This window comes from Vallitalea sediminicola (assembly GCF_054408565.1).
On the sequence record NZ_BTPT01000037.1, the window covers coordinates 115,344 to 173,014 of the forward strand.

A 57,671-nucleotide genomic window follows, 5' to 3' on the forward strand; every position below is an offset into this window, starting at 1 on the left:
TATATTTATAGGAGTAATAGAATTACCAAGAATGATATGGATAATTATTGGAAAAATGTTAATTATGTATCAAGTGATAAAATTTGTCCTAAACTGGTTGTAGATTATTTTGAAAGCAATGCAAATAATCTTTCTGAATTTCTTAATGACGAAGTAAATCCAACTTTTCTATTATTTCCTCAAGGTCGCATGGATTATGCTAATGCATTATATAGTGAAACAATAATCGCTAAATATCTAAATGGGGAAATAGCAAAAAAAGTAACAGAAATTATGGATGAGAAGAAAGATACTAACAATATTTTGGAGGTTGGGGCAGGAACAGGAGCAACTTCAAGAGTAGTGTTAGAGGAAATCAGTAAAAGGAATAATAATAATTTTTGTTATCAATACACAGATATATCTAATTATTTTATTTCTAATGCAAAAAAATACTTTAGTGACTATTGTAATATAGATTATCAAGTTATTGATATTGACATGGATCTAGAAGAACAGGGAATCAATATTGAAAGCAAAGATATTATAATAGCTAATGGTGTTCTCAACAATGTTCGTAATATGAATTATACCCTTAATAACTTCTATAAAACATTAATAAAAGGCGGTTTCTTATTGATAATAGAACCAACCAAAGAATTTGTTGAAATGCTCATATCACAAGTATTCATGATGGAATCACCAAATGATGATAGAAATAATACTAAAACAACATTCTTAACGGTTAAGCAGTGGGAAAATATCCTAGAGGAAAATAGGTTTCTTATTCAAGATGTTTTGCCAGAAGTTGATAATATTCTAAAACATTTTGGGCAAAATCTATTTATTGTTAAAAAGGAGATAATGGACCTGTTATAGAACTTTTTTCAATGCCTAATATAGCATATTATGTTGCATCAGTATTTGGGCTTTTCTATGGAAGTGGTACAAAAATAGTTTCGTTAGATTAACAGGAGGAATATATATGGAAATAAGTATAGAAAAGTTTTTAGAAGATTTATATGTAAAAGGTATTTCTCTTTGGATGGAAGATGATAAATTACACTTCAAAGCTCCAAAGGGCAGTATCAGCAAAGATGAATTAAATATGTTAAAAGATAATAAGATAAAAATAATAGATATACTAACAGAAAATGAGACCATAAAAATAGTTCCCAATGTAAAGTCAAGGTATGAACCCTTTCCTTGTACAGATATACAATCTGCATATTTATTAGGACGTAGTGACACTTTTGAATATGGTGGAGTGGCATGCCATATATATCTAGAATTGGAATATGATCAATTAGAACCGAAAAAGACAGAAGAAATATGGAATAGATTAATTAATCGGCATGATATGTTACGTGTGAAATTTGACAAAAGTGGTAATCAATACATTCAGAAAGAAGCAGATTATTTTAAAATAATCTATAACGATTATAGTGGACAAGGTGAAAGTGTGCTAACAGAAAAAATGAATGAAATACGACAAAGTATGGGTAATAGGGTTTACGATATTGAGAAATGGCCATTATTTGATATACAACTTACTAAGACTAACAATAACTACATAATGCATTTCTCTATCGAGTTCATAATAGCAGATTGGACAAGCATTAGATTGTTGTTAAATGAATTTGATATCTTGAATAGGAATATAGATAAAGAACTTCCAGAGTTAGAGCTAACATTTAGAGATTATATATTAGCTTCCGATAAGCTAAAAAAATCAAAACAATATATTGAAGATAAAAACTATTGGATGCAAAGAGTAGATACTCTACCTCCAGCACCCAAATTACCAATAGTAGTTAATGAAAAAATAGGAAAAGTAAAATTCAAAAGACATACTTTACATATAAAACAAGATAAGTGGAATATATTAAAAGATTTTGCAAAGAAAAATGGATTGACGCCTACGGCAACTGTTTTAACCGCTTTTTCACTTATAATAGAAAGATGGAGTACAGAAAGTAGATTTTGCCTTAATCTTACATTGTTGAATAGAATGCCTATACACCCACAAGTTAATGATATTGTTGGCGATTTTACAACTATCAACTTATTGGAAGTCAATTTTAAGGACATCAAAACATTCATAGAATATGCAAAAGACATTCAAAAAAGTTTATTCGATGACTTAGACCACAAATTATTTTCAGGAGTAGAAGTAATTAGAGAATTAGCAAGAAGACATAGTAATAAAGAGCTTATGCCTATCATTTTTACTAGTGCCATAGGAAGTGAATCCACTAATGTAGCTTCATCCAAAATAGAGGTTAATGAAAATGGTATTTCACAAACGCCACAAGTATTTATTGATTGTCAAGCTATGGATGATGAGAATGGACTTATGATAAATTGGGATGTGAGAGATAAGATATTCCCGCAAAACATTATTAAGGATATGTTTAATTCTTTTGAAGAATTATTGAATAGATTAATAGAAATGAAAGAAACTTGGAATGAAAAAGATATTGTGAAACTTCCATTATGGCAGCGAAACGAAAGAAAAATTGTTAATGATACATCAAAGATACTACCAGATAAATTATTACACCAGCAAATATTTGAACAAGCAGAATTAACACCAGATAAAATAGCTGTCATAGATGGAAATAATTCAATAACCTATAGAGAGTTAGTAAGATTAAGTGATACTATATCAGTTTATCTGTTAGATGCAGGTTGTAAACCTCAGAACAAAATAGCTATAGCGATGGAAAAATCCATTTATCAAGTAGCAAGTGTCTTAGGGATATTAAAAATTGGAGGTATCTATGTACCAATATCCAATAAACAGCCTGTATCAAGGATTGAATCAATAATAGAACAATCATCTTCTAACATTGTACTTATGACATCATCGTTAAATATAAAAATGGATGATGCCTATAAAGTTATTGAAGTTGATAAATTAGTACCGAGGAATGAAGAAATTGAAAGATATGCAGGTAATTCAGATAACACAGCATATATAATATTTACTTCTGGCTCCACAGGTGTACCAAAAGGGGTTACTATCAGTCATAGAGCTGCCCTGAATACTATAAATGATATTAATGATAGATTTAAGGTTACTTGTGATGATTCTATTCTAGGAATATCAAAACTTAGCTTTGATTTATCTGTTTATGATATTTTCGGGTTATTATGTGTGGGAGGAAAGATAATATATCCTAGCGATAGTAAATTAAATGACCCTTCTTATTGGCAGTCATTAATATCAGAAAACAATATAACTATGTGGAATACTGTTCCTGCGATTATGGAGATGCTGGTTAATTACTTGGAAGTATCTAATAATAGTATCAACTCTTTGGAAAAAATATTTCTATCTGGGGATTGGATTGGAGTAAATTTACCAGATAGAATTAAAAATAAAATGCCTAATGCAGATATCATATGTATGGGTGGTGCTACAGAAGCTTCCATATGGTCAAATTATCACATATATGATGATAGTGATAAATTTTGCAAAAGTATACCATATGGCAGACCACTAGCTAACCAGAAATTTAAAGTTTTTGACTCTAAGCTAAGGGATTGTCCAGTATTAGTTGAAGGAGAACTAGGAATCATGGGAAAAGGTTTATCAAAAGGATACCTAGGGCAGAAAGAGGTAACAGCCCAAAGTTTCATAACCCATGAGGAAGATAAAATATATCGTACAGGCGATTATGGAAGATACCTTCCTGGCGGAGAAATTGAATTCTTAGGACGAAAAGATGCTCAAGTCAAGATTAGAGGACATAGAATTGAATTAGGAGAAATTGAATCGGCTTTAAATAGAGATGAGAAGGTTAAATCAGCGGTTGTAATAGTTGGTACAGAGAACAAAAACCAACTATATGGATTTGTTATGTTAGACGATAATCAAAAATCGCCTAAAGTTACAGAAGATGAATTAAAAGAGTACTTAGCTTTATATATACCAGAGTATATGATACCAACTTCTATTTCAATATTATCTATTTTTCCTTTAACACAAAATGGAAAAGTTGACCGTAAGAAATTACTTAGTATCAAAAAACATAATGAAAGTAATGGTAATAATGAAAACAATAATGAAGTATTTGACGAATTAGAATTAAAACTAAAAGCAATTATGGAAAATGCCTTAGAAGTAATAGAAATAGGTAAGGAAGATGATTTTTATGATTATGGAGCAGATTCTCTCATAATGGCACAAGCTGCTGGTATTCTACACGAAGAACTATTAGTCATTAAGAAAGATATACCTTATGATGCTATACTGCGTCAATTATTGAATTATCCAACTATTGATTCACTTGCAAAATATATTAGGCAACAGGGAAATGTAGAAGAGCAAATAGCCCATTCATCCTATGATTCTAGTAATGCTTCAATCATTAATTACAGCAAAGAAGCAAAAGGACCTCTTAGAATTATTTTACACGGAGGATTAGGAACTATGAATAGTTTCCATTATCTTACAAAGCATCTTGTAAAACAAGGTATAGGTACAGTTATAGGAATAGCAGTTAAAGATGCAGATAAATATTCTTCCATAGAACCAGAGGAATTGATAGAGCATATTGCCGATGATTACGTAGAAAGAATTATGGAATACAATAATAATGATGTTCAGATTATTGGATATAGTCTAGGTGGTTTAATAGCAGTAGAAGTGGCAAAACGCTTAATAGAAAACAATGTAAATATACTTGATTTGGTTTTGATTGAAAGCTATTCAGTAAACGTTGCAATACAAGATGAGCTGCTTTTAGAATCACTTTTCATAACTAATTTTAATGTTAGTTTATCACAAGTCTATAATGAAATTACTATGAATGAATTAGAATATGCATTTAAAAAAATATTTAAAAAGTATAGAGATAAAATTCCTGAAAATGCTTTATGTAATTTGAATGATGATGAGATAAGTATGAAAGTCAGTAATTTATATAAAAGACTAAGCACATTGACAAGAGAAGAAAGGTTTAGTGATTATGTAGATACAATGTATAAGTTAAGAGGAGAGAATACACCTGTCAATATGGTAATGGGTATATTCAACATTTTTTCTCATAGCTTCAAAGCAGCACAATTTGAACCTTCAATCTATATGGGAGATGTAAGATTCTTATTAGCACGTGAAGAATTTAAGTATCAAGTTGATTCTAGTGAGAGGTCAATAAATTTTTGGAAACAATTCTGTTTAGGGGAATTTGAGGTAACTGAAATAAATGGAAATCATATTACTTGTATAGAAGATGAGAAAAACGCATCTCAATTAGCTGAATTACTTACAAAACCTTTAACAACAAGATAAATGAATTAACTTAATTTAAATACATTTTAAAATTACAGAAAGATTGGAAGGGGTATTATGATGAATTTTAATAATATTTATGATACATATGAAAAAAAAGGGTATTATGAACCTTTTACAATGGGAGAACATCTTGAAAATTGGGCAGAAAAATATGGTGATAAGATAGCATTGGTTGAAGAAGAGAAAAGAATAACTTATAAGGAACTGAATCTAAAAGTCTATGAATTAGCAGCAGGATTTCATGAAATTGGAATAGAAAAAAGGGATAATGTTGTAGTCCAACTACCTAATTCAGTTGCTTTTGTTATTACATGCTTTGCACTATTTCGTATAGGGGCAAGACCAATTTTTTCATTACCAGCCCATAGGGAAGCTGAATTGGATGGAGTTTTTAATATTGCAGAACCAGTAGCTTATATTATACCTACTAATTTTTTAGGATTTGATTATACAAATATGGCAGAGAAAATGAAAAAAAAATATCCTTGTGTAAAATTAATGATAATTGATGGACAAGCAGGAGATTACATTAATCTTAATGATTTGTTCATAGAATCTTTTGATATTGAAGATAAACCTTCTTATAAAGAAACTGCACTATTCTTATTATCAGGAGGAACAACAACTGGAAAGCCTAAATTAATACCTAAGATACATTCGGCATATATGTGTAATGCTAAAGCTAGTGCTGTTAGATGTGGATTAGATGAGACAAGTGTTTATCTTGCTTTTTTACCAATAGCACATGATTTTCCATTTTGCAGTCCAGGGGTCTTAGGTACTCTATTATCAGGAGGAAAAGTAGTACTTTGTAAAACATCAAGCCCAGATGAAGTATTTCCTATGATAGAAAGGGAGCAGGTAACAGTAATGGCATTAGTACCAGCCATAGGAGAAGTATGGCTTGATGCTGTTAATTGGGGAGAAAACGCTGATTTTTCAAGTATAAAATTGGTAATAGTTGGTGCAACCAAAATAGAATATGATACCGCAGAAAGATTATCAGAAACAATGGGATGCAAGATTCAGCAGGGATATGGATTAGGTGAAGGTTTAACATGCTTCACTTCTCTTGATGATCCTGTAGAGATTGCATTTACTTGTCAAGGAAGCCCTATTTCAGAGGGTGATGAGGTCAAGATAGTTGATGAAAATGGAGTAGAAGTAAAAGATGGTGAATATGGAGAATTACTAGAAAAAGGACCATATACATTTACTGGATACTATAATTCTCCAGAATTAAATGAAAAAGCATTTACAGATGATGGTTTTTTCCATACAGGTGATAGAGCAAGAATGACTAAAGAAGGCAACATACAGCTAGGAGGACGTATCATAGAAATTATCAATAGAGCAGGAGAAAAAATAGTTCCTGCTGAACTAGAGGATTATCTAAGAAAATACAAATACATAAAAGATGCGGCAGTAGTTCCTATGCCCGATAAAAACCTTGGACAAGCTATTTGTGCTTATATCATAACTGATGATTATGATATAAACTTTGCAGAGATAAATGAATTTTTAAGAAATGAAGGAATAGCTGCATATAGAATGCCAGATAAGATTGAAGTAATTGATTTTTTACCTCGAACTAATGTTGGTAAAGTGGATAAAGTGACACTAAAGAAGATGCTGGAGTAATATTAAGGAGGTATGCTATGAATGATATTATATATAGTTATGAAAATATAAAAGAAGATATTAATAAGATGTTAGGTGAACCAATAGATTTTTCGGCTTCACAAAATTTACTGGAACTTGGACTAAGTTCACTGCAAATAATGAGATTGGCTAATATATGGCGTAGAAAAGGTGTAAGAATAACATTTGTAGATCTTATATCAAAACCATACCCAGAAAAATGGTATGAATTAATTAATAAAAATAAAATTAATATAGATAATAAGAATAAAGTAAATGAAAAGGAAGAAACCAATAAAAATATAGTTTATATAGATGACGAAGAAGAGTTTTCTCTTACAGATGTACAATATGCTTATTGGATAGGAAGGGAAAAACATCAGATATTAGGCGGAGTAGGTTGTCATGGATATCTTGAAATTGATGGGAAAAATGTAATACCAGAGAAATTGGAAGAGGCATGGAATACTTTGATATCTCATCATCCTATGCTTAGAGTCAAATATACTAGTACGGGTAAACAAAAAATAATTAAAAATCCTGATAAAAGAATAATAGTGATACATGATCTAAAAGATATGACAAAAGATATTATATCTCTTGAACTTGAAAAGATACGAAAAAGAATGGCACACAGACTTTTGGATATTGAAAATGGTAAAGTGACTGGTATGGAAATTAGTATATTGCCTTATAATAACACAAGAATTCATTTTGATATTGATTTACTAGTTGCAGATGTTCAGAGCTTCCAGATAATATTAAGAGATCTAGTAGCCATCTACAATAGAAATCAAATGCCAAAAGCTCCAAAAAACTGGAGTTTTGGTAGATATCTCAAAAAGCTTGAGCAAGATGAATTAGTCAAGAAAAATGAAGCAAAAAAATATTGGGATAGTATATTAGATACATTACAAGGACCACCTTCTTTACCTTTAGCGAAAAAGCCAGAGGAAATTAAAGATGTCAAATTCAAAAGACATGAATATTTTCTTAACAAATCTAGTTGGGAAGGTATAAAACAAAAGGCAGCAGGATATGGATTAACTCCTGCAATGATATTTTTGACAACTTACGCAAAAATAATTGAAAGATGGAGTAGTAATAATAAGTTTTTGATGAACATTCCTCTTTTTAATAGAGATTGTTTAGATAAAGAACTAGAGAATGTAGTAGCAGACTTCACTAATCTACTACTCATGCAGATGGATTTTACTAATGAAGAATCTTTTGTTTCATCAGCTAAGAAGATACAAGAACAATTCCATAATAACATGAAATATTCTGCTTACTCAGGAGTTGAAATTCAACGTGATTTAGCAAAATTACATAAAGAGCAGAAAAATTTCGCCCCAGTAGTATTTTCCTGTAATTTAGGTGAGTCACTTATAAATAGTGAGTTTAAAGAAGTTTTTGGCGATATAAAATATATGATTTCCCAAACTCCCCAAGTGTGGATTGATTTACAAATTTTTAATTATGAAGATGGAGTTTTACTTATATGGGATTCTGTAGAAGAGTTATTTCCTAAGGATATGCTGGATGATATGTTTAACAGGTTTACCTTACTACTAGAACAATTAGGAACTGATGATGATATATGGAATGGCACACCCCACTTAATTCCACAAAAACAGATTAAGATAAGAGATGAAATAAATAAAAAAAATGCTTTACAATTAGAAAGTAATCTACATACTTCATTTTTCAAATATGCTTCAATGAGCCCAGATAGAATAGGAGTAATAGATACAAATACAGGCAAACAGTATTCATATGGAGAATTAGTTGATGATACTCTAAAAGTTGCTAACTATCTTAGAAAGCAAGGCGTTAAAGAAAAGATGGCAGTAGGAATGACTATGGAGCGAGGAGTAGACCAGATTATTGCTATAATGGCAATTGTATCGATTGGCGGACATTATGTTCCAGTTGCTGCCGATCAACCTATAGTTAGACAAAATATAATGTATAAAAAAGCAAATGTAAAATATCTACTGATTAATAATAAATTAGAAGAAAACTTATATCTAGACTCCTCTATCAAGATATTAAATATAGAAGAAGGTAAAAAAGAAGATAGACTATCACTATCACAGATTAATGAAATAGGTAGTGATAATCTAGCCTATATAATATTTACTTCTGGTTCAACTGGTGAACCAAAAGGTATTGAGATAACTCATTTCAATGCTTTAAATACTATAACAGATATTATTAATAGGTATGATATAGAAGAAAATGATAAAATATTAAGTGTTTCTTCAGCGGCATTTGATTTATCTGTATTTGATATATTCGGCTTACTAAGTGTTGGTGGAATTGTAGTATTAATTAAAGAAGAATCCTACAGAGATGCTGAGGAATGGGTTAACTTAATAAACAAGTATAATATAACCCTTTGGAATTCTGTTCCAGCACTGTTGGATATGTTACTAGTGATGGCAGAGAGTAAACACATCAATATGCCTACACTTAGACTAGCTTTACTTTCAGGAGATTGGATTGGTCTTCATTTACCCAAGAAGTTGAAAGAGATTGCTGCTAATTCATCAATGGTTGGTCTAGGTGGTGCAACAGAAGCTTCCATATGGTCTAATCATTACGAGTTAACATTACCGATACTTGATGAGTGGAAGTCTATACCTTATGGTAAGCCGTTAACCAATCAGAAATTCAGAGTAGTCGACAAACAAGGAAGAGATTGTCCAGACTATGTACCGGGAGAATTGTGGATAGGTGGAGATGGAGTAGCAAGAGGATATGTTAATGAAGAACAATTAACAAAGAGCAGCTTTGTCATGTATGATGATGAACGTTGGTATAAGACCGGCGACTTAGGACGTTATCTATCAGATGGTAATATAGAATTCCTTGGAAGAGAAGATTTTCAAGTAAAAATAAGAGGCCATCGTATTGAATTAACAGAGATTGAAATAGCAATAAATAAATTTCATAATATAAAAGATAGTGTTGTAATACCTATAAATAACTTGAAAGGTAAATATCTAGTATCTTTCTTAGTATTAGAAAATGGGGATTTAACATTAGATACTAATAAACTGTTGGATTACTTGGAAAATAAATTACCACATTATATGATACCTACTTCATTTAACATAATCGAACAAATGCCTATAACATCTAATGGAAAAGTTGATATTAAGAGTTTGACTAAGATGAATATAGAAGAAGATAATGTTAAGAAGTGTATATTACCCAAAACACCATTAGAAATTTCGTTAGCCAAGATATGGAGTGAAATACTACAAGTAGATAGGATAAGTACTAAGGATAACTATTTTGCTTTAGGGGGAGATTCACTTCTCGCAACTAGATTAAGTGTATTGGTTTCTGAAAAATTAAATGTAAGATTGTCCCTAGAAGAAATATTTACAAGGCCAATTTTTGAAAAACAGATACTCTATATACAGAAAACTTTAGAAAAAAATGATGAAGAAGAATCTTACCAAGAAAACAAAGAACTAGCAAAATATATTGAAGTAAATGATGAGATGAAATATGAACCATTCCCATTAACAGAAATACAACAGGCTTATCTAATAGGACGCAGCGGTTTGTACTCTCTAGGAAATGTATCTACTCATTATTATTATGAATTAGAAGGAAGTACAATTGATATACATAAGTTAGAAAATGTCTTGAATATATTAATTGGGCATCATGATATGCTAAGGGCTGTTATTCTACCTGAAGAACATAGACAGATGATATTAGAAAAAGTACAAGAATATCATATTAAAACTACAGATTTAAGAGGTGCTCCAAATATTGATGTTGAAAAAAAACTTGATGAAATAAGAGAAGAAATTTCACATACAACTTTATCAATAGATAAATGGCCTTTGTTTGATATTAAGGCAACTTATTACGATGATAAGATAAGACTACATATGAACTTTGACAATATTATATTTGATGGATGGAGTATTTCATTATTCATGGAACAATTGAAGAATTTATATGGAGATATAGATTATAGACTTCCAGAAATACAGCTTTCCTTTAGAGATTATGTATTGGCTTTACAGAAGATAAAAGAAACCTCACTATATGAAAATGATAAAAAGTATTGGTTGAATGAAATTAAGAGTATGCCTCCTGCACCAGAATTACCCATTAAAAACAATCCTGATTCTCTTGAATCAGAGAGATTCAGTCATTATGAATCTGTACTTGGTAGTGATATGTGGAATAAACTAAAATCAATAGGGAAAAAAGAAAATATTACACCTTCAGCTATTTTATTAACAGCATTTTCAGAAGTGATAGGAAAGTTCAGTAAGAGTCAAAGTTTCACCATTAACTTAACTAGGTTTAATAGATTACCTGTTCATAATAGGATAAATGATATTATTGGGGATTTTACTTCTCTTGTTATGTTGTCAGTAGATAGAGCAGCTGGTACAACATTCTTACAAAGATGTAAAAATGTACAAAAGAAATTATGGCAAAATCTTGACCATCCATATTTTTGTGGTGTTGAAGTACAAAGAGAATACAGTAGACTCAGTTTAAAAGATAATTCATCACCTATTATGCCAATAGTATTTACAAGTGGTCTAGGAATAGGCTTAGAAGGAGATAGGGGAAATGGCGATTTTCCCAAAATCAAGTACAATATGTCAGAAACACCACAAGTATGGCTGGATCATCAAGTAGCAGAAAAGGAAGGTAATCTATATCTATTTTGGGATGTAATTGATAGGATTTTTCCTAATGGAATGGTTAATGAAATGATGTCAGCCTATGAAAAATTGTTAGCCGATTTGGCGGTTGATAAGGATACTTGGACAGATAGTACATGCAATCTAATTAATATTTTAGACCAGTCAAGAATAGAAGCAAATAATACAAAAGCTCCTATGGTTTCTGAAACATTAATAAGCTTATTTTTAAAACAAGTCAAGGAAAATCCTGATTATATAGCTGTCATCAATGATGATAGAACACTAACATATAAAGAAGTATTTTTGTATGCATATGAAATAAAAAAATATATCGAAGAAAATAACATTGATGATAAGAGCCTGATTGCTGTAGTCATGAACAAGGGTTGGGAACAGATTCCAGCGGTTCTAGGTGTGATGATGGCAAAAGCTGCTTATTTACCTATTGATTCCAGTAATTCAGTAGACAGAATGAGAGTAATATTAAAAGAAGCTGATACAAATATAATTTTGACCCAATCTATTCTATATAATGAGATTGATATAGAAGGAGCAATAAAGCTATCTGTTGACGAAGTTTTGATATCTAATAAAACCATAGATGATTATATAGACGAGACAAAACCTGATGATTTAGCCTATGTAATATATACATCTGGTTCAACAGGAGTACCAAAGGGAGTTGTCATAGATCATATAAGTGCGGTTAACACTATATTAGATATAAATAAGCGTTTTAATATAGATCATAATGATAGGATAATAGCATTATCAAACCTTAATTTTGATTTATCTGTTTATGATATATTTGGAATGTTATCCTGTGGAGGAGCCATTGTTATACCTGAAAGTACAAAAGCAAAAGAACCTGATTATTGGATTGACCTATTAGATCAAAAGAATATAACTGTATGGAATACTGTTCCTGCATTCATGCAGATGCTTATGGAATATGACAATAGTAATAAGATGATTAATAATTCTTCACTTAGATTAGTATTGTTAAGTGGAGACTGGATACCTCTTAATCTGCCTGATAAAATAAAAGCTGGATTTGAAAATGCTGTTGTAGCAGGTCTAGGAGGAGCAACAGAAGCCTCTATTTGGTCAAATATATTTATAGTGGAAGATATTAATGATAAATGGAAAAGCATACCTTATGGAAAGCCCATTACTAATCAGAGATACCATATCTTGAATGAACTCATGGAAGATTGTCCTAACTGGGTAGAAGGTAGATTATATATAGCTGGAGAAGGTCTTGCAAGAGGATATTGGAAAGATGAAGGAAAAACAAGAGAAAGGTTCATATATCATTCAGAAAAAGGTGAACGATTATATTATACAGGTGATATGGCAAGATACTTCCCTGATGGAAATATTGAGTTTCTTGGAAGAGAAGACCAGCAAGTCAAGATAAATGGTTATCGTGTTGAATTAGGAGAGGTTGAATCAGCAATTAGTGGTATAGATGGTATCGGAGATAGCGTAGTGACTCTTATGGATGGTAAAGACTTAGGTGTAGGGTATCTAGTAGCTAATCTAATTATAGAAGATGAAAAGCAGATATATGATGAAGTGAAAGTAGAATCTGTAGATACTCTATATCATTGGAATGAATTAAGTAAGTATATAACTAGTATAGATAGTAACATTAAGACACCTGATTATTATAGAATTTTAGATGAATTTCGTAGGTTCACTGATTATGCCAGCATTTATGGTATATGCAGAGCTTTTTTTGAGGTAGGAATATTTGATGAGGCATTCAAGGAATATACAATTAATGAAATAATGGAAAGAGCAGGTTATATAGCTAGATACAGAACACTTATTAACAGTTGGTTGGGCATGTTAATAGATGAAAACATTATCAATATAAAAAATAATAGATATTATTGCGATAGTTTAATATTAGTAAAAATTCCTATTAAGCCTAATGCTGAATATATAAAATCACACGAGGATGTATATGCAAAAGCATTGGACATAATCAATAAAACTAGACGTGATATTAAGACTTATAATTTGATATTAAGAGGTGAGATAGAACCTTTAGAGCTATTGTTAGAGGAAAAAGAGGTATTTCTAACACCAGAATATCTTAATAAATATAATCTGACCACAGATTATAATAAAAAGATGATGTTACAAGTATTTGATAAATTATTACAAATACATTCGGATGACAAGAAAGTAAAGGTGTTAGAAATAGGGAGCAGAGCTTCTAATATCACAAAAGATTTGCTAGAAGGTTTAGGAACCAATGTAGAATATACTTATTCAGATGAATCCAATTTTTTCTTGAATAAGAAAAAAGAAAGTCTAGAAGATACAATAGAATACAGATTATTTGATATGAATAAATCAGCCATGGAGCAAGGTTATGAAGACGAAAGATACCATATCATAATTGCAGACAATTGCCTTCATAGAGCAGATAATATAGTGAAAACAGTAAAATATCTTAATGATATGATAGAACCGGGAGGATATCTATTATTTGTTGAACCAACAGAAAATAATAAATTGATTCTTAATACAACGGCTTTCTTTGAAGATGGATATGAAGGCCTTATGGATGAGCGTAAAGAGGATAAACTACCATTTTTATCAGCTAACAGATGGATAGAATTACTAAAAGATAGTAGTTATAAGAGAGTTTACAATATGGATAATTTCTTCATAGCAGAAGCCAAAGACACTTATTATTCTTTTAACCAAGAAAGGATAAAAGAATTATTAAGTCATAAGCTCGCAGATTATATGATGCCTAAGAAGTTTATTGTACTAGATAGATTCCCCTTATCTAATAATGGGAAAATAGATAGAGCAAAGATTAAAGAGATGAACGAAAAATCTAATATGTCTTTTATGGGTGATAAGAGATATCCTACTAATGATACAGAAAAAGAAATCGCTCTTATATGGTGTAATATTTTAAAATATGAAGAGTTAGGTATAGATGATAATTTCTTCGAACTAGGTGGAGATTCATTATTAGCTATTCAAGTAATAAATGTTTTTAAAGAGAAAAATATCAATATAGCTTTAAAAGATATTTTTGATAATCCTACAATAAAATCATTAGCAAGTTTTATTGATGAGGAATTAAACAAGGATGATGAAGAGTATGAAGAAGGAGAAATATAACAAGAGTAGTTTGAATATGAGAAGAAATACTATAGGTATTTTAGGTGCAACAGGCAGTGTTGGAAAAAAAGCTGTTAAGACTCTTATGGAATATACAGATTATAAATTACTTCTAGGGTCTAGAGACAAGGACAAATTAGAAAAGCTGTTTGACGTTTCTGATTCCATAAAAGAATATGTACAAGTTGATATTAATAATAAGGTACAGCTTGAAGGATTTTGCAGTAGATGTAATATAGTTTTGAATTGTTCAGGTCCTAGTGAAATTATATTAGATAAAGTTGCATTGGCATGTATTGAACAAGGCGTACATTATGTAGATGTTTCAGGTGGAGAGAAACTCTATGAGTTATTAAAAAGTAAAGATAACATAATAAAATCCAAAAAGTTATTATTTATTATAGCTTGTGGAGTTTACCCAGGATTAACAGAGATATACCCTATGTATATCATCAAAAAATATTTTGACCTTGTAAATAGCCTAAAATTCTATTTTACTACTCAAGGGAAATTATCTTTCAGTTCCGCATATGATTACATATGCGGAATCCTGAATAATGTTGGTAAGGGGATGAAATATATAAATAGGGGAAGCATTACTAATATATATAACAATAAAATACATAAGTGCAATCTCCCCGAACCAGCCAAGAACAGATATTGTTACCCTATAGTTAATGTAGAATTTGAAAAGATGTGTCAGATCAATAATATAGATGAAGCATATTTCTATAATACTTTCTTTAATAAAGAAGATATTGAAAATGCTATGTTAATTAAGAGAGACAGCAAAAGGTTAGGTAAAGAAGAACTAGCAAAAAAAATGACTGGGAAGTTTATAGGAGATATTAATAATAATGATTTTACTATGATTCATATAACCTGTGAAGGTATAAAAGATAATAATGAAATAGAAATAGTAGGGAACCTCCTATATGAAGGAGCAGGAAATGATATATCAGGCATTGTAGGTGCTAATGTCATAGAACTAATGATGGATACTATGCCAAATGATTATGGTACATACTATGTGACAGATATTATCTCTGTAGATAGTTTCGTAGAAAAAATGAATAACAAAGGGATTGTGTCCTCTGAAACAATTAATGAATTTGAAAAAGGTGAAATTATATAATATTTTTTTTGATTAGTAAAAGATATTGACAATCATTATCAATTATACTAGAATTAGATTGAAAATAAAAATAATACAGCATTATTTAGTGCAATGAAATATTTTAAACCAATATTAACTAAAAATACAATCAATAAATGAATGGTCACAATAATATAGAAGAGTTAAATGATAGGAGGAATTACAATACTAGTACTAAGATCTCAATCACAAGATAAGGATATTAATAAATTATTAGAAATACTGGACCATAAGAATGTACAAGCACATGAAGTTAATGGTCTGGATTCTAAGGTTCTCATATTAAGTGGTGATACTCATAAAATTGACCCATATAGTATTGAATCTATAGATATAGTCAAGAAATACATAGAGATCAAAGATCCATATAAAAAGGCAAATAGATTATTTCATTCAGAGGATTCTGTCTATAATATCAAAGGAAAAACTATAGGAGGAAAAAACATAGCATTAATTGCAGGACCTTGTTCTGTAGAGAGTCAACAGCAGATAGATGATATAGCAAGGAAAGTTAAAAGGGATGGAGCTTCATTTTTACGTGGAGGAGCTTTTAAGCCTAGAACATCACCATATACTTTTCAAGGATTAGGAACTGCTGGATTAGAGTATCTAAAAGACGCTGGCAAGAAAACGGGATTACCCATAGTTACAGAAATAATGTCAGCAGATTATATGGAGCAGTTTGTTGAATGTGCAGATATCATACAGGTAGGTGCAAGAAATATGCAGAACTATGCCCTTCTGAAAGAATTAGGTAAAATCGATAAACCAATTTTGCTTAAGAGAGGTTTGTCTGCTACAATAGAAGAATTTTTATTATCTGCTGAATACATAATGGCAAATGGTAATGATAAAGTAATCCTATGCGAAAGAGGAATAAGAACATTTGAAACTTACACTAGAAATACATTGGATCTAAGCGCTGTGGTGGCTATTAAAAGATTAAGTCACCTGCCTATAATTGTTGATCCAAGTCATGCATGTGGAAGAGACTGGATGGTATCATCTCTTTCAAAAGCAGCCATAGCGGTAGGAGCAGATGGACTAATAATAGAGGTTTGCGAAGATCCAGAGAATGCAGTATCAGATGGACAGCAGACATTGACACCATTTTGTTATAAAAAACTAGTTAAGGAATTAAGAGTATTAGCAAAAGCTGTAGGAAGAGATATTGCTTAATTATAGTATAAGAGAGGTTATTATATGTATAAAGAGAAATCATTGAATCTTAATAATATATTCTCTTTTTGGAATGATTTCCAAGATGAAGAAAAATTTTTATTTTATAATCCAAACAAAAAAGAAATAATAATGGGTGCTAAGAGGTTGAAGACTTTCAAACGTAACGAAAGTTTTAAAGGATACAAATATATTTTTTCTACAAAAACATTTTTTAATAGCATAAAGAATAGTATATGGAATGATTTCAAGTCGGAAAATATTGCGTTTTCATACTATTTAAAGGTCAAAGATAACAAACAGACACTATATTATCAAGGGATAGATAAGAAGTTCCAAGATAATATAATGGACGAAGAGTATTATAATTATACTCTTGCTGATACAGATTATAGTGATTGGGAAGAATTATTTAATATAAGTTACGATAAAATACTAGGTAATGAAATCAATAAAGTTGTTATATCAAGAGAGGTTATCGTTGATTTATCTAAGAAACCAAGAGAAGAATTTATAATAAAAAGGTTGATTGAAAATAATTCAGGGAATTTTATCTTTGCTTATTCCAAGGGAAGTAAGTGCTTTTTAGGAGCTACACCAGAAGTATTATTAGAAAAAAGGAAAAATAAAATAATTAGTCATGCTGTAGCAGGAACTCTTCTCAAGGATAAGAAAGATGATTCTACGAACAGAGAAGAATTTTTAAAAGACGAGAAGAATTCCCATGAACATGATTTGGTAGTATCAACAATCAAAAAGACCTTAGAGAAATATGGTAATAATACATATGTTTCCAAAAGAAAACTTTTGGAAGCAAAAAATCTTTATCATCTACATACTGAACTTTTGACAGATAGTACTGATGATATTATCACTTGGAGGGATAGACTACATCCAACTCCTGCATTAGGAGGTACTCCAAGAGATATTGCACTAGAAATAATAAGAAAATACGAACCTCACGAAAGAGGTATGTATGCTTCGCCTATAGGTTTGATAGATGAATCAGGTAATGGTGTGTTTGTAGTTGGAATAAGATCAGGAATGATTGAAGAGCACAGGCTGTATGGATATGCAGGTTGTGGTATAGTCAAGAATTCAGATTGTAAAAAAGAATATATAGAAACGGAAGGAAAACTTAAAACTATTTTAGAGTGTTTATAAGGAGATAATTTATGACTAACTATATAGGGGCATTAATTGATGAATTATATTTATTAGGAATAAAACATGTAGTAATTAGTCCAGGGTCTAGGTCAACACCCTTATCCATGATTTTTATGGAAGGGGATTTTAAGACATATATCAATATTGATGAACGTTCGGCTGGATTTTTCGCTCTAGGAATAGCAAAAGAATTAGGTGAACCTGTGATATTAGTGTGTACTTCTGGTACTGCAGCTTGTAACTATTTGCCAGCTGTTACGGAAGCAGCGGCTTCTAAGATACCACTTATAGTACTTACATCAGATAGACCCCATGAACTAAGAAATGTTGGTGCACCTCAATCCATAAATCAAAACAATATATATAATAATTTTGTTAAACATTATGAAGAATTAGCATTACCAAAAGATGATGAACTATATTATAGATATGTGAGGACAGTGATAGATAGAAGTTACAGTATGGCTATGGCTTTACCTAAGGGAGTAGTACATATCAATGTACCATTGCGAGATCCTTTAGTTCCAGAATTTGATAAACTGAATTTTACTCTAGGTAGAAGAAAACATACTTATAATTTTTATGAATCATATAATGGTAATGATTATAACTTGGACGTAGATTTTTCTAAGTACCAATCAGGTATCATCATATGTGGTGTTGATACCAATCAAAATTATTTTGATGAAGTAATAGCATTATCAGAAAAATTGAAAATTCCAATATTAGCTGATCCTATTTCTAATTTTAGAAGTAAGGAAAGTAAAAATATAATATATACATATGATTCAATATTAAAGAATGAAGAGATATATTCAGAACTAAAAGCAGATTATATAATTCATTTTGGAGACATTTTTGTATCAAAACCTTTAAATAAATTCATTAAATATAATGAGGATGTTAGATATATTAAGGTTGCACCAGAGTTTAGCTATGTTAGTTCAACTCTTTCTATTACAGATTATATTGTGGCTGGTGCACAAAGTTTTTGTAATCTGATTAATTATAATCTAAGTGATTGTAGTTATCTTGAAAAATGGATTAATCTTCAATCAAGATACACCAAAAACATAGATGATGTGGTAAAAGAAGAAATTATAGTTGAAGGTAATATAATAAAGATGATGGAAAAATCCATGAAGGAAGATACTAGATTCTTTGTTGCTAATAGTATGTCAATCCGCAATGTAGATAGCTATTTTAGAGATAAGTATAAGAAAAATATCAAGATACTTTGTAATAGAGGAGCTAATGGAATTGATGGGATTGTTTCATCGGCATTAGGCGTTGCACAGGTTGCTGATAATACAGTTTTACTTATAGGTGATTTGTCCTTCTATCATGATTTGAATGGTTTGTTAGTCTCTCAGATGGAAGGTGCTGATATTGTTATTGTATTAATCAATAACGGGGGCGGTGGAATATTTAGATATTTGCCACAGAGTCAAGAAAGGAATTTTGAATACTTGTTTTTAACTAAACATGGTATTGATTTCAGTGGACTTGCTACCTTATATAATATCAACTACAGATTGATTAATGATTATGAAGATTTTGAGAGAAGCTTTGAGAAAGCTATTGAATCAAAAGGTGTCAACTTATTAGAAGTCATGATAGATTCACAAGAGAGTAAAAGAATACATAAAATGATTACGGAAAAATATTAAGTAGGGTTATGAAGATAAAATATGAAAATATCATTTGCAATGTAGAAGCTGAAGGGAATGGAATACCTATAGTGTTTTTACATGGTTTCTCAGAGAACATGAGTACTTTTAGGTGTTTAGATTGTACAGGTTATAAGAAGATTTTTATAGACCTCATAGGACATGGAAAAACCCAATCACCAAAAGACATGAAATACTATGACGTGAAATATTTAATGAAAGCTATTAATCATATAGTTAAATCTATAACCGATACAAAGTATATTTTATATGGTTATTCAATGGGAGGAAGAATAGCTTTAGCATATGCTCTAGAATATCAAGATGAGTTAAGTCATCTAGTCTTAGAATCTTCTTCTTATGGTATAGAAGATGAATCAATGCGTAAGAAACGTTTTGATAATGATTCCAGATTAGCTGAAGATATAAGACATAATGGAATAGAGTGGTTTGAATCCTATTGGAGTAATATATCAATATTTGAAACTCAAAAAATGTTAGATGAAGATGCAAGAAATGCTATAAAGAAAATTAGACTCAGTAATAATATTAGGGGATTATCCAACTCACTTATAGGCTTTAGTCAAGGTAGAGTTAATTGCCTTAGAAGTGAATTATATAAACTTAATATAGGTGTCACATATGTAAGTGGTGAATTAGATGAGAAATATACATCTATAGGTGAGGAATTTACTAAGATTATAAAAAATATAAACCATGTTAGAGTTGAATCCAGCGGACATAATGTTCATATGGAAAAGACTCAGTCAATCAACAAATTGTTAAATGAGATTAGACTATTAAATATAGAAAAATATTAATAAAATGGAGGTATTACATGAATAAGATTAATTGGATTAAAGGAACTAGAAACTATGAAGATGTTATATACGAAACACATAAGGGGATTGCCAAGATTACAATAAATAGACCACAAGTGAGAAATGCGTTCAGACCAAAAACTGTAATGGAATTAATAGATGCATTTACAATAGCAAGAGAAGATAGCAGTATTGGAGTTATTGTCCTAACTGGAGCTAATCATGGTGAAGGTGAAGATAAAGAAGCATTTTGTTCAGGTGGTGACCAGAAGGTTAGAGGTAACGGAGGTTATGTGGGAGATGACCAAATTCCAAGATTGAATGTTCTAGACTTGCAACATCTAATAAGGATTATACCAAAGCCAGTAATTGCAATGGTAAATGGTTTTGCTATTGGAGGAGGACATGTTCTACATATAGTTTGTGATTTGACTATTGCTTCAGAAAATGCCAAGTTTGGACAAACAGGACCAAAAGTCGGTTCATTTGATGGTGGATATGGTGCAGGTTATCTTGCAAGAATAGTTGGACATAAAAAAGCAAGAGAAATATGGTATCTGTGCAGACAATACACTGCTAAGGAAGCTATGGAAATGGGTCTTGTTAATACCGTAGTTCCATTTGATGAATTAGAAAATGAAACTGTAAAATGGGCAAAAGAAATATTGAAACACTCACCAACTGCCTTAAGGTTCTTAAAATCTTCATTTAATGCGGATACAGATGGTGTAGCAGGGTTACAGCAATTAGCAGGTGATGCAACACTATTATTCTATACAAGTGAAGAAGGTAAAGAAGGCAGAGATGCTTTTAAAGAAAAGAGAGAACCAGATTTTGATAAATTTTATAAATTTCCTTGATGGTGATAACTATGAACCAACTGTATAAGCATAGTCAAACTATACCAGATAAAAAATTTATTAATTCACTTACCTATAGACAAGTGTATACAGAGACTAATAAACTTACAATAAAATTAAAAGAATATATAGGAGATCATGAAAGAGTTGCAATCATATCTAATAATTCGGTGGAATTTGCAATGATGTTATTAGCCTTGATGAATTTAGAAGTAGAGACCCTACTTCTAAATTCTATGTTAAAGAATAAGGAGATAAAGGAACAAATTGATGAATTAGATATATCTGTGATTTTTTCAAGTGACAATAGATACATTTCATTCAAAGAGGTATTTGGTACACATATTGTGGAGCCTTATGAGAAAGAGATTATTGGAAGTCATATTGATAGTAACAATAACAAAAATCATGAGAATGATAAAGTATTATTTATAATGAATACCAGTGCTACAACTGGCAGGTTCAAGTCTGTTCCTATAACAATAAATCAGATAGCAAGTCATGTACAAGCTTCAAAACAATCATTAGGATACTGTTTAGATGACAATTGGTTGTTAGTTCTTCCTATGTTTCATGTGGGAGGATTAATGATCTTATTGAGAAGCCTTTATAATGGTACAAGCATTACTATCTTAGAAAGTTTTGACGAAGAAAAAGTCATAAATCTAATAAACAATAATAAGGTTAATATGGTATCTATGGTACCTACTATGTTAAGAAGGATAATAGATAGAATAGAAGAACATAATCTTAGAGTCATGCTTCTAGGTGGAGAATTCATAGAAGATGATTTGATTAACAAATCAACAAAATTGAATATTCCTATCTATAAAAGTTATGGTATGACTGAGACCACTAGTCAAGTAGTTAATTTTAATGTATTGGATAATTTGGAAAAACTGAAATCAGTAGGAAAACCAATGGAATATGTAGATATTAAAATAAATACTGACAAGTTCTTGGAACATACAAAAGATGGTTACCTAGCAGGAGAAATAACAATAAAATCACCTATGCTTATGAAAGGATATTTACATAAAGATAGATTATCAGGATATTTTGGTACTGGAGATATTGGCTATGTTGATGAAAATGGATTTTTATATATACTTGATAGAAGATCCAACTTAATTATTTCTGGAGGTGAAAACATATATCCCCAAGAAATTGAAAACATTTTATATAATAATCCTCATGTAAAGGAGTGTGCTGTCATATCAAAAAGAGATTCCAAATGGGGTAATGTACCAATATTATATATTGTTACAGAATTATCCAAGGATGATATACTAGAATACCTAAAATCACAGTTAGCCAATTATAAAATACCTAAAGAGATCAATTTCATGGATAGTCTGCCTAAGAATCACACAGGAAAAATAATGAAAAAAGCTCTAAGGAGTTGTGAATATGAAGATAAAGACAGTTGAACTTTTTAAAATACATCTTGATATCAAGTTTACATTCACTTCATCAAAATCAAGTCTCCATGACAGGGAAACCATAGTGATAAAGATAACAGATGATAATGGGAATTATGGATATGGTGAAGTAGTTGCTTTTAAAGAACCATTTTATACAGATGAAACTATAGATAATTCATTATATATTTTAGAAAATGATTACATAAATAGATTATTGAACCTACAAATGGATGAACCTCTGGAAATTCATAAAATAATTAACAATGAATATCCTATGACAATAGCAGCTATAGAATCTGCTCTAATAGATTTATATTGTCGAACAAAAAATATAAAGGCTATGGATTATCTATTTGATAGAGAGGTCTTAAAGGGTAAGATAAAAGGTGGAATAGCACTTGGTGATATGGAGTATGAAGCATTAACTTATAATATTAAAAAATACTCTAATAAAGGATATGAAAGATTCAAACTAAAGATTAAACCTAAAACTAGTCTTACTAAGATAATAAAAATAGTACACGATTTCCCTAAACTTAGATTTTTATTAGATGCCAATAGAAGTTTTACTATAGACGATATTAAGGAACTTAAAATTTATGATTCCATGAATTTTGTTTGTATAGAAGAACCTATCGGGTATAAGAAAATAAAAGAACTTGCTTTATTACAAAAACAATTGACAATGCCCATATGTCTTGATGAAAGCATTATGAATATAAAAGAGCTGAAAAGAGCTATTTCAATAAAAGCAATTAAAATGCTCAATATAAAATCTGCCCGATTAGGGGGCATACATTATACAAAAGAAGCCATTAAGATATGCAGAGCTAATAAGATACCCTTTTGGATGGGAAGCATGGTTGAAAGCAGTATAGGAAAGATGATACAAGTCAATCTTGCTTTTTTGCGGGATAATTGTATGGAAGGTGACTTGTCTTCAAGTTCTAGATATTTTAATGAAGATTTGATATCTCCACCACTTGAATTTGAGGAAAGTTATTATGAATTAAACAGTAGAAATAGTTTCGGCTATGAAGTAAATATGGATAGACTTAAAAAATACACCACGTATTACAATAAAAGGGAGGTATAGAGTTTGAATATTTTACAGGTCATGGATATCAAGACGTTGGTTTTAGCGGATGATTATATTGAAGCAAGAATAGATATTACTGATTTTTATAATCAGAGTTATGGTATAGTTCATGGAGGATTGACAATTACTTTTGCAGAGACATTGGCTGGTTTAGGTTCAAAGAATATTCTTGATGAAGACTACATAGCGGTAGGTCAGAACATAACGGCTAATCATCTTAGACCTAAAAGAATAGGTGGTTATTTACAGGGAACAGGAAGACTAATTCATAGAGGTAAACGAACCCATCTATGGACTATTGAAGTAAAAGATGAAAGAAATAAATTAATTTCTGTAATTAATGTGACCAATGCAATAATGAAGATTGATAATATCAAAATTGAGAAAGGGGATAATAGCTAATCATGGAAAGATATAAGAAATGGTTTCCATTCAAAGATATTAATTCATTAAAAGACAAGAAAAAACATAAAGTATTTTGTTTTCATCATGCAGGAGGAAGTGCTTCTAATTATAGATCTTGGATGATGTATGATACTGATATAGATATATTCTCTATTGAATTACCAGGTAAAGCAACTAGAATGACTGAAGATTATATCTCAAACTACGAAGAGTTGATTCCAGAAGTAGCTAAAGCCATAAATGAAGTATCATGTGGACAAGATTATACACTATATGGTCATAGTATGGGAGCAATGATAGCTTTTAAAACAGCTTTCATATTACAGAATGATTATAATAATAAGCCTTCTTCCTTGATTGTTGCTGGTAGACATGCACCTGTAGATGATATAAAAGACAGGTATCAGACCTATATGGAAGATGATGAATTAGTAAAAGAATTAAAAAGAAATAATGGAACACCTAGAGAAATTTTGGAAAATGAAGAAATACTAAAAGTCATAATACCTGCAATAAAAAATGATTATAAGTTAAATGAGTCCCTAGCTTATAAAGATGAAGTAGTTGATATTCCTATTATAGCCCATGCGGGAAAAGCGGATTTTGATGCTAATAAAAAGTTGATGGAAAGATGGGGACTGGTTACAACAGACATGTTTATGCTAAAAGAATTCCAGGGAAGCCATTTCTTTTTGCATGAGTTGGGGAAAGATTATTATGATGATATACTCAAAAATATATCGGCAATCAATGAAATATAGTGTAGGAAATTTGAAATTTCTATAATCAAAGATTAAAAGGGGCTAGGGTAAGCCCCTTCTATACTATATGTAAGTTTATACTATATCTTAATTATTCCATCATGTATATGTAGAATTCTGTCACAATGTTTAGCTACTTCATTATCGTGTGTTACTATTATAATTGTTTTATTCATGCATTGTATTTCACTAATCATTGACATAAGAGATTCAGTATTCTCAGCATCTAATGAACCAGTAGGTTCATCCATTAGAATTATATCTGCATCAAGTGACAAAGCTCTTGCAATAGCCACTCTTTGTTTCTGTCCACCTGAGAGCATGTCTGGGTAATGTTTTGCTTTTTCACTAATATCTAATACTTCTAAAAGCTCACGTATTCTTTGTCTGCGAACCGTTTTCTTTACTTTTCCATAGATCATAGGCAGTTCAATATTTGATTCTACAGTATAATAATTTAATAATGCAAAATCCTGTAATACAAATCCAAAACATTTATTTCTAAGATTTGCTTTTTCTTTTGAAGAATAGCTAGTAATATCCCTATTTTTCAAGAGATATGTTCCTGCGCTTGATGTGTCAAGACATCCAAGGATATTTAATAACGTAGTTTTTCCACAGCCTGAAGTGCCCATAATACCAAGTATTTCACCTTGATTGACTTTTAGGTTAATAGATTTCAATGCATGTACTTCATAACCTTTTCCTTTATATACTTTTGAAATGTTATTTAATTCAATTATACTCAATTTGAATATCTCCTTATTAACATTATTATGTTTTTTGAATAGATACTAATTAATGGGTAAATCAAAATTAATCCTCCTAAAACTATACTTCCAACTAAAGTAAATATGGAGGCTTTGTTAAAATGAAAAATATACAAGTTAACTGCATTAGATATAATTATTAGTAACGTTACTTGTAAAGCAACCCTTATAAATATACTTATTTTTCTCGCACCACATATTAGATGCACTGAAAATTCATACATATTATCAGAAATGAATTGGGCTATATTACCAAACAAGCCTATAACACTCATTATAAGTATGAGGATACCTAAAGTCATATTAAAGAGAACGGCTTCGATTTTGTCTTGACTTATTATTTGGAGTTGTTTCTTGAAATTCCTAATTTTTAAATCATACAAACCTAAATCTTTTGACTTATTTACAATCTCTTTCATGTTTTCTTTGTTATCTGATATAAAGTATGAAGCTAGAAAATTAAATGTATAGTTAAGGGAATCATTAGACATCGAAATACTTGGTACTACAAATACAGAATCCAAGTAAAATATTTTTAACTCTCTATATGGAGCTATATAATATTGTCCTTTCTCAAAAAAACCTATTACCTCATAAGGTTTGCTTTGAATGTCATATATTATATCTCCTTTTTTATAGTAATCTTTGAAATCAGCCCCTAAAATTACTGGTATATTATTAGTATTACTACAGCTGTCATACAACTTTTTGATTTCATTTATATTAAAGTCACCTTTTAAATCAAAAATCATATAAAAATTACCAGTTACTCTTATTTGGGTTATATTATATCTCCCATTTTTTTCATATTCTACAGCTTTTTTAGGTAATGCAACATTACTTTCAAATACAGCATCCATACTGCTATCAACGGTATATTGTTCAACAGATTCATTGTTTTTTATGAATTGGTCTAATTCTAACATTTTGCTATAGTATTCATTACCAGACACTAGTCTGCTAAAATGATAATCTTCTGTTATATTTTGAAGAATATATATGTTCATTTTTTCCATCATTGAAATCATTTCATTTTCAACCATATTTGCTTCATCTGCTAAATTTATAACAAAGGTGAATAAATATAAAACAGCAATAAACTGAATACATGTGAAAACAAATTTTAGCAAGTTTTTATAGATATCATAACCTAAATATTTTAATTGTATCATTTATATTCACCTCAAAATTTTTGATATTATTATCTTATTAAAGTGTTTTAAAGATAACATTAATATTAATATTCCTAAAAATAAAAGAATAACAAAAGCAACAATTATATATAAAACATTAAAAGTATCACCAAATAAATGATATATTGATGGTACAGATTGCATAGATTTTGAGTTAAAGATTAATATAATTGCCGGTAACATACCCATAACAAAGCTTATAGAAATTATTCTAATATATTCCTTTATTAGCCAAATATAGATTTGATAGTTTTTACATCCAAACATTTTTCTTAATCCAATTTCTCTCTTCCTCGCACTTATCCATACAATAGTACTTGAGAATGCATTCATTATAACCAGAATACCTCCGATTAAAATAATTATTATCATTAACTTGGAATTAGATACAACTCGTGTTATTTTTGAGGCATCTTTATTGATTCCTTGTTGATAGTTTATAATTATTTTTTCATTCTGGTTTAAAATAAATTTTTTAATCTTATCGAATTTTTCACGAGTTTTAGTTTTAAAATCAAAGTAATATATGCCTAGAATCGATTCGCTTTTTAAGTTATCACTATTAAGATTTACATAATACATAATTTCATCAATAGAATTTCCTATTGTTCCCTCAAAAACACCAATGACCTCATAAGGGAGTCCTAAGTGATTAATGTAGAGTTTATCTCCTTTTTCAATGCATTCAGATAGATAGTCATTAGAGATAATAACAACATTAGCGTGGGTTGAATAATCAATATTATTAAATAACCGTCCATCTAAAAGTTCTAACTGAAAGTTATAATCCGGAGAATAAAGAATACCCCTTCCTATCTTAAATCTTTTAACCACCATATAATTATTATTTTGGGATTTAATATTATTAATCAAGTTTTTGATTTTTAGTTCATCATTATTTTCGCTTTCAACTAATTTAATATCACTTATTATGTAATCATCTGATATACCAGGAATTTCTTTGGTAGTTGTACCACCGAATTTTATAATAGAGGCACTAGCAAGTGTTATTAGAAAAGCTGATACACAGAATATTGAAATCAATAACTTGGATTTATATAAAAATGATTTCATATTTCCCTCCAAATGATAGCGAAAAGACAAGAAATATCTCTTCGCTATTTATCTTGTTACTAAACTATTCTATTGATAATTCCAACCATATGTACAAGTAGCTGTCTTTAATGGGTTGTTTATTTTTGACAAGCTTGTATAAACCCATTCTGTACTTGGTCTGTAATAAACATCACTTATCTTAGTTGTGTTGTATGACCCTTCGTATATATTAACCCAACTATTTTTTATGTATTTACCTACTTTAACACCATATTGAGTATCATTAGATTCTGTTTCCCAACTTGGAGTAAATGAAGTTGCAACTTCTACATTTAACCCACTACTAATACTTGCCCAAGGACTAAGTTGAGCAGCACTTGCTACGATTGTTAAAGTTAAAATTAATGCTAAAGATAAACATATAGATATTTTTTTCTTCATAATAATTTTTGTATAAAACTTAATTTCATACTCTCCTTTCCGAATTGAATTGAATAATTAAACAATTGCTATGATAATCTAAAAATTTTATCGTCTTCTTTATTATAGTTTTTGGATTTGTGCACACAAAAATATATATAAAGCATAACTTTATATCTTATTTATAAAAGTATTAGCATAAAAAAATATAAAATAAATAATTAAAACAATTTTTAACATTTTGCATTTTTATAATACATTATTTGATTATATTTGTCAATGGATTATATTCAGAATATTTAATTTAAATCAATGATTTAATATTTTTAATGAAATAGTTAAGAAATGCTATAGTAGGTGTTTTTATTCTATACCTAAAAATAGAAAAAAGGTAATCATATGTAACATAAAATGATTGCCTTTGTTTTTAGTATATATTATTAATCTCTATCCTTAAACATCTCCGAAGGAGATATTCCCATAGTTGATTTGAAAACCTTGCTAAAGTAATATTGACTACTATAACCAGTAGTTTTTGCCACGTCTTTTATCAATATGGATGGATTTTCTTTAATTAGATTTACTGCTAGATCCATCTTTAATTTGGTTATATAATATGTAATAGAAACACCTTGATACTTCTTGAATGCTCTGCTTAGATATGAAACGTTGAAACCAAACATATCAGCAAGTTCATTGAGGGATATATTCTCACAGTAATGGCGGTCAATATATTCAATAACTGGATTGAGGGAGTTAAGTGTTTCTGAATTATCAGCAATACTTTCTTTAGAAATCAGACTGTTATATAAATCCATGATTTTCTCTATAAGTTCATTATAAGTAAAGCAATTGGATAATGCATCATCAATTAGATATTCTATCTTTAACATTTTATTATCAAAATTAACACTATGTTCTTGGAGTATTGAAAATATGTTTTTCAAGAGATTTGCAACTTTTTCTTGAGACATATTTCGTTCTTCGCAGTATAAGAATATCTTTTCAATCTCATTTTTGAATAATTTCCGATTCTTTGATTTCAAATAAGTAATAAGCATATTGATGTTGATTTTATCATTTTTACTAGCTGTACGTTTATTGGAATCATGTAAAAAAACTATATTGGATTTAGAGAAAATAATATTATCCAGTAAAGAATAGCCAATTTCAATATAGTTTTGGGACAATTGCTTAAAGGAGGTTATACCACGACTGATTACAATAGTATAATTGAAACCAGAATACTTGTCCTTGAAATAGCTCTGTGTCTGTTGAGTAAATTCATCTGTAATATACTTATTCTTTTTATAGAATCCCACTATTATTGTCATTTCATTGGAACGTGCATGAGGTATAAAAAATATATCCTGTGATGACGAATTTTTGAATTTTAGGGAAGTATAATAATCTTCAAAAAATTCTTTGCTATCATGACAGGAATTATCAATACGTTTATTACCAATACAAATATGAAAAATATTATAAGTGTCAAAAATGGATTCATAGTTATTAGGTAGATACTGGGGATTTATCATAAGCTTATATATATTTTCTTTTATTATTCCCTTACATTTTTGTCGGATTTTTTCTAATACTTCCTCTATGTTTTCTGTAGTAATGGGTTTCAGAAGATAATCTGTTACTTGTAAGGTAAGAGCTTCTTTAGCATATTCAAAATTATTATAGCTGCTGATAATTACAAATATCGTATGAGGATTTAATTTCTTAACTTCCTTGATTAAATCAAGTCCACTCATAACTGGCATTTTGATGTCTGTAAAAACAACAACTGGTTTTAGCTTTTTTATTTCTTCTAAAGCTGTAATACCATTTGATGCTGATCCTATAACTTCAAAGTCAGAAGATAACAGGTGAATTTTTTTTATAATGTTATCGCGTAGTATTTTTATATCCTCTACTACGTAAGTTTTTATTGACATAAAGACACCTTCTTGTTGGAATGTAATTAGTAAAAGTAAAAATATTATATTTTGAAAGTAAAATATCTACATTGTTGAATATAGATATACGTACTATAATTTATTTTGTACTCGAGATATTTTTTAGGATAATCTCATAATTATCATATTGATACTGTAACACAATGTGTTGAAATCTACTCAATATAATAACTGCAAATTGTGTATATAGGATTATATTTCATAATTATGGAATTATCTCAACTAATAATAGCACGAGTAAATACATTATACAAGGAAGGTTGATAAAAATGTTTTCAAAAGTTAAGAGATTATTAGCTCCAGTGTTATGTTTGGTTTTATTATTTGCGTTAACTGCATGTTCTACTAATGATAAAACTACAAAATCAGAAGGAACAAAGTCTGAAGCTAATAAAACAAATGATAAAAAGGATAAAGAGAAAAAATCGGTAACCATCAGTTATGCAATTCCAAGTAGCCAAGCCAATAATGATGCAGTAATTAATGCAATAGAAGCATGGGAAACAAAAACAGGAAATAAGATTGACTTGCAGTCCATTCCTGATGATCAATATGATAGTGTAGTAAAAGCAAGAATTGCTGGTGGAGATGGCATAGATATATTCAAAGGTCCTTTCCAAGTTCATGATGTCGAAAATACTATGGTTGAATTATCCGATGAAGCTTTTATCGATCGTATAAGTGAGCCTGTACTTGATTCATTAATGTTTGATGGAAAAGTATATGGTTTCCCAGGAGCAGAAGGAGTAAGTTCTTTTGGATTCTTCTACAACAAAGATGTTTTTGAAAAAGCAGGTATAACAAGTGTTCCAACAACATTTGAAGAATTTGATAAAGTTTGTTCTACATTAAAAGAAAAAGATATAAACCCAATTTTCATATCAGGTAAAGACGGTTGGACATTGCTTCAACATAGAAATGCTGTTTCAGGAACAATTTATCAAGAAAATAATAAAGTATGGGATCAATTAAACAACAATGAAATAAAATGGACAGATATCAATGAATTCAAAGTCCAATATGAAGCATTAGCGAATTGGGCTAAAAAAGAGTACATAAATGAGAGATTCTTGACAGCTACTTATGAAGAAGCCATGAATGAAGTTGCTACAGGTACATCTGCAATGTTATTAAATGGTAGCTGGGTTGTTGATGGTATTCTAGGTTATAATGCTGATACCAATATAGGATTTATTCCATTACCAACATCTACAGGAACACCTAGCATCCCTGTATCTGGTTATGGCGGAGGTTATCATATAGCTAAGACAAGTAAGTCTATTGATACTGCTAAAGACTTTTTAAGATTCGTGATTGAACCAGAAAACGTGGTTGCTTACATAAAAAATGCTCCTGGTATAGTAGCTTATAATGATGTACCAGAAATTGAAGAATTACCAAAAGTATTTGATGATATAAAAGCTTATGTTGATAAAGGTCAAAATGCACCTCATGGTGACACAAAATATATTGTACCTATGAATAATAATGAGATTATAGCTATCTATCAGGAATTATTGGCAGGAAGAATATCTGTTGATGAATTCATTGAAGATCATCATAAATCATATGAGAGTAATGCTAAAGCAGCAAATATTCCTAATTTTTAAGTAACATTTTGAATAGTAACAATGATGGGGCTGTAATAAATAGACAGCCCCCAATATTTATGAAGCTAATGAAATAATAAAATAATGTTTGTAATAAAAGATAAACAAACAATTTAAAAGGTGATAAATGACATGATGAAAGAAGGCAAATTATTAAAAAAGAATTATCCTAAGTACTTTTTAATCCCTGCAATAATTATTTTCACTCTTTTTTATGTTGTTCCAGCGACATTAGGGCTAGTACTTTCATTTACTGATTCGTCAGTAAGAAGTAATTCTTTTAATTTTATTGGATTAAAAAATTATATAGCTTTATTCAGAGATAACGGTAAAACTTTTACCGATGCTATTGGAAGACAATTCTTATACGCAGTAACCATATCCATAGGAAAAACATTGATTGGACTTCTTTTTGCTCTATTTTTGAATGTTAAGTTCAAGGGGAGAAATTATTTAAGAGCATTAATATATGCACCTATCATGTTTAGTCCTGTAGTTATTGGTATATTATTCAATTATATATTAAAATACAATGGTTTCTTTAATACAGTTCTAAATTCTATGGGATTATCTGTATTGATAAGAGACTGGCTTGGAGATTTCAATATTGCACTCTGGTCTGTAGCTGGAATTGATATGTGGGTAGGAGCTGGTTGGAGTATGGTCATGATTCTTGCGGCATTGCAATCAATTCCAGGAGATGTATTAGAGGTTTCACAAATTGATGGAGCAGGACCTTTTGTTAAGTTTTTCAAGATTAAATTGCCTTTCATAATGCATGCCATCAATTTATGTATGTTAATGAGTATTATATCAGGATTAAAAGCTTTTGATCTTATTTATACCACAACAGGTGGTGGTCCAGGAAGATCAACTGAGTTATTGACAACGTTCCTTGCTAAATCATTATCATCAGGTTCCTTGGGATATCCAGCAGCTATTAGTTCAGTTCAATTTGTATTGATAACGATAGTAGCACTGGTCATTAATAAAATACAAAGGAGGCTGGATGTATTATGAAAATGAATATGTCCATGAAAAAACATATTTCAAGGGTACTTATAGCAATTGTTTGTCTGGTGATATTGTATGTTTATGCTATGCCAATGTTGCTTTTACTATTAAACTCCGTTAAGAATCAGACTGAATCAGCCATTATGAGTTTTACACTACCAAAAGAATGGATGTTTGAGAATTTTATTAATGTACTTAAGAAAGGAAATATAATAAGAGCATTTTTGAACGGTGCACTAATCGCTACATCCATTACAGTGATTACTATATTTGCATCAGCTCTTTCAGCGTATACCATTGTCAGAAGAAATGATAGAACAAGTAAAATTGTGTACTCATATCTCATCGCAGGTATGATTGCTCCATTTTCTTTTGTACCAGCCATAAAATTATTACAAATGCTTAATTTATATGGCAGCTACAGTGGAATCATTCTTATTGACTGTGCCATTCAAATACCATTTACGGTACTTATGTTTTCAGGATTTATTAAAGTGATACCAAGAGAATTGGATGAGGCAGCTATCATTGATGGAAGTGGACCTTTACGACAGTTTTTTCAAATTATACTTCCGACTTTGAAGCCAGCGGTTTCAACTAATGTTATCTTACTCTTCACATTTGGTTGGAATGATTTTCAGAATATCCTGTTTTTGATGCCAGATTCAAAGAAATGGACAATGCCTATGTCAGTATTTAATTTTCAAGGACTATATACTTACAATTATGGTATGGTATGTGCTAATATGTTAATAAGTATTATACCAATTTTAATTGTATATATCTGTACTCAGAGCTACATAATTAGTGGAATGACAGCAGGAGCTGTAAAAGGATAACAGAATATGTACATTAGAAAAATTGATGGTATATTGAAAGGATTATCATGTGTAGAAATTTCAAATTCAAGAATAAGATATTATTCATATTTATTACCATTTTTGTGGTCATCGTTATAATGTTTTCAGGAACGTTATATTACTATTCATCAAATACTGTGTTGGATATAAGACATAGATATCTACAATCTTCTGCTGGAGATATTTCAGCACAGATAGACACGGTTTTTAGAAGCGTAAATAATGCTTCAATAGCTTTTACAATGGATCGTAGTAATATTGATTTGGTAATGGATCTGTACAATAATCCTGATGATGAAAATTTTTACATGAAGAAGACCAAGTTGTCTAAGAATCTTTCAACCATATATACCATTATAAATGATATATATAATGTAGTAATATTTTTACCAGACCATAATAAATTTTTTACATATTTGAAACCAAATGAAAACCTTATGAATAATCCTTGCAATCTCTATACTGATGATACAGTCGAAGATTTGATTAAAAGTAAAAAAGGAGCTCATTTGGATGATTGGTCAGAAGATCCAGGAATAGTCTTTTCATCAATAGATACTTTCAAGACCATGTATTCTAGAAAACTAGGCTATCTGGAATTGCAGATTCCATATAAAAAAATAGTGAGGATCTGTGAGTCAAAAGAAGTTTCTTTTGAAGTATATATTTTTGATGACCAAGGCAATATTATGTATCCTTACATAGATGATGAAGATGAAACAATAGAAAAAAGTAGGTATTATAGGTTAGCTTCCAATGACTATAGAGATTATAAAAGAAAGAATTATATGTTGGCAAATTATACTTCTGAGTATATGGGATGGAATACTGTAATTGTTGACAAATCAAATTATTCCATGAATAAAATTAAATTCAATACTGTAATTATTTTTGTCTTTTCATTAATACTATTGTTATTTACTGTTTTTATCTATAACTTTTTGATTAAGAAGCTCACATTACCATTGAGACTTCTTACCAATAAAATTGAAAATATAAGTCTTGAAAATCTATCGTTACAAGTGAATTCCCAAGACTTAGATGAGTTTGCTATGCTGGATAAATCGTTCGAGATGATGTTTGCAAGATTAAGACATGCCATAAACAATGAGTATGAGGCTAAAGTCAGGGATTTTCAATCATTATATCAGTCAATGCAATCACAGATTAATCCTCATTTTTTATATAATACTTTAAGTATATTGAGTATTAAATGTGAAGAAGGGGATGGAATGGATGCCAGTAGGATGTGTTTGGAGTTAGCCGATATGATGCATTATACGGCTTCATCTCCAAACACTTTGGGGAATATATCTACTGAAATCAATCATGCAAGGAATTATTTGAATCTGTTTTCCAATCATTATGAAGAGAATCTTAGCTACGTAATTGATGTACATGATAAGATGCATGATATAAAAATACCAAAATGTATTATACAACCCTTAGTTGAAAATTCTATTACTCATGGACTCGAGAATATAATGCCTCCATGGGAAATAAGTATATTGGGTAATTGTACAGATGAAAAATGGACTATTAAGATATATGACAACGGTTGTGGATTTGATGAGCAAAAGTTAACGGAGTTAAAGAAAAAAATAAAGGAATATGAGAAAAATATACTGGATTATAATTTAACCAATAATCTGAATATTGGTGGGTTAGGATTATTGAATACATATGCAAGGCTTAAAATACATTTTGGGGATAATCTATTTTTTGATATTTCTAAACCTAAGGGTGGGGGAACTTTAATTATTTTTGGATGTGATTATGACGGTGAATTTTAATAGAGAGTTGAATGATATTATATTAATAAGATTGCTTAGACAAATGAAGGAAATTTTTGAAATTGGAAGGAAGTAAACAATATGAACAAGATGTTGGAAAACATTATGAAAAGAACAGAATGGTTCAGAAAAGATAGATTTGGAATGTTTCTTCATTGGGGACTCTACAGTATTCCAGCCAAAGACCCTTGGGTAAAAAGTCTTGAAAAAATGACAGATGAAGAATACCAAAGATATTTTGATAATTTTAACCCATATCTTTACGATCCTAGAGAATGGGCAAAGATGGCAAAAGAAGCAGGGATGAAATACGCAGTACTCACCACTAAACATCATGATGGTTTTTGCCTATTTGATTCGCAGTATACCGATTATAAATCAACCAATACCCCTTGTGGTAAGGATTTGATAAAGGAATATACAGATGCTTTTCGTAAAGAAGGTATAAAGGTGGGACTATATTATTCACTATTGGATTGGCATCATCCAGATTACCCGGCTTATGGTGATGAAACTCATCCAATGCGAAATGATGCTAGAGTGAGGAATCATGTACATAATTTTGAAAATTATCTTGACTATATGCATAATCAAGTTAGAGAATTGTGTACCAATTACGGTAAAATAGATATCATGTGGTTTGATTTTTCCTATGAGGACATGATAGGAGAGGTTTGGAGAGCAGAAGAATTAGTTAAGATGGTAAGGTCTTATTTTCCTGATATAATAATTGATAATAGACTTGAAACAAGTGGAAAAGGAATGGGAAGTATTGTTACAGAACAACCTAAAAGTTATAGCGGGGATTTTGTATCTCCCGAGATGATGATACCACCTAATGGAATATGTAATTATGCAGGGGAACCAGTCCCTTGGGAAACATGTACAACTTTGAATAATAATTGGGGATATTGTATTTCAGATAAGGAATTCAAATCAATAAAAACCATCATTAGAAAATTGGTAGAATGTATAAGCAAGGGCGGCAATATGATTCTAGGTGTGGGACCACAACCAAAAGGAACAATTGATAAAAAATCATCAAGTATGTTACAGGATATTGGAGAATGGATGGAGAATAATAGTGAAAGCATATATGGCTGTGGTATCTCAGAATTTCCAAAACCTGAGTGGGGTAGATATACACAAAAAGGCAATATAGTATATGCACATATCTTGGAACAGCCTATTGGACCCATCCCATTAACGGGTATTCCAAAAGAACGTATCAAGTCTATTAAATATCTTGCAGATAAAACAGAGATAGGACGAGTTGATACTTGGATAGTGGATTCTTATAAAGACATATGCTTTGTTACATTAGGTGAAGTTCCACATTTTACATATGAACTATATGATGATGTAGACACAGTGCTAGAAATTGAGTTAATGGATTAATTCTAACTAATGAACATGAAATTGAAGAAATTAATTTTTGCTATGGGAGAGAAGGTATTTTTATATTCATAATACCAAATTGAATAGTATTAAGGGGAAAGGTAATAAATATCATATATTTGAATGGAGGACATAAAATGTCTAAAAAATTAATGAGTTTAATTCTTATGGTTGTTTTAGTATTTGGATCTAAAGTTGTTATGAAACCAATGTCAGTGCAAGCTTCTACAATGCGACGAATTATTGACAATAATCACCCTGTCAATCTAGTTAGCTATTATGGAGAAGATAATGAGACAATTCCTGAATTATGGAGTTCAATTCCTGATGAGATGAAACCATATACAGTGTTATTTATTATATGTGGGCACAAGAATATAGATGCTGATAAGAATTTAATAGAGCAGCATGTATCTATTTGTCAACAAAATAATATCCCATGTCTTGTTCAAGTGGTTAATGGAGAAACAAAAGTAAGTGAACATATTCCAATTAGTTTCCTTGAAGAGCTTATTCAGAAGTATTCTTGTGTAATTGGATTAAATGGGGCAGAGCTATATAATTCCATAAAATGGTATGGTGAATCAGAAGGTAACCATTCTCAATACCTAGCTGATTTAGTCAATATGGTATCCAATTATGATGCATACTTCATGTGGACAGATACCAATATTTTTGGTACTAATGGCACCATAATAGATTGGATAGAAAACAATCAAAATCTTATTAATGCTTTACGCACTCATAGGGATAATTTTATTATGATCTATAAAGAATCTTATGGAAGTCTAAATACGGATAGTGTTTTACTAGGGCTTTGGTTATCAGGATTAGCTTCTAATTGGGGGATTTCTTCAGATTGGTGGCACTGGCAAGTAGATGGTTATCAAAAACTATTTGGAGAGCCTAGAACTTTATTCACAGGAGGTTGGAAGATGCCTTTGACTTGGCCTGAATCCCTCTATGTAAGTTCTATTTTAAGAGGAATGAGTGAGGGTGCTACATGCTTCTTCAGTGAGGCTTCATTTTACTCTGTATCCCTTCATGGAAAGCATACACCTGCATTTACAAATGCAATAATGCCCTTATGGTCTAAAATAATTGATGGTACTTATAAAATCCCATCAAAACAGGAAGTGTTGGATAAGAACAAGTTCACTTATGTAGGGAATACAGGTTATTCTGTCCCTTATGAATCTCCATACAGTAATTTGTATATGTCTAATGGAAGGTATGGTATTATTCCTGTAATACCAGCTAATTGTAACGATACTGAGAAAGCTAATTTTGAAAACCTTTCCACTACAGTTAAAGATAAGGCTTATTTTGATACATTATATCCAAAAGAAGTTATGGAAGGAAATACTTTTGCATCAAGAATCGGGGATCAATGGATATGGATGAACAGCAGTGAAAACACCAATGTCAATATGTATTCAAAGATAAAGCCACAAATTAATACAAGTGAGTTTTTTATGATAGAGGGGACACCACACACAAGTCTTATATTGAAGGAATCAGAAAATAGATTTGTTGGTCATATTAGTAATTATCGTGTCGACAAGGATGCTCTTTGGGGAGATCTACATAGCTGGGAGAAAGATGATGCAATTGCATATATCAAATCATATTCCACTCCAGGAAATCCAAATGACCATACATTAAGAACTACTAAAATTACCATGAAAGGCAGTTATGACGGTCAAAAGCCTCTACTTACGATAAGTGGTAAAGAGGGAATGAGTTATACTGAGGATTTTGATTCGATTCATAAGATATATACATTAACAATTCAGCATAATGGTCCAGTAGATTTTGAGATAACTGCTGACGGAAGTGTTTTATCTAATAACCTTGCATTGGATAAAGAGGTATCAAGTAGTGTTGATGATTCAGGAGTCAATAGAAGTTTTGACAGTTTAGTAGACGGCGTCAGCACTTTGACACCATCCCAATATATGGAATACACAGGTAATGGAGAAGGAAACCAATATATAGATGTTGACCTTGGTGGAGTATATCCAATTGATTCTTTACATTTAACTAGATTTTATGTTGATGGGAGAATATATAATGATACGGTAATGCTAATTTCAACAGACCCTAATTTTTCTACTGAAGCTACGACAGTAGTATATAACGCTAATGCATCTGGAAATTTGGGTTATGGTAATGGAACTGATAGTCCATATGTTGAGACTCAAGGAGGTCATTGGGTTGATTTGGATAATATAGTAGAAGGAAGATATGTGCGTATATGGTCTAATGGTAGTAATGTAAATTCATCCAATCAATATGTAGAGCTTGAAGTGTATGGGGATGAAACACAAGTCATTGTACCAACTCCATCTAATGTAGCAATAAGTAAAACAGTGACCAGCAGTGCGACTACACCAGGAGATAATAGGACTTTTGCTAGTTTGGTCGATGGTATTAAAAGTATTACACCACCGCAATACTTGGAATACATTGGTAATGGAAATGGTAAACAATATATACAAGTTGATTTAGGAGAATCTTATCCTATAGATGCCATTAATTTAACAAGATATTATTTGGATGAAAGAATATATAAAGATACATTGATTTTAATTTCCGATGATTCAAGTTTTTCAATTGATGCAACTACCGTAGTGTATAATGCCAATATATCAGGGGATTTGGGATATGGAGCTGGTACAGATAGTGAGTATCCAGAATTATCGGGTGGTAAGACAATTGACATGGAAAATCCAGTAGAAGGAAGATATGTACGTATTTGGTCTAATGGCAGTAATGTTAATTCGTCTAACCATTTTGTTGAGTTGGAAGTGATGGCAAATTAATTATTGGGGAAAGAGGCTGCAATTGAAGATGATACAGTCTCATTTTCCCTTTTTCTTTTATAAAGTCTAACGTTCTAATCAGTTGTAGTTTCTGTAGTAGGTGGGCGATAAATTCCTTTACAGTATGTCTTATCTCCTCCCCAATCAAACTGTGTTTTTCGATCGGATTGTTTAATTATTTGTAGCATATCCAGTCCAACATTATCAGGGTCTTTGGTATCAGTTAATCTATCAATATAAAACACTATGTATTCATCTTCATCAGTACTAACAAAGTTAAGGGTTTTAAGCTCAATCTCTCTATCGTCTCCATCTTTTGAATCGGAACCTTCGCTAGCATTTTCTACTGATATAATGTCACCTTTATAAAACTCTATCAAATATGCAATGTCATCATCAATAGTAAGAGCTTTTTCTAATGCATTTGAAGAGAACATAGCTTTTATTGCTTCTGAATCATTGTTATTCAAGGCTTTGATAATTTGTTCAAAACGTGTTTCTGATATTTCGCCATCATCTCTTGAGTATGTTCTATGAAAAAGACTGCAAGATGATAAGGCTAAGGTAAGTAGTGTGATTATTGTAAATAATAGTAATTTTTGTTTGTTAATCATTTTTTCTCCTTTCTAATGTTTTGCTTCCCATTCATATTCTGCTTGCATAGAGTCTTCGTAAAATGTCCACATAGAATTATCTTGATTTATATTATAAAAACTTTTCCACATATCTGGATTATCAGAAAAATTTATTGTTGCTTTAACCGTAAGAGCATTAGCTTTTATATTTTGAATATCTGGATTAAATCCAGTTATCCACCAGTTATTTTCTCCAGGATCCCAATCAAAAATATCATTACTATCACTGTCTTCTAATGATAAAGTCATAGGTAGGGACAAATCTTTATCTATTAACCAATGAGGTCCACCACCATAATATATTCCTACTTCAGCACCTGCACCAAGGTTAAGATAATCACCTTTCCATATCCATATCCTATACTGTTCACCATTACATGAAAAATTATAAGTTTTTGCATCCATACTTGTAACACAATCAAAAACATAGTCATAAATAGCATTATATCCTACATATTTTTTACTTTGTAATAATGCATCTTGTTTAGCATGGTATATCCCATCTTTTCTTTCGAATCCTCCTAAATCAAAGGCTTCTGGAAACCAGCCATTTTGTGTAGCGTAAGTAAAAGCTTGATAAGGTATTGAATATGGATAAGTATCTTTGAAAAAATATACTGTTTCCCTGGTAACATCAGGAATATGGTCTAATACACTAATAGCATTCTCTACATTAGTTAATACCCACTCAGGAGGTTTGATGGTATACTCATCAAAGAAAGCTGGAAGATCATTGAAGTAGTCATATATATTGAGGCTTAGAGCATCAATAGAGTTTGAAATTAGACCATTATCTTTTAAATTATCAAATCCAACCATACGGAAAGCTTGATAAGTAGCTCTATCCACCATACCTGTTATATCAACGTTTATTCCTTTTCCACGAATATACTGCTGTATTTGCTTCATTCTACCTGTAAAGTAAGATTGATAATCGTCTATACAATTACCAAATCGCGCTAACGTATGTTTATTGTTTATACGAGTTCCATTATTATCAAAGAAATTCTTTAAGTGTGTTATGCTGCTGGTTAATTGATTATAAATGCCTTTAAACCACTTATGTAAAATAGATATATCCTCTTCCTTAGATTGTTTTATGGCAGTACCAACTGAATTAATATCTATTTCTAATAATCCATTTAGAAGCTTTTGTATTTTAAGTTCACCATTACTATATTCAGTTATTGCTTCATTAATTATTTTACTTGTGTTGTAAGTATGGTCAATAAGATTCTGAAATTCATTTAGTAAAGTATCAAGCTGATTATTTATATTATCTCTTCTAACAATGTCGGTGTCAATAGAATTGCTAATTATTTTGAATTCATTAAAAATATTGTCTATTCTTTTAGATGTTTCTATTATGTCTTCTTCTTTTTTTGATAAATCTTTCAAATTATACTTTGTATTTTCCATAATTCGCTCCTTTCTTTCTAAAAATATTATATCTATATAATTCTAAATTTTCAATAAATCCTGACGAACGACACGATTTATGGGATGAAATGCATAATTAATAACATATTATATGTATGTAATTTGAAATTAATGGATTAATTTTTGTGATAATTGTAGATAATGACTAAATATCATATTGACAAAACCTCCATAAATTAGTATCATAATAATAAGTAAATAAACTTTACTAACTATATAAAAGTTGAATTAAGGAAAATATTGAAATGAGCGTATAGATATTTAAGTTCAATATATGACAAGGAGATTATTTATGACTAGAGCAGGCAATCAATCTATGGTAAAAAAGAATAATCAGAAAGCCATCGTTAAGTATTTAATGCAGAATGGGGCTGCTTCTAGAGCTGATTTAGCTAAGATACTTGAAGTTAGTAAGCCAACCATATCAAAAAATACTAATGAATTAATCGAGTATGGAATTCTCATAGAAGAAGGAAAAGGCGATAATGAACTAGGTAAAAAATCTATTCTAGTTAATTTCAATAAAGACCATAAATACGTCCTAGGTATAGACATATCAAAAAGACGATTCAAAATTGCTCTAGGTGATTTGTTATGTAATATAAAATACACATTAGACATTGAGTATAATCACCCAGATGACATAGATTGTATAACGTTCATTGAGGATTTTATACATAATAATAATATTACTAAATCAGATATATATTGTATTGGAATTTCCTATCCAGGTATTATCAGCAATGGAGCATTCCCTAATATATTATCTGAAAAGGTTAATCAAATAAAACTACAAAAATTGACAAATGCTATAGATAAAGTGTTTGATTCCAAAATAATAATTAAAAATGACATCAATCTAGCTATTATCGGCGAGAGAATTATTACAGGATTAATGGATATCAATAATCATCTGTATATAAGTGTTGATGTAGGTATTGGTGCAGGACTTATTATTAATGGGAAACTATATGAAGGTGATCGAAATGGAGCAGGTGAAATAGGATTCACAGTACCTAATATACATGTGGATGGAAAGTACGTTAACATTGAAGAGGTAGCTTCAAAAACAGGTATTATCAAGATTATAAAAAAAGACTTCAATAGTATAACTGAAAGCAAATTATATAAATTATGTGATGGGAACATGGATAATATATCAATAAATAAATTCGCACAAGCGCTAAAGCAAAAAGATGGATATTGTGAGGAGCTTATGGACAAAGTATCTAAATACTTAGGAATAACTATAGCGAATATTACAGCCTTATTAGATATAGAAAACGTTGTTATTGGTGGAGACATACCTAACTTGGATGAATCAATTTTAATTAGAATTAATGAAGTAGTATCTAACTTAGTTCCATTCCATACATCAGTTGATATTGCAAAAGCAAAAGATTCTAGTCTGATAGGAGCAGTTAAAATAGCTACGGAGCAAACTATAGAAGATATTTTGAATTAGAGAACAATATGACATTAATGTTGTATTCAATATAAAAATTAACTTAAAGATATAATGACATACAAGAAAGGGTGATTACATGAAATGTATTTATAACGGGAAAATATTGATTAATGGGAAATTTGTAAGTGATAAGGTAATTTTATTTGATGACACAATAAATAAGATTATTGATGAAAGTCAATTAGATAGTGAAACCATTGATGAAAAGATTGATGCAAAAGGAAATTATATTGTTCCAGGATTTATTGATGTACATATACATGGCTATAAAGGTCATGATACTATGGATGGCGATATCAATACATTACGAACTATTAGTAAGAGTATACCAGAAAACGGGGTCACATCTTTTTTACCAACAACTATGACAATGGACGTTCCTACTATAAGAAAAGCACTTGATACAATTAAAACTCTTATGGAAGAAAAAACTTATGGTGCAGAAGTATTAGGAACACATCTAGAAGGACCTTTCATCAGTGAAAAATATAAGGGAGCTCAATCAGATGAGTTCATAATAGAGCCAGATGGAGAAGTTATAAAAGGTTATGAAGATATTATAAAAATTATTACTATAGCTCCAGAAGTAAGTGGGTCCTTAGATTTTATAGAAAAATATACAAAAGACTATGGCATAAGATTTTCTATGGGTCATTCAGCAGCTTCTTATGATGAAGCTATGAAAGGAATTGAAAAAGGAGTATGCTCATGTACACACTTTTTCAACGCTATGACAGGTCTTCATCACAGAAATCCAGGTGTAGTTGGAGCAGTTATGAATTCTGACATAAGATGTGAAGTAATTGCAGATACTATACACGTTAATCCAGCACTATTCAATTTAATAGCACAAGTCAAAGGAATGGACAAAGTATTATTAATAACAGATGCTATCATGGGAGCAGGACTTAATGATGGTGAATATAGTCTTGGTGGACAAAAAGTATTTTTAGAAAATGGTAAATGCATGTTAACTGATGGTACTATTGCAGGTAGTTCATTAAAATTGAATAAAGCAATCTATAATTTTACAAAACACTCAGATTATTCATTAGAAAAAGTTATAGAATTAGCAACTATAAACCAAGCAAAATATATTGGTGTTGAAGATAAAAAAGGTACTTTAGATATTGGTAAAGATGCTGATATTACGGTAATTGATGACAAACTAGATATATACTATACAATTGGGAAAGGAAAGACATTATATGAAAAATCAAATTAGAGGTATGAGAATAATCGTTACAGGTACATATGAAGAAATGAGTAAGAAAGCTGCAACACTAGTAGCTTCTCAAGTTAATCTAAAACCTAATAGTATCTTAGGATTAGCAACAGGAGGAACTCCAGTTGGTATGTATAAAGAGTTGGTTAAAATGTATCAAGATGATGAAGTGGATTTTAGCACAGTCAAGACATTCAATCTTGATGAATATTATCCTATAGATAAAACTAATGACCAGAGCTATTACTATTACATGAAAGATAACCTTTTCAACCATGTAAATATTAGCGAAGAGTGTATTAACATCCCTAATGGACAAGCAAATGATATTGAAGAAGAATGTTACGAATATGATAAAAACATTTATAATTCTGGCGGAATAGATTTACAAGTATTAGGTATAGGAACAAATGGACATATTGGTTTTAATGAGCCAGATCTAACATTTGAATCAGGTACGCATAAAGTAACCCTTGACGATGAAACAATAAAAGCAAATTCAAGATTCTTCGATTCAATTGATGAAGTGCCAACAGAGGCTATAAGTATGGGAATGAAAACTATAATGCAGTCCAAGAAAATAGTTCTCCTTGCAAATGGTGAAGCGAAGGCTAAAATTATAGAGAAAATGTTATTCGGAGAAATTTCTCCTAATGTACCTGCTTCCATTTTACAACTACACCCTCATGTTATAGTGATACTTGACAAGGAAGCAGCAAAATATATACAAGATAAAATACAATAAAAAGGAGAAACTATGAATCAATATAATGTTAAAATTATTAATGAAAAAGACATTGATTGGGACAAGATAGATGAATTGACTATTGATAATTATCCATGGTATGAAAGTGGACTGAAACAAGCTACACATGTTAAAACTGTCATATATAATAGATGTATTGAGATAAAAGCTTTATGCGAAGATATTCATAGTTACAGTAAAGAGACAAAATTAAATGGAGATGTTTACTTAGACAGTTGTTTTGAATTTTTTGTTACTCCAGAAGATAATCTAGGTGGAGGATACTACAATATGGAAATGAATTGCTGTGGTGTACTTCATTTAAGTTACAAAAGTGAAAAAGGTGAAAAAGTTTTCTGTACCAAGGAACAAAGAGATAGGATTACTATAATTCCTACTATAAAAACTCAAATAAAAGAAGAATCAAGTGAGGATAAAGTATGGGAACTATCAATAATACTGCCAATAGAAGTATTAGAAGAAATGAGCGGTAAGGAAATTAGTTACGATAAGGGATGCTGGTATGGTAATTTCTATAGATGTGGAGGTTTAACCGAGCCACAGTATGCCGCATGGAATAACATAGATTTTGAATATCCTAATTTTCATGTACCTGATCAGTTTGGAAAATTGATTTTTAGTTAATACCACCCAAATATATATTATTTAAGGAGGACACTATAATTGTGTTCTCTTTTTGTTTCAAATATTATATAGGTGCTAAAATTGAGGATTCATTGTAGAAAATGTTAATAAATGGTATAATAAAAGGTAAATATGGTATAAATATCTACCTTTTTATACTGTTAAAAAAGATACATAAAAACTACATTAGGGGGAAGACAATGAAAGATTATATGGAAATTGCTAACAGTAACATAATATTCATTTTAGCAGCTGTTCTTATCTTATTTGTATTAATTCAATGTGTTGTATTCTTAGTCATATCTTGGAAGCGTGGAATCGCTATAGGAATGTCAAAGGAAAAGATGATGAGTGCTGTCAAATCTAGCGCAATATTTTCAATCGTTCCGTCAATACCAATCATAATATCATTAATTGCAATTGCACCTGTTTTAGGAATCCCTTTTTCATGGATGCGGTTATCAATAGTTGGTTCTGCACCCTATGAACTCATTTCTGCAGATATTGGAGCTAAGAGCATGGGAGTAGCTAAGCTTGGAGCTAACGGATATACTTCTTTAGTATTTGGTAACTCCATTTGGATAATGAGTATAGGAATTATATGGGGATTATTATTTTGTATCATAGGTTTGAAGTGGTATCAGAATAAAATGAAGAACATACAGAAAAAGGATTCTAATTGGTTAGCTGTATTAATAAATGCATTATTTTTTGGTATGCTATCTGTATTCATAGGACCTCCAATAGTAGAAGGAGGAGTCGCATTATTAGCATTACTTAGTAGCGGTATAATTATGACACTACTAACACTTATAGGCAACAAATTCAAGCAGGAATGGATTAATAACTTCTCATTAGCTGTTAGCATGTTGTGCGGCATGATACTAGCTGTAGTATATACAGGAATTCTGTAAGGAGGAAAAACTATGAATTATAATGATAGAGTACATAGAATCGGAAGAATAACAGGGAGTTGTGTATTGATAATGATTATTCTAGTACCAACAATCATATGTATTAAATATGATATATTCCCACCAATGTTGAACTCATTAAAAGGAGTAGGCATGGTCTGTATGATATACATACCTATGTGTGCAGCTGAATTTGCTACATATACACCAATGTTAGGTACTAGTGGATCATACTTAGCATTTGTAACAGGAAACGTAACCAACCTCAAAATACCCTGTGCTCTTATGTGTATGGAAAATGTAGGGGTCAAACCTCAGACAGAAGAGGGAGAAGTTATTGCTGGTATCTCAATAGCAGTATCCGCCATAGTGACTGTTATTGTTGTATTCATTGGAATGCTGGCTGTAGTACCATTAGAACCAGTACTTAATTCTCCTGTTCTAAAACCTGCTTTTGATAATATATTACCTGCTTTATTTGGGGCACTTGGAGCATATTGGATTCAGAAGCAATGGAAATTAGCTGTCACACCTTTAGTGATAGTAGTTCTGGTCTTTGCACTATTTAATGTTCCATCAGGTGCTGAAGGTGTTATGATACCTATAATGGGTGTGATATCAGTTATATCTGCAAGAATCATGTATAACAAGAAATTTGTAACAGGAGTATAGAAATATTTCTAAGGAGGATTAACCGTGTATTTATATTTGATTTTAGCAATCATCATTATATTACTTATTGTCATAGTAGTTCGTACCATAAGATTTAAAAACAAAGATATCAATATTAGTCAAGAAAATAGTAATATAAAATATGATAAAATGGCTTGTTCCAAGAAATTAGCTAAGTCGGTTCAGATAAAAACAATTTCTAATAGCGATTATTCAAAAACAGACTGGGAACAATTCAATAGATATCATAGATTAATTGAAGATATGTTTCCAATTGTACATAAAAATATAGATAGAAAAAAAATCAATGACTATAGTTTACTATATCATTGGAAAGGAAGTAATAGTAATAAGAAACCTATTATAATTACTGCTCATATGGATGTTGTTCCAATTGAAGAAGGAACGATGAAAGATTGGGAACAAGAACCTTTCAGCGGAGTCATCGTTGATGATATTATCTGGGGACGAGGTACTATTGATACAAAAGTTCATATGATAGCTGTATTAGAAGCAACTGAATTATTATTAAAGGAAGGTTTTGTACCCGATAGAGATGTATACTTTGGATTTGGACATGATGAAGAAGTAGGGGGAAAACAAGGTGCTGTTAAGATAGTAGAATATCTAAAAGGACAAGGCATAGAATTTGATTATGTTCTTGATGAAGGTGGTTGTGTTACTGAAGGTGCAATAAAAGAAATTACTAAACCTATCGCTTTGATTGGAATTGGTGAAAAAGGATATTGTAATATTAAGATTGAAGTAGCAGGTAACGGTGGTCATGCATCCATGCCGCCAAAACATACCTCTTTAGGCTTAATTGCACAAGTAATCAATAACTTGGAAAGCAAACAATGCAAACTAAAACTCACAAAACCTGTTGAAGAATTTCTTTTGAAAATTGGACCAGAAATGAAACTTATTAATAGAATCATATTATCTAATCTATGGTTATTCAGACCTTTATTCGTGAAAGTATTCTCGAAAATGAAATCGGGTAATGCATTGTTAAGAACTACTACAGCAGTAACTATGGCACAAGGTAGCATGGAACCTAACGTATTACCTCAAAAAGCATCTGTAACATGTAATTATAGAGTTCTTCCAGGTGAAACAGGAGAAGATTTGGTTAATCATATAAAACAAGTCAATAAGGATATACCTATTAAAATAGAAACTCTTAGAATGGAAGATCCTTCACTAATATCAAGTTCCAGAACTGAAGGATTCAGAAAGATTGAGAACATAACTAATAGAATCTATAAAGATGTCATTGTAGCACCATATATAGTACTTGCTGGAACAGATGCTAGAAAATATGAACCAGTATGTAAAAATATCTATAGATTTTCGCCTTATAAATTACACAATGATGAGTTAGGGAAAATACATGGTACTAATGAAAATATATCAGTGGATAATGTCAATAAATGTTTAGAGTTCTTTTACTATCTATTAAAAGAGTCTTAATTGACAATACTTACAATCCTGTCTTTGACAGTTTAAAGAAAATAAAATCGCTGTATCCTTTATAAATAAAGGGGTATCAGCGATTTTTTACATTTCATGGTATATAGTAATTTATTCTCTGCCTTTGCTTTTTTTCTGAATGGTTTTCATTTGACGTTTGGTTATGAATTGATAATCTGTACGGAAATTGCAGATGGTATGTAAATCGTCCGTTATCTTTTCTCGTTTATATAAAGGTACAAAACCTTGGTCTTTGATTGAAGCAAAATTCATTACTTTTAATGTATCTAAGATTGTATCGCAAGTATATTTATAATTAAGTTTTTTCTCAAGGTAACGATAAGAAATCAAAGAAAGAAAGCAAATAAGAAAATGAGCTTTAATTCTGTTTTCATCTTGGAGATAAATAGGTCTTGCTGAAAAATCCGTTTTCATAATCCTAAAACATTCTTCTATTTGCCATCGTCCCTCACTTACTTTTAATATCTCATCAACATCATCATCCAGTAAATCGGTACATACCGCATATAATCCATCAAAGTTTGCTTCTGACTGGATTTTATCCTCATCAAGATAATTGTGTATATTGGCAACTTCGCCATCTTCAGTGGCTGCTATAGCGCCTATAAATCTTGCAGGATCATTTGGATTTTTTCTTGTTTTCTTAGTTGTACCATTGTCTATCAATTTTTGAGCACGTTCTACCTGTTTGTCCCGGATCTTTTTTTGATACTTAGCATATTTAGGGGAATAAGTAACAATAAGACGTTGATGAAGTTTTGTTGTTGAGTAAGGTTCATCTTTGTAATAAAGGTTTGGATCATCATCGGGTACCTTCGTGATATCTACAGGTTTTCCATCTGAAACTCTTTTAAAGCCATCTTTGTTTAAGGCCCAAGCTTTATCCTCGGCACGAAGTTTTTTGATGGATTGTGTTACAATATAGGCACGCTCACCCATATGATTATATACTCGAATGTCTTCGGAAGCTAATCCAGCATCACTACAGTATATGAATTTTTGGCAGCCAAACTCTCCAAGTACTTTTTTCTCTAAAGGTTTTAATGATGTCTGCTCATTTGCATTTCCAGGGAAAATGGAAAAGGCAAGGGGGATGCCATCACCGTCCATGAATAACCCCATCTGAATTATCGGATTAGGTCTATGTTCTTTGCTTTTACCATACTTTTTTGAGCCGTTTTCTTGTTGGATTTCAAAATAGTAATTAGAACAGTCGTAGTAAAGCACTTTATCATTTCTATTTCCTAAAAAGTGACTATTCTTATAAACTTCTGCTTGAATAAAATCACATTCATTACCTAAAACATCCAAAGCACGATATATGTCATGGAGTTCATAGGAAGGCTTTTCCAAAAACTCAGAGGAGACTTTAAAAGATGAGAGTTTACTGGTTGGCTCAAGTATCCTGGAGTAAATCAAATCTGAGAGGATAGCATTGATGTCATACTGGAACTTATATTTAGCTTTCAGCTTTCGACAAGTTTTATTTAACTGTAAAGCATAGTAAATATTCTGGATAAAAAGGTAACCACCACGATAAAAAGTCTGCTTGCAAAAATCCAACTGTCTATCAGCATAAAAGGTGATTTGTATAGCCTTGTTTTCACAGTCCATTTTATACTTTTGGGTTTCGAGCTTTGCTTCATGCCTTGCCCATGCCATAACATGCTCACGTGTCGGACCGTGTTCAATAAGCAAATCAGCTAAAGTTCCAAGTTTGTGAATAACAACAGAAGTACTTTTCCCTTTGTTGTTAATATAACTTTTTGATATATAGAATGACTCCGAATTTTGGGACTTGGATGTAGTTACTTTCATAACAAGCACCTCCTGTATGTCTATTATATCATACCATCATACATATTACCATATATTACTATATAATAAAACGACAAATTTGACACAAAAAAAGTAGGTTTCATATACCTACAACAATTTTTAACCTTATTAAACTGTCAAACTCCCGAGAACATAACTAATAGAATCTATAAAGATGTCATTGTAGCACCATATATAGTACTTGCTGGAACAGATGCTAGAAAATATGAACCAGTATGTAAAAATATCTATAGATTTTCGCCTTATAAATTACACAATGATGAGTTAGGGAAAATACATGGTACTAATGAAAATATATCAGTGGATAATGTCAATAAATGTTTAGAGTTCTTTTACTATCTATTAAAAGAGTCTTAATTGACAATACTTACAATATTTGCTAATATCAATCTATAAAATTATTTTAAGGGGACTAAAAAAAAGATGAAGAAAAGAATGTACACATCAATAGTTACTAGTATTTTACTAATATTTTTACTTGGTTTTTCTGTTAGCGCAGAAGAAGATAATACAGTTTCGTCAATAGGAAGACTTGGTAACACCTGCATGAATGCTATTAATTATAGTAGAATAGCTTATGAAAATGGAGTAATCTATACTTCTGTAGAAATTGATAATAATTATGCTTTATATAAACATACACTTGATACAGGTGTAACAGAGAAGATAATGGGAAATGACATATATGGTCTTAATGTATTAGATGGAATTATATATGGTTACAAGAATTATCCAGAAAATGAGAAAAAAAAATCTGGAATATATAAGATTGATACAAATAACGGTAATAAGCTGACTCTTTTATACGAAACAGAGAATGTTTATAATCTATTAGTAGTAGAAGATATAATATATTTTTTAAGTGATGATGAATATGGAGATACAAGTTTTTGTAGTATCAAAGTAGATGGCAGTAATCCAATGAGTATCATTAACAAACAGATTATATCATTTACAGTATATAAAAATGAAGTATATATTTTAACAGATGATGGATTACGAAAAATGATTAATGCAGATGATAAAATTGTATATACAGATATATCTGAAAATCTGGATACTAAGTATAATTCAAATTTTACCATTATGGATGAGTATATTTATATAATGGCTAGTAGTTATAAGGATAATCACAAAGCAGGCATATATAAAATATCACTTGCTGAAAGTAATAAAATAGAACTTATCCCTAATACAGCAGAAGCCTACGAATTTGAAATAACCAAAGATTATATAATATATTTAAATGGTTATGATGAAATGGTTAGAGTATCACTAGATAAAAAAGAAAAAGAAAAAATATTTCAAGCCTACGAGACGATTCAATTAACAAGCTTTGAAGATTCTATCTATCTATTGACTTATGAGAATATTGATGATACATTCAATGATCAGTTATGGAGAATGGATTTAGATGGTTCTAACGAAAATATGATATATCCAGGACTTGATAAAGACTATAATAAGATAAAAGACATATTGTCAAAAACTACTAAAATCATGAACAATCTGAAGAGATATGATATGAAACTATCAGTAGTAGATGATAAAATAGATGAAGAGGTAGTTAATACATATAATCTTGATTTTCGTATAGATAAAGAAAACAAAATTATTAGTGAGAAATATAATCTGAAAACAAAAAGTGAAGATAATAAACCTACTAATTATTATTATACTGAATGGGCTGATGACAAAAGAATATATATTTCTGAGGATAATAGCCCTTGGAGATTTTTGCAGTATACTGAACTAAAAGAATCCACATATAATGACCTTTTTAATATATATAATTTTATTGATGATGGTTGTGACTTAAGCAGTAAACTAAAACTAACTGAAGAAAATAATCAATATATACTACAAGGAAAAAACTCTTTCAGCAGACAATTTAATAAAATTGAAGATAACTATTGGTTACAATTCTTGACTAGGGACTTTTATGACTTAGATACATTTGATTATTCTATATATATTAATAAAGCTAATTACAGGATCGAAAAAGTTGTGATTGAGCATAAAGAATATGATGTTGATAATGAAGTAACAAGAGAATTCAAATTAGAAGCTGTCAATAAATTCAATATGACTAACAAGCTTATAGTTCCTAATAATATTTTTGAATCTCTTAAAAAATTAGAACAAGCTACTACTTACTTAGAGAAGGCAAAAAAAGCCAATGAAGAAGATAAATATGAACAAGCGATTAAATATTCTGATATAGCGTTAAAACTACATAGTAAAGCTATCCATGCATATGGACAAAAAGCATATGCATTATATAAACAGGGTAAACAAGAAGAAGCATTAGAACAATTGGAAATGTTTTTGGAGCAACGATTGAATGAAGATAGTAATGGTGCATATTTTCTACTGGCTGAGATATATAATGAACAAGCAAATTACGAATCAGCATCAAAATGTATATATCGTATTAACTGGGACGCACTTGATCCAGAGCAGGACTTAGAAAGATATATTAACTATTTACTTATAGCTAGTAAAACATTTATTGGTTTGAAAAATAATGACGAGGCGTTATCATATGTTGATGAAGCTCTAGAGTTAGATGAAAACAATAATCTAGCAAAATCCCATAAAATGGCTATCTTATTGAATAGTATTAAATATAAGGAATTACTGGATTATACTAATGAGCAATTAGAGATTGAAGATATACAAGACCAAAGGTATATCTATTATTATAATGGTAAAGCCAATCTAATGTTAGATAATAGAATTGAAGCTATCAAGGCATACAAAAAAGCATTACGATGTAAAAAAGAAATAATAGATGATTCTGCTCTTTATTTTGATTTGGGATTATATTATACATTAGTAGGCAAATATAATATGGCTAGGGTATATTCTAATAAAATTGATAAAGAATATAACATATACAAAATAATACTTGATATGGCAATTGAAGAAAGTGAAAAGCCTGTTTCTGTTAAAGTTGGTGAATTTGTACTAGATAACTATTTGTATCTAAATAATACAGATGTGACAAGTTTAACTAATCAGTTCATGAAAAATGATAATGCTACACTAGATGATATCAATGACTATATTGAAAGTATTAAACAAGATGATGATAAATTCACATTCTTCTATAAAGTAGAAAAGAATGAAGAAGGAGAAAGTGAAGAAGAAGTAACTTACAAGCAAATTGATACATCTACAGAATATATAAAAGTAAGCAGCTTTTTAAACCAAACCAGCAGCAAGTTCATAAATTACATTGAAGATATAGAGAAACCTTATAATAAGACATTAATAATCGATCTAAGAGGTAATGGTGGAGGACTTATCTCTGCTGCTACTGAAATGCTAGATGTTCTATTGCCAGATTGTTCTCCATGCTATTTGGTAGATAGAGACGGTAAAACATCAAACATTGAATCCGACTATTATAGAGTATCATTCAAATCAATCAAAATATTAGTCGATAATGATTCTGCAAGCGCATCTGAATTATTAGCACTGGGGCTTAAAAAGTTCTTAGGTAATGTACAGATATTAGGAAAAACAACTTACGGAAAAGGTGTAGGACAACAAATATATGTAGACAATAACGGCGAATTCGTATTATACCTAGTAAGCTTCTACTGGAATATTCTAGAAGAAAACATCAATGATGTAGGAATAACACCAGATGTAATTGTTGAAGGAACTGAGTTAGAAGACTTCCTAAAAGTAATAAAAGCCGAACAAAACTAAACTAAATTTAATGGATAAATAAAGGCTCTACTAGAATTCTAGTAGAGCCTTATTTGCATTATTTATTAAATCAGTCACTTTTATTACTCAATATCTATGGTATGCATACAGAGTGTAAATAGTATAGGGGAATATGAAGCAGTGAGCCATGGACGGCGAACTCAGCCATTTAAACACGGACGTTTAATTGGCTGACGTAATATTCCCCTATACTATTGGAACGACTGTGAGATACTATAGTAATGACTATCAGACATAATATTACTATTAGCCATCACTATCTATTGAATAATTTTATTAACATTCTTAATTAATATAGATATCTTCCCATCAGGATTAGTAACAAATTCAATATTATTAGGATCATTATATAATTCCATAGGAATCTTTAATTCAATTCCATTATCGGTTTTAATCCTTTGCTTTTCAAATGAACGAGTAATAGTTTTTTCAGAAAGGGTAACTACAGGTTCTTCAAGCCCTTTTTTCTCTAGATTTTCAATAAACTCTTTTTTTACTTCTATATTATTTTTGAATACATCATCTGCAAATTTATCTAGATTGATTTCTCCGGTTTCTTCAATGTTGTTAAAAAGTTCCTGCTTAATTTCCATTTTCTTTTCAACATTCTCATCAAAATACTTTTTACTGATTGAATCAGTTGCTTTTTTGACAATGTTATATTGTTCCTTTGAAGATAGGGTAGTCCTACACCTCAATAAATGGAGAGAGAGATAGTATTCTTTATTACCATCTATTTCATATTTTTTTTCTAGTACTTTTAGGTTTAGATTTGCTAAATCTATTATAATTGCTTCATTAATTTTTTGTCCCATATTAGGAAGGGTAGTTCTATGTCTGATGATGCTATTGATGTTAGAATCGTTTTCTACTTCTGTATAATGTATAAATGAATTAGTATAATTTAATTTTAGTAGTGCTAGATATTTATTACCTCTACATGAAAAATTAACTATAGCCAAATCTGCTGAAGGTATGGCAAGATTAGAAGACATAATAGAAAACAGCTGATTAGCTATATTAATTGACATATCAATAAATTTATCTTCTGCTGATGCGAATTCTTTGACATATGTATAAACCATATTATAATCTGTGTTGAATTCACAATTTTTTATGCTGTCGTCGTTAAGGGTCTTTATTATATGACCTGCAAAAAATTCTTTTATTTCATAATTACTTTCCATTTCATCCATTGAAATTACAGGAACACTTAGATTAGTGTCAAGTATATGGACGATCATATTTGATATATTAATTTCTTCTATACTATACATAATATCTCCTTTAATTTAACTATGATTAATTAGACTATATATTAATTCTTAGATATTTAATTATAATATATAATCATAATAAGTCAATGAATATATGAATATCCATTGACTTATATAATCTTACATCTCTATTGTATTATTTTTTATTCTGTTTTAATAGCCTCTAGTGCACTTAGCTTCATAGCCTTACGTGCAGGTAGATAACCCGATATAAGACCGATTAATGATGTGAATACCATTGAAGAGATAATTAACCAAGAAGGTATTATAAAGATATCTGGATTAGCTTCCCCTGTTTCATAAATATGTAAGAAATTCAATAATGTAGTATTTTGCATATTATTTAGTAACATGGATATACCAACACTTATCAATATTCCTAGTATACCACCTATCAAACCTATAGTAGCTGATTCAAATAGGAATAATTTCTTTATATCTCTTATAGAGGATCCTATAACTTTCATAACACCAATTTCTTTTCTTCTCTCATATATTGCCATAACCATTGTATTAGTAATACCAATAGCTGCAACTAATAAGGATATACCTCCGATAGCTCCAAAAACCATTTTGATAGTGTTACTCATGGATTCTTGTTGCTTTAATTCATTAGCATCACTTCTAGCAGTAAATCCTAGTTTTTGAATCTCTTCTTGAACTTTTTCAAGATTTTTACGTTTTGGTACATATACTAATACCTTTTCGTATCCATCTTTTTTGGGTCTTCTACCATCAGTATCACGATAACCGGTCATCTTATCATATTTATCTTTTAATTCAGTTAATTGGGTTATTTCCATATAAATATAACGATTTTTTTGCCAACCAGCGTGTTCTGATAATTCTCCTATAGCTTTTACAGTTATAGGTCTTACTGGTTTTTGTTCTTCTTCATCACCATAACGACTATATCTGTCATCACGCCCATAATTTCTGTCAAAACTCATAGTTATTTTGCTCTCTAATGGTTTAAAAGTAGGTGGTTTTCTTTCGCCAGTTTCAGGATCAAACATATTTTGCCACCTATCTTCACGATTATTTGGATTATAAAAGTCATATAACACATCATATCCAATAATAAATGATTTAGTATCTTCAGCAGTTAGCATACGACCGTTACTAATGTCTAATCCATATTTATCCATGAATTCTAGAGTCATACCTTTAATCTCAACATAATTATTTATTAATTTTTTTGACTTCATGACTACAGTATGTTCAATTATAGGAGTAACAGCTTCTACTCCATCAATCTGTTCAAAAGTTGTAATATCACTGTTTTCGATTTTTTGCTTTTTATCTTTAGAATTGCCATCATTTGATGGGTAAGCGTCCATTACAACCATACCACCACCATAGTGA

38 protein-coding genes (2 of these 38 cut by a window edge) are annotated in these 57,671 nt (G+C 30.3%); 28 read left to right on the plus strand and 10 right to left on the minus strand.

Annotated elements, in window-relative coordinates:
* The 14 genes from ACX6CF_RS16290 to ACX6CF_RS16355 form a co-directional block, all read left to right on the plus strand.
* Positions 1–858: the 3' end of a bifunctional Gfo/Idh/MocA family oxidoreductase/class I SAM-dependent methyltransferase gene (locus ACX6CF_RS16290; RefSeq protein ID WP_458786410.1), read on the plus strand. It extends 1,326 nt beyond the left edge of the window; the window shows 858 of its 2,184 coding nt (coding positions 1,327–2,184); its start codon lies beyond the left edge, outside the window; the stop codon is at positions 856–858.
* Positions 859–964: 106 nt separating this feature from the next.
* Positions 965–5,278: an amino acid adenylation domain-containing protein gene (locus ACX6CF_RS16295; RefSeq protein ID WP_458786411.1), complete on the plus strand. Its 4,314-nt coding sequence runs from the start codon at positions 965–967 to the stop codon at positions 5,276–5,278.
* Between the two features lie 57 nt (positions 5,279–5,335).
* The gene (locus tag ACX6CF_RS16300) at positions 5,336–6,922 is read left to right on the plus strand and encodes a (2,3-dihydroxybenzoyl)adenylate synthase (protein ID WP_458786412.1); all 1,587 of its coding nucleotides are present in this window, start codon (positions 5,336–5,338) and stop codon (positions 6,920–6,922) included.
* 17 nt (positions 6,923–6,939) lie between these two features.
* Positions 6,940–14,766: an amino acid adenylation domain-containing protein gene (locus ACX6CF_RS16305; protein WP_458786413.1), complete on the plus strand. Its 7,827-nt coding sequence runs from the start codon at positions 6,940–6,942 to the stop codon at positions 14,764–14,766.
* Complete coding sequence (locus ACX6CF_RS16310; protein ID WP_458786414.1) at positions 14,747–15,901, plus strand: saccharopine dehydrogenase family protein; 1,155 nt, start codon at positions 14,747–14,749, stop codon at positions 15,899–15,901. Before ACX6CF_RS16305 ends, ACX6CF_RS16310 begins: the two co-directional genes overlap by 20 nt.
* A gap of 168 nt (positions 15,902–16,069) precedes the next feature.
* A complete protein-coding gene (aroF, locus tag ACX6CF_RS16315; protein WP_458786415.1) occupies positions 16,070–17,101 on the plus strand; it encodes a 3-deoxy-7-phosphoheptulonate synthase in 1,032 nt (343 codons plus the stop codon).
* Between the two features lie 24 nt (positions 17,102–17,125).
* Complete coding sequence (locus tag ACX6CF_RS16320; protein WP_458786416.1) at positions 17,126–18,265, plus strand: isochorismate synthase; 1,140 nt, start codon at positions 17,126–17,128, stop codon at positions 18,263–18,265.
* An 11-nt stretch (positions 18,266–18,276) separates the two neighbouring features.
* A complete protein-coding gene (gene menD / locus ACX6CF_RS16325) occupies positions 18,277–19,938 on the plus strand; it encodes a 2-succinyl-5-enolpyruvyl-6-hydroxy-3-cyclohexene-1-carboxylic-acid synthase (RefSeq protein ID WP_458786417.1) in 1,662 nt (553 codons plus the stop codon).
* Positions 19,939–19,946: 8 nt separating this feature from the next.
* Positions 19,947–20,759: a 2-succinyl-6-hydroxy-2,4-cyclohexadiene-1-carboxylate synthase gene (menH, locus tag ACX6CF_RS16330; protein ID WP_458786418.1), complete on the plus strand. Its 813-nt coding sequence runs from the start codon at positions 19,947–19,949 to the stop codon at positions 20,757–20,759.
* Positions 20,760–20,776: 17 nt separating this feature from the next.
* On the plus strand, positions 20,777–21,619 hold the full coding sequence (gene menB / locus ACX6CF_RS16335) for a 1,4-dihydroxy-2-naphthoyl-CoA synthase (RefSeq protein WP_458786419.1): 843 nt from the start codon (positions 20,777–20,779) through the stop codon (positions 21,617–21,619).
* A gap of 11 nt (positions 21,620–21,630) precedes the next feature.
* Positions 21,631–23,049, plus strand: coding sequence for an o-succinylbenzoate--CoA ligase (gene menE / locus ACX6CF_RS16340; protein WP_458786420.1), 1,419 nt, complete (start codon positions 21,631–21,633; stop codon positions 23,047–23,049).
* Positions 23,030–24,139, plus strand: a complete 1,110-nt coding sequence (gene menC, locus ACX6CF_RS16345; protein WP_458786421.1) for an o-succinylbenzoate synthase — start codon at positions 23,030–23,032, stop codon at positions 24,137–24,139. The genes menE and menC overlap by 20 nt, the downstream gene beginning before the upstream one ends.
* A 3-nt stretch (positions 24,140–24,142) precedes the next feature.
* Positions 24,143–24,544 (plus strand): PaaI family thioesterase, encoded by a 402-nt coding sequence (locus ACX6CF_RS16350; protein WP_458786422.1) that lies wholly within the window; start codon positions 24,143–24,145, stop codon positions 24,542–24,544.
* A 2-nt stretch (positions 24,545–24,546) separates the two neighbouring features.
* A complete protein-coding gene (locus ACX6CF_RS16355; protein ID WP_458786423.1) occupies positions 24,547–25,308 on the plus strand; it encodes a thioesterase II family protein in 762 nt (253 codons plus the stop codon).
* Between the two features lie 80 nt (positions 25,309–25,388).
* Here ACX6CF_RS16355 and ACX6CF_RS16360 read toward each other — a convergent pair whose 3' ends face one another.
* The 5 genes from ACX6CF_RS16360 to ACX6CF_RS16380 form a co-directional block, all read right to left on the minus strand.
* Positions 25,389–26,057, minus strand: coding sequence for an ABC transporter ATP-binding protein (locus ACX6CF_RS16360; protein WP_458786424.1), 669 nt, complete (start codon positions 26,055–26,057; stop codon positions 25,389–25,391).
* On the minus strand, positions 26,054–27,250 hold the full coding sequence (locus tag ACX6CF_RS16365) for an ABC transporter permease family protein (RefSeq protein WP_458786425.1): 1,197 nt from the start codon (positions 27,248–27,250) through the stop codon (positions 26,054–26,056). The genes ACX6CF_RS16360 and ACX6CF_RS16365 overlap by 4 nt, the downstream gene beginning before the upstream one ends.
* Positions 27,251–27,256: 6 nt before the next feature.
* Positions 27,257–28,345 carry an FtsX-like permease family protein gene (locus ACX6CF_RS16370; RefSeq protein WP_458786426.1) on the minus strand — a complete coding sequence of 363 codons (1,089 nt, stop codon included), beginning with the start codon at positions 28,343–28,345 and terminating at the stop codon, positions 27,257–27,259.
* 69 nt (positions 28,346–28,414) lie between these two features.
* A complete protein-coding gene (locus ACX6CF_RS16375) occupies positions 28,415–28,768 on the minus strand; it encodes a hypothetical protein (protein WP_458786427.1) in 354 nt (117 codons plus the stop codon).
* Between the two features lie 419 nt (positions 28,769–29,187).
* Positions 29,188–30,690: a response regulator transcription factor gene (locus ACX6CF_RS16380; RefSeq protein ID WP_458786428.1), complete on the minus strand. Its 1,503-nt coding sequence runs from the start codon at positions 30,688–30,690 to the stop codon at positions 29,188–29,190.
* A 290-nt stretch (positions 30,691–30,980) separates the two neighbouring features.
* Here ACX6CF_RS16380 and ACX6CF_RS16385 point away from each other — a divergent pair, with 290 nt between their 5' ends.
* The 6 genes from ACX6CF_RS16385 (at position 30,981) to ACX6CF_RS16410 (ending at position 40,211) form a co-directional block, all read left to right on the plus strand.
* Positions 30,981–32,321 (plus strand): ABC transporter substrate-binding protein, encoded by a 1,341-nt coding sequence (locus ACX6CF_RS16385; protein ID WP_458786429.1) that lies wholly within the window; start codon positions 30,981–30,983, stop codon positions 32,319–32,321.
* 132 nt (positions 32,322–32,453) lie between these two features.
* A complete protein-coding gene (locus ACX6CF_RS16390; protein WP_458786430.1) occupies positions 32,454–33,341 on the plus strand; it encodes a carbohydrate ABC transporter permease in 888 nt (295 codons plus the stop codon).
* Positions 33,338–34,174 carry a carbohydrate ABC transporter permease gene (locus tag ACX6CF_RS16395; protein WP_458786431.1) on the plus strand — a complete coding sequence of 279 codons (837 nt, stop codon included), beginning with the start codon at positions 33,338–33,340 and terminating at the stop codon, positions 34,172–34,174. The genes ACX6CF_RS16390 and ACX6CF_RS16395 overlap by 4 nt, the downstream gene beginning before the upstream one ends.
* A gap of 47 nt (positions 34,175–34,221) precedes the next feature.
* Positions 34,222–35,988 (plus strand): sensor histidine kinase, encoded by a 1,767-nt coding sequence (locus ACX6CF_RS16400; RefSeq protein WP_458786432.1) that lies wholly within the window; start codon positions 34,222–34,224, stop codon positions 35,986–35,988.
* Positions 35,989–36,078: 90 nt separating this feature from the next.
* A complete protein-coding gene (locus ACX6CF_RS16405) occupies positions 36,079–37,386 on the plus strand; it encodes an alpha-L-fucosidase (protein ID WP_458786467.1) in 1,308 nt (435 codons plus the stop codon).
* Between the two features lie 137 nt (positions 37,387–37,523).
* Positions 37,524–40,211: a glycosyl hydrolase family 98 C-terminal domain-containing protein gene (locus tag ACX6CF_RS16410; RefSeq protein WP_458786433.1), complete on the plus strand. Its 2,688-nt coding sequence runs from the start codon at positions 37,524–37,526 to the stop codon at positions 40,209–40,211.
* A 74-nt stretch (positions 40,212–40,285) separates the two neighbouring features.
* On the opposite strand, the gene ACX6CF_RS16415 is transcribed toward ACX6CF_RS16410, so the two are convergent.
* Together ACX6CF_RS16415 and ACX6CF_RS16420 are read right to left on the minus strand one after the other, a co-directional pair.
* On the minus strand, positions 40,286–40,825 hold the full coding sequence (locus ACX6CF_RS16415) for a DUF5104 domain-containing protein (RefSeq protein ID WP_458786434.1): 540 nt from the start codon (positions 40,823–40,825) through the stop codon (positions 40,286–40,288).
* 12 nt (positions 40,826–40,837) lie between these two features.
* Complete coding sequence (locus ACX6CF_RS16420; protein ID WP_458786435.1) at positions 40,838–42,265, minus strand: DUF4474 domain-containing protein; 1,428 nt, start codon at positions 42,263–42,265, stop codon at positions 40,838–40,840.
* Positions 42,266–42,578: 313 nt separating this feature from the next.
* On the opposite strand from ACX6CF_RS16420, the gene ACX6CF_RS16425 reads away from it, so the two are divergent.
* The 7 genes from ACX6CF_RS16425 to ACX6CF_RS16455 all read left to right on the plus strand — a co-directional run bounded on the left by ACX6CF_RS16425 (position 42,579) and on the right by ACX6CF_RS16455 (position 49,428).
* Positions 42,579–43,751 carry an ROK family transcriptional regulator gene (locus ACX6CF_RS16425; RefSeq protein WP_458786436.1) on the plus strand — a complete coding sequence of 391 codons (1,173 nt, stop codon included), beginning with the start codon at positions 42,579–42,581 and terminating at the stop codon, positions 43,749–43,751.
* Between the two features lie 79 nt (positions 43,752–43,830).
* Positions 43,831–44,979 carry an N-acetylglucosamine-6-phosphate deacetylase gene (nagA, locus tag ACX6CF_RS16430; protein WP_458786437.1) on the plus strand — a complete coding sequence of 383 codons (1,149 nt, stop codon included), beginning with the start codon at positions 43,831–43,833 and terminating at the stop codon, positions 44,977–44,979.
* Positions 44,980–44,983: 4 nt separating this feature from the next.
* Positions 44,984–45,724: a glucosamine-6-phosphate deaminase gene (nagB, locus tag ACX6CF_RS16435; RefSeq protein ID WP_458786468.1), complete on the plus strand. Its 741-nt coding sequence runs from the start codon at positions 44,984–44,986 to the stop codon at positions 45,722–45,724.
* A 12-nt stretch (positions 45,725–45,736) separates the two neighbouring features.
* A complete protein-coding gene (locus ACX6CF_RS16440; protein ID WP_458786438.1) occupies positions 45,737–46,369 on the plus strand; it encodes a carbohydrate-binding family 9-like protein in 633 nt (210 codons plus the stop codon).
* 200 nt (positions 46,370–46,569) lie between these two features.
* The gene (locus tag ACX6CF_RS16445; protein WP_458786439.1) at positions 46,570–47,283 is read left to right on the plus strand and encodes a DUF5058 family protein; all 714 of its coding nucleotides are present in this window, start codon (positions 46,570–46,572) and stop codon (positions 47,281–47,283) included.
* 12 nt (positions 47,284–47,295) lie between these two features.
* On the plus strand, positions 47,296–47,955 hold the full coding sequence (locus ACX6CF_RS16450; protein ID WP_458786440.1) for a hypothetical protein: 660 nt from the start codon (positions 47,296–47,298) through the stop codon (positions 47,953–47,955).
* 24 nt (positions 47,956–47,979) lie between these two features.
* Complete coding sequence (locus ACX6CF_RS16455) at positions 47,980–49,428, plus strand: M20 family peptidase (RefSeq protein ID WP_458786441.1); 1,449 nt, start codon at positions 47,980–47,982, stop codon at positions 49,426–49,428.
* A 111-nt stretch (positions 49,429–49,539) separates the two neighbouring features.
* On the opposite strand, the gene ACX6CF_RS16460 is transcribed toward ACX6CF_RS16455, so the two are convergent.
* Complete coding sequence (locus ACX6CF_RS16460; protein ID WP_458786442.1) at positions 49,540–51,267, minus strand: IS1634 family transposase; 1,728 nt, start codon at positions 51,265–51,267, stop codon at positions 49,540–49,542.
* A 444-nt stretch (positions 51,268–51,711) separates the two neighbouring features.
* Between ACX6CF_RS16460 and ACX6CF_RS16465 the strand changes: the two genes are divergently transcribed.
* Positions 51,712–55,008: a S41 family peptidase gene (locus ACX6CF_RS16465; RefSeq protein ID WP_458786443.1), complete on the plus strand. Its 3,297-nt coding sequence runs from the start codon at positions 51,712–51,714 to the stop codon at positions 55,006–55,008.
* Between the two features lie 281 nt (positions 55,009–55,289).
* Here the strand turns inward: ACX6CF_RS16465 and ACX6CF_RS16470 are convergent, their stop codons facing one another.
* Positions 55,290–56,306: a nucleoid-associated protein gene (locus ACX6CF_RS16470; RefSeq protein WP_458786444.1), complete on the minus strand. Its 1,017-nt coding sequence runs from the start codon at positions 56,304–56,306 to the stop codon at positions 55,290–55,292.
* A gap of 143 nt (positions 56,307–56,449) precedes the next feature.
* Positions 56,450–57,671, minus strand: partial view of an ABC transporter permease gene (locus tag ACX6CF_RS16475; RefSeq protein ID WP_458786445.1) — the 3' portion only. It continues 218 nt past the right edge of the window; only the last 1,222 of its 1,440 coding nucleotides appear in the window; its start codon lies off the right edge, out of view — the gene reads right to left on this strand; it ends in the stop codon at positions 56,450–56,452.

What these genes read in the sequence shown, in the direction of transcription:
- ACX6CF_RS16295 (WP_458786411.1), top strand. Translation starts at nt 965, where the DNA reads ATGGAAATAAGTATAGAAAAGTTTTTAGAAGATTTATATGTAAAAGGT.
- ACX6CF_RS16300 (WP_458786412.1), top strand. Translation starts at nt 5,336, where the DNA reads ATGATGAATTTTAATAATATTTATGATACATATGAAAAAAAAGGGTAT.
- ACX6CF_RS16305 (WP_458786413.1), top strand. Translation starts at nt 6,940, where the DNA reads ATGAATGATATTATATATAGTTATGAAAATATAAAAGAAGATATTAAT.
- ACX6CF_RS16310 (WP_458786414.1), top strand. Translation starts at nt 14,747, where the DNA reads ATGAAGAAGGAGAAATATAACAAGAGTAGTTTGAATATGAGAAGAAAT.
- aroF (WP_458786415.1), top strand. Translation starts at nt 16,070, where the DNA reads ATGATAGGAGGAATTACAATACTAGTACTAAGATCTCAATCACAAGAT.
- ACX6CF_RS16320 (WP_458786416.1), top strand. Translation starts at nt 17,126, where the DNA reads ATGTATAAAGAGAAATCATTGAATCTTAATAATATATTCTCTTTTTGG.
- menD (WP_458786417.1), top strand. Translation starts at nt 18,277, where the DNA reads ATGACTAACTATATAGGGGCATTAATTGATGAATTATATTTATTAGGA.
- menH (WP_458786418.1), top strand. Translation starts at nt 19,947, where the DNA reads ATGAAGATAAAATATGAAAATATCATTTGCAATGTAGAAGCTGAAGGG.
- menB (WP_458786419.1), top strand. Translation starts at nt 20,777, where the DNA reads ATGAATAAGATTAATTGGATTAAAGGAACTAGAAACTATGAAGATGTT.
- menE (WP_458786420.1), top strand. Translation starts at nt 21,631, where the DNA reads ATGAACCAACTGTATAAGCATAGTCAAACTATACCAGATAAAAAATTT.
- menC (WP_458786421.1), top strand. Translation starts at nt 23,030, where the DNA reads ATGAAGATAAAGACAGTTGAACTTTTTAAAATACATCTTGATATCAAG.
- ACX6CF_RS16355 (WP_458786423.1), top strand. Translation starts at nt 24,547, where the DNA reads ATGGAAAGATATAAGAAATGGTTTCCATTCAAAGATATTAATTCATTA.
- ACX6CF_RS16365 (WP_458786425.1), bottom strand. Translation starts at nt 27,250, where the DNA reads ATGATACAATTAAAATATTTAGGTTATGATATCTATAAAAACTTGCTA.
- ACX6CF_RS16370 (WP_458786426.1), bottom strand. Translation starts at nt 28,345, where the DNA reads ATGAAATCATTTTTATATAAATCCAAGTTATTGATTTCAATATTCTGT.
- ACX6CF_RS16375 (WP_458786427.1), bottom strand. Translation starts at nt 28,768, where the DNA reads ATGAAGAAAAAAATATCTATATGTTTATCTTTAGCATTAATTTTAACT.
- ACX6CF_RS16380 (WP_458786428.1), bottom strand. Translation starts at nt 30,690, where the DNA reads ATGTCAATAAAAACTTACGTAGTAGAGGATATAAAAATACTACGCGAT.
- ACX6CF_RS16385 (WP_458786429.1), top strand. Translation starts at nt 30,981, where the DNA reads ATGTTTTCAAAAGTTAAGAGATTATTAGCTCCAGTGTTATGTTTGGTT.
- ACX6CF_RS16390 (WP_458786430.1), top strand. Translation starts at nt 32,454, where the DNA reads ATGATGAAAGAAGGCAAATTATTAAAAAAGAATTATCCTAAGTACTTT.
- ACX6CF_RS16395 (WP_458786431.1), top strand. Translation starts at nt 33,338, where the DNA reads ATGAAAATGAATATGTCCATGAAAAAACATATTTCAAGGGTACTTATA.
- ACX6CF_RS16400 (WP_458786432.1), top strand. Translation starts at nt 34,222, where the DNA reads ATGTGTAGAAATTTCAAATTCAAGAATAAGATATTATTCATATTTATT.
- ACX6CF_RS16405 (WP_458786467.1), top strand. Translation starts at nt 36,079, where the DNA reads ATGTTGGAAAACATTATGAAAAGAACAGAATGGTTCAGAAAAGATAGA.
- ACX6CF_RS16410 (WP_458786433.1), top strand. Translation starts at nt 37,524, where the DNA reads ATGTCTAAAAAATTAATGAGTTTAATTCTTATGGTTGTTTTAGTATTT.
- ACX6CF_RS16415 (WP_458786434.1), bottom strand. Translation starts at nt 40,825, where the DNA reads ATGATTAACAAACAAAAATTACTATTATTTACAATAATCACACTACTT.
- ACX6CF_RS16420 (WP_458786435.1), bottom strand. Translation starts at nt 42,265, where the DNA reads ATGGAAAATACAAAGTATAATTTGAAAGATTTATCAAAAAAAGAAGAA.
- ACX6CF_RS16425 (WP_458786436.1), top strand. Translation starts at nt 42,579, where the DNA reads ATGACTAGAGCAGGCAATCAATCTATGGTAAAAAAGAATAATCAGAAA.
- nagA (WP_458786437.1), top strand. Translation starts at nt 43,831, where the DNA reads ATGAAATGTATTTATAACGGGAAAATATTGATTAATGGGAAATTTGTA.
- nagB (WP_458786468.1), top strand. Translation starts at nt 44,984, where the DNA reads ATGAGAATAATCGTTACAGGTACATATGAAGAAATGAGTAAGAAAGCT.
- ACX6CF_RS16440 (WP_458786438.1), top strand. Translation starts at nt 45,737, where the DNA reads ATGAATCAATATAATGTTAAAATTATTAATGAAAAAGACATTGATTGG.
- ACX6CF_RS16445 (WP_458786439.1), top strand. Translation starts at nt 46,570, where the DNA reads ATGAAAGATTATATGGAAATTGCTAACAGTAACATAATATTCATTTTA.
- ACX6CF_RS16450 (WP_458786440.1), top strand. Translation starts at nt 47,296, where the DNA reads ATGAATTATAATGATAGAGTACATAGAATCGGAAGAATAACAGGGAGT.
- ACX6CF_RS16460 (WP_458786442.1), bottom strand. Translation starts at nt 51,267, where the DNA reads ATGAAAGTAACTACATCCAAGTCCCAAAATTCGGAGTCATTCTATATA.
- ACX6CF_RS16465 (WP_458786443.1), top strand. Translation starts at nt 51,712, where the DNA reads ATGAAGAAAAGAATGTACACATCAATAGTTACTAGTATTTTACTAATA.
- ACX6CF_RS16470 (WP_458786444.1), bottom strand. Translation starts at nt 56,306, where the DNA reads ATGTATAGTATAGAAGAAATTAATATATCAAATATGATCGTCCATATA.